Origin of the sequence: Vibrio sp. B4-6 (assembly GCF_963888245.1) — a bacterium.
Lineage (GTDB): Bacteria > Pseudomonadota > Gammaproteobacteria > Enterobacterales > Vibrionaceae > Vibrio > Vibrio anguillarum.
The window spans coordinates 230,686-288,356 of record NZ_CAWPIM010000055.1 but is presented as its reverse complement, the minus strand read 5'-3'; the positions used below and the strand labels follow the sequence as shown (position 1 = coordinate 288,356).

General features: G+C 43.8%; 49 protein-coding genes (2 of these 49 only partly in view). 30 read left to right on the top strand and 19 right to left on the bottom strand.

Annotation, left to right across the window (positions count from 1 at the left end; translation table 11 throughout):
* The 8 genes from AACV20_RS14120 to AACV20_RS14085 all read right to left on the bottom strand — a co-directional run.
* Positions 1-653: the beginning of a glycosyltransferase family 2 protein gene (locus tag AACV20_RS14120; protein ID WP_306685484.1), read on the bottom strand. It extends 1,069 nt beyond the left edge of the window; 653 of the gene's 1,722 nt are visible here — the first part of the coding sequence; the start codon lies at positions 651-653; its stop codon lies off the left edge, out of view.
* Positions 646-1,014, bottom strand: a complete 369-nt coding sequence (locus AACV20_RS14115) for an ApeI family dehydratase (protein WP_094150595.1) — start codon at positions 1,012-1,014, stop codon at positions 646-648. The genes AACV20_RS14120 and AACV20_RS14115 overlap by 8 nt, the downstream gene beginning before the upstream one ends.
* Before the next feature lie 22 nt (positions 1,015-1,036).
* Positions 1,037-2,422 (bottom strand): AMP-binding protein, encoded by a 1,386-nt coding sequence (locus tag AACV20_RS14110; protein ID WP_170907501.1) that lies wholly within the window; start codon positions 2,420-2,422, stop codon positions 1,037-1,039.
* A gap of 7 nt (positions 2,423-2,429) precedes the next feature.
* The gene (locus AACV20_RS14105) at positions 2,430-2,987 is read right to left on the bottom strand and encodes a septation protein IspZ (RefSeq protein WP_017050412.1); all 558 of its coding nucleotides are present in this window, start codon (positions 2,985-2,987) and stop codon (positions 2,430-2,432) included.
* Positions 2,987-3,244 (bottom strand): acyl carrier protein, encoded by a 258-nt coding sequence (locus AACV20_RS14100; RefSeq protein ID WP_013856486.1) that lies wholly within the window; start codon positions 3,242-3,244, stop codon positions 2,987-2,989. The genes AACV20_RS14105 and AACV20_RS14100 overlap by 1 nt, the downstream gene beginning before the upstream one ends.
* A 15-nt stretch (positions 3,245-3,259) precedes the next feature.
* Positions 3,260-3,520 (bottom strand): phosphopantetheine-binding protein, encoded by a 261-nt coding sequence (locus AACV20_RS14095; RefSeq protein ID WP_013856487.1) that lies wholly within the window; start codon positions 3,518-3,520, stop codon positions 3,260-3,262.
* 190 nt (positions 3,521-3,710) lie between these two features.
* Entirely contained in the window at positions 3,711-4,484 is a 774-nt protein-coding gene (locus tag AACV20_RS14090; protein ID WP_026028155.1) for a lysophospholipid acyltransferase family protein, read from the bottom strand.
* Positions 4,478-5,215: a beta-ketoacyl synthase chain length factor gene (locus AACV20_RS14085; protein ID WP_170907500.1), complete on the bottom strand. Its 738-nt coding sequence runs from the start codon at positions 5,213-5,215 to the stop codon at positions 4,478-4,480. Before AACV20_RS14085 ends, AACV20_RS14090 begins: the two co-directional genes overlap by 7 nt.
* 115 nt (positions 5,216-5,330) lie before the next feature.
* Here AACV20_RS14085 and AACV20_RS14080 point away from each other — a divergent pair, with 115 nt between their 5' ends.
* From AACV20_RS14080 to AACV20_RS14035, 10 genes are all read left to right on the top strand, one after another.
* The gene (locus AACV20_RS14080) at positions 5,331-6,437 is read left to right on the top strand and encodes a class I SAM-dependent methyltransferase (protein WP_017045151.1); all 1,107 of its coding nucleotides are present in this window, start codon (positions 5,331-5,333) and stop codon (positions 6,435-6,437) included.
* Positions 6,438-6,460: 23 nt separating this feature from the next.
* Positions 6,461-7,705, top strand: a complete 1,245-nt coding sequence (locus AACV20_RS14075) for an NAD(P)/FAD-dependent oxidoreductase (RefSeq protein ID WP_170907499.1) — start codon at positions 6,461-6,463, stop codon at positions 7,703-7,705.
* A gap of 179 nt (positions 7,706-7,884) precedes the next feature.
* On the top strand, positions 7,885-11,478 hold the full coding sequence (locus AACV20_RS14070) for an ATP-binding protein (protein ID WP_249929756.1): 3,594 nt from the start codon (positions 7,885-7,887) through the stop codon (positions 11,476-11,478).
* Entirely contained in the window at positions 11,475-13,253 is a 1,779-nt protein-coding gene (locus AACV20_RS14065; RefSeq protein ID WP_170907498.1) for an EAL domain-containing protein, read from the top strand. The genes AACV20_RS14070 and AACV20_RS14065 overlap by 4 nt, the downstream gene beginning before the upstream one ends.
* Positions 13,254-13,775: 522 nt before the next feature.
* On the top strand, positions 13,776-15,407 hold the full coding sequence (locus AACV20_RS14060) for an ABC transporter substrate-binding protein (RefSeq protein ID WP_170907497.1): 1,632 nt from the start codon (positions 13,776-13,778) through the stop codon (positions 15,405-15,407).
* A 118-nt stretch (positions 15,408-15,525) separates the two neighbouring features.
* Positions 15,526-16,446, top strand: coding sequence for an oligopeptide ABC transporter permease OppB (gene oppB / locus AACV20_RS14055; RefSeq protein WP_013856495.1), 921 nt, complete (start codon positions 15,526-15,528; stop codon positions 16,444-16,446).
* A gap of 15 nt (positions 16,447-16,461) precedes the next feature.
* Positions 16,462-17,364 carry an oligopeptide ABC transporter permease OppC gene (gene oppC / locus AACV20_RS14050; RefSeq protein ID WP_026028150.1) on the top strand — a complete coding sequence of 301 codons (903 nt, stop codon included), beginning with the start codon at positions 16,462-16,464 and terminating at the stop codon, positions 17,362-17,364.
* A 22-nt stretch (positions 17,365-17,386) separates the two neighbouring features.
* On the top strand, positions 17,387-18,358 hold the full coding sequence (locus AACV20_RS14045; protein ID WP_010319733.1) for an ABC transporter ATP-binding protein: 972 nt from the start codon (positions 17,387-17,389) through the stop codon (positions 18,356-18,358).
* The gene (gene oppF / locus AACV20_RS14040) at positions 18,355-19,347 is read left to right on the top strand and encodes a murein tripeptide/oligopeptide ABC transporter ATP binding protein OppF (protein WP_170907496.1); all 993 of its coding nucleotides are present in this window, start codon (positions 18,355-18,357) and stop codon (positions 19,345-19,347) included. The genes AACV20_RS14045 and oppF overlap by 4 nt, the downstream gene beginning before the upstream one ends.
* A gap of 197 nt (positions 19,348-19,544) precedes the next feature.
* Entirely contained in the window at positions 19,545-20,495 is a 951-nt protein-coding gene (locus AACV20_RS14035) for a glutathione S-transferase family protein (RefSeq protein WP_170907495.1), read from the top strand.
* A gap of 79 nt (positions 20,496-20,574) precedes the next feature.
* Here AACV20_RS14035 and pta read toward each other — a convergent pair whose 3' ends face one another.
* Complete coding sequence (gene pta, locus AACV20_RS14030; protein WP_013856498.1) at positions 20,575-22,719, bottom strand: phosphate acetyltransferase; 2,145 nt, start codon at positions 22,717-22,719, stop codon at positions 20,575-20,577.
* Positions 22,720-22,891: 172 nt separating this feature from the next.
* A complete protein-coding gene (locus tag AACV20_RS14025) occupies positions 22,892-24,088 on the bottom strand; it encodes an acetate kinase (protein ID WP_013856499.1) in 1,197 nt (398 codons plus the stop codon).
* A gap of 348 nt (positions 24,089-24,436) precedes the next feature.
* Between AACV20_RS14025 and yfbV the strand changes: the two genes are divergently transcribed.
* From yfbV to AACV20_RS14005, 4 genes are all read left to right on the top strand, one after another.
* Positions 24,437-24,889 (top strand): terminus macrodomain insulation protein YfbV, encoded by a 453-nt coding sequence (gene yfbV, locus AACV20_RS14020; protein WP_129532601.1) that lies wholly within the window; start codon positions 24,437-24,439, stop codon positions 24,887-24,889.
* Positions 24,890-25,246: 357 nt separating this feature from the next.
* Complete coding sequence (locus AACV20_RS14015) at positions 25,247-26,212, top strand: ABC transporter substrate-binding protein (protein ID WP_170907494.1); 966 nt, start codon at positions 25,247-25,249, stop codon at positions 26,210-26,212.
* A gap of 59 nt (positions 26,213-26,271) precedes the next feature.
* A complete protein-coding gene (locus AACV20_RS14010; RefSeq protein WP_013856502.1) occupies positions 26,272-27,216 on the top strand; it encodes an ABC transporter permease in 945 nt (314 codons plus the stop codon).
* Positions 27,213-28,007, top strand: coding sequence for an ABC transporter ATP-binding protein (locus tag AACV20_RS14005; RefSeq protein ID WP_170907493.1), 795 nt, complete (start codon positions 27,213-27,215; stop codon positions 28,005-28,007). The genes AACV20_RS14010 and AACV20_RS14005 overlap by 4 nt, the downstream gene beginning before the upstream one ends.
* 101 nt (positions 28,008-28,108) lie before the next feature.
* Here the strand turns inward: AACV20_RS14005 and dusC are convergent, their stop codons facing one another.
* Positions 28,109-29,065 (bottom strand): tRNA dihydrouridine(16) synthase DusC, encoded by a 957-nt coding sequence (gene dusC / locus AACV20_RS14000; protein WP_096036799.1) that lies wholly within the window; start codon positions 29,063-29,065, stop codon positions 28,109-28,111.
* Positions 29,066-29,127: 62 nt separating this feature from the next.
* Between dusC and AACV20_RS13995 the strand changes: the two genes are divergently transcribed.
* The 4 genes from AACV20_RS13995 (at position 29,128) to serS (ending at position 33,386) form a co-directional block, all read left to right on the top strand.
* Positions 29,128-29,784, top strand: coding sequence for a YecA family protein (locus tag AACV20_RS13995; RefSeq protein WP_017045159.1), 657 nt, complete (start codon positions 29,128-29,130; stop codon positions 29,782-29,784).
* Positions 29,785-29,975: 191 nt separating this feature from the next.
* Positions 29,976-30,578, top strand: a complete 603-nt coding sequence (gene lolA / locus AACV20_RS13990) for an outer membrane lipoprotein chaperone LolA (RefSeq protein ID WP_026027187.1) — start codon at positions 29,976-29,978, stop codon at positions 30,576-30,578.
* A 48-nt stretch (positions 30,579-30,626) separates the two neighbouring features.
* Positions 30,627-31,976: a replication-associated recombination protein A gene (locus AACV20_RS13985; protein WP_026028684.1), complete on the top strand. Its 1,350-nt coding sequence runs from the start codon at positions 30,627-30,629 to the stop codon at positions 31,974-31,976.
* Between the two features lie 102 nt (positions 31,977-32,078).
* Positions 32,079-33,386 (top strand): serine--tRNA ligase, encoded by a 1,308-nt coding sequence (gene serS / locus AACV20_RS13980; protein WP_013856507.1) that lies wholly within the window; start codon positions 32,079-32,081, stop codon positions 33,384-33,386.
* A 79-nt stretch (positions 33,387-33,465) separates the two neighbouring features.
* On the opposite strand, the gene bioA is transcribed toward serS, so the two are convergent.
* Positions 33,466-34,755, bottom strand: coding sequence for an adenosylmethionine--8-amino-7-oxononanoate transaminase (gene bioA, locus AACV20_RS13975; RefSeq protein ID WP_047687952.1), 1,290 nt, complete (start codon positions 34,753-34,755; stop codon positions 33,466-33,468).
* Positions 34,756-34,889: 134 nt separating this feature from the next.
* On the opposite strand from bioA, the gene bioB reads away from it, so the two are divergent.
* Genes bioB through bioD form a run of 4 tightly spaced genes read left to right on the top strand, consistent with a single transcriptional unit; the run spans position 34,890 to position 38,566 of the window.
* Positions 34,890-35,942: a biotin synthase BioB gene (gene bioB, locus AACV20_RS13970; RefSeq protein WP_017048088.1), complete on the top strand. Its 1,053-nt coding sequence runs from the start codon at positions 34,890-34,892 to the stop codon at positions 35,940-35,942.
* Positions 35,914-37,077, top strand: coding sequence for an 8-amino-7-oxononanoate synthase (bioF, locus tag AACV20_RS13965; protein ID WP_047687954.1), 1,164 nt, complete (start codon positions 35,914-35,916; stop codon positions 37,075-37,077). Before bioB ends, bioF begins: the two co-directional genes overlap by 29 nt.
* A gap of 2 nt (positions 37,078-37,079) precedes the next feature.
* Positions 37,080-37,883: a malonyl-ACP O-methyltransferase BioC gene (gene bioC, locus AACV20_RS13960; protein WP_170907492.1), complete on the top strand. Its 804-nt coding sequence runs from the start codon at positions 37,080-37,082 to the stop codon at positions 37,881-37,883.
* Positions 37,880-38,566: a dethiobiotin synthase gene (gene bioD, locus AACV20_RS13955; RefSeq protein WP_170907491.1), complete on the top strand. Its 687-nt coding sequence runs from the start codon at positions 37,880-37,882 to the stop codon at positions 38,564-38,566. The genes bioC and bioD overlap by 4 nt, the downstream gene beginning before the upstream one ends.
* Positions 38,567-38,627: 61 nt before the next feature.
* Here the strand turns inward: bioD and dsbB are convergent, their stop codons facing one another.
* A complete protein-coding gene (gene dsbB, locus AACV20_RS13950; RefSeq protein ID WP_094166150.1) occupies positions 38,628-39,167 on the bottom strand; it encodes a disulfide bond formation protein DsbB in 540 nt (179 codons plus the stop codon).
* Between the two features lie 75 nt (positions 39,168-39,242).
* The gene (nhaB, locus tag AACV20_RS13945; RefSeq protein WP_094166149.1) at positions 39,243-40,832 is read right to left on the bottom strand and encodes a Na(+)/H(+) antiporter NhaB; all 1,590 of its coding nucleotides are present in this window, start codon (positions 40,830-40,832) and stop codon (positions 39,243-39,245) included.
* Positions 40,833-41,487: 655 nt separating this feature from the next.
* Between nhaB and fadR the strand changes: the two genes are divergently transcribed.
* Positions 41,488-42,327 (top strand): fatty acid metabolism transcriptional regulator FadR, encoded by an 840-nt coding sequence (gene fadR / locus AACV20_RS13940; protein ID WP_010319711.1) that lies wholly within the window; start codon positions 41,488-41,490, stop codon positions 42,325-42,327.
* A 52-nt stretch (positions 42,328-42,379) separates the two neighbouring features.
* On the opposite strand, the gene AACV20_RS13935 is transcribed toward fadR, so the two are convergent.
* Together AACV20_RS13935 and AACV20_RS13930 are read right to left on the bottom strand one after the other, a co-directional pair.
* A complete protein-coding gene (locus AACV20_RS13935; RefSeq protein WP_170907489.1) occupies positions 42,380-43,540 on the bottom strand; it encodes a DUF1887 family protein in 1,161 nt (386 codons plus the stop codon).
* A 176-nt stretch (positions 43,541-43,716) separates the two neighbouring features.
* Positions 43,717-45,708 carry a methyl-accepting chemotaxis protein gene (locus tag AACV20_RS13930; RefSeq protein ID WP_026027184.1) on the bottom strand — a complete coding sequence of 664 codons (1,992 nt, stop codon included), beginning with the start codon at positions 45,706-45,708 and terminating at the stop codon, positions 43,717-43,719.
* Between the two features lie 384 nt (positions 45,709-46,092).
* On the opposite strand from AACV20_RS13930, the gene hinT reads away from it, so the two are divergent.
* The 7 genes from hinT to AACV20_RS13895 all read left to right on the top strand — a co-directional run bounded on the left by hinT (position 46,093) and on the right by AACV20_RS13895 (position 52,077).
* Positions 46,093-46,443: a purine nucleoside phosphoramidase gene (hinT, locus tag AACV20_RS13925; RefSeq protein WP_094166200.1), complete on the top strand. Its 351-nt coding sequence runs from the start codon at positions 46,093-46,095 to the stop codon at positions 46,441-46,443.
* A 67-nt stretch (positions 46,444-46,510) separates the two neighbouring features.
* Positions 46,511-47,902, top strand: a complete 1,392-nt coding sequence (locus tag AACV20_RS13920) for a COG3014 family protein (protein ID WP_170907488.1) — start codon at positions 46,511-46,513, stop codon at positions 47,900-47,902.
* Entirely contained in the window at positions 47,902-48,291 is a 390-nt protein-coding gene (locus AACV20_RS13915) for a YcfL family protein (RefSeq protein WP_013856520.1), read from the top strand. Before AACV20_RS13920 ends, AACV20_RS13915 begins: the two co-directional genes overlap by 1 nt.
* A gap of 22 nt (positions 48,292-48,313) precedes the next feature.
* Positions 48,314-48,904, top strand: coding sequence for a penicillin-binding protein activator LpoB (gene lpoB / locus AACV20_RS13910; protein WP_081244991.1), 591 nt, complete (start codon positions 48,314-48,316; stop codon positions 48,902-48,904).
* Positions 48,905-48,938: 34 nt separating this feature from the next.
* The gene (locus AACV20_RS13905; protein WP_038172104.1) at positions 48,939-49,790 is read left to right on the top strand and encodes a phosphotransferase; all 852 of its coding nucleotides are present in this window, start codon (positions 48,939-48,941) and stop codon (positions 49,788-49,790) included.
* A gap of 100 nt (positions 49,791-49,890) precedes the next feature.
* Positions 49,891-50,433: an alpha/beta hydrolase YcfP gene (ycfP, locus tag AACV20_RS13900; protein WP_013856523.1), complete on the top strand. Its 543-nt coding sequence runs from the start codon at positions 49,891-49,893 to the stop codon at positions 50,431-50,433.
* A gap of 354 nt (positions 50,434-50,787) precedes the next feature.
* Complete coding sequence (locus tag AACV20_RS13895) at positions 50,788-52,077, top strand: NAD(P)/FAD-dependent oxidoreductase (protein WP_026028144.1); 1,290 nt, start codon at positions 50,788-50,790, stop codon at positions 52,075-52,077.
* Between the two features lie 113 nt (positions 52,078-52,190).
* Here the strand turns inward: AACV20_RS13895 and AACV20_RS13890 are convergent, their stop codons facing one another.
* The 3 genes from AACV20_RS13890 to mfd form a co-directional block, all read right to left on the bottom strand.
* Positions 52,191-54,260, bottom strand: a complete 2,070-nt coding sequence (locus AACV20_RS13890) for a beta-prism lectin domain-containing protein (protein WP_170907487.1) — start codon at positions 54,258-54,260, stop codon at positions 52,191-52,193.
* A gap of 419 nt (positions 54,261-54,679) precedes the next feature.
* A complete protein-coding gene (locus tag AACV20_RS13885; RefSeq protein ID WP_088728963.1) occupies positions 54,680-55,450 on the bottom strand; it encodes a peptidoglycan binding protein CsiV in 771 nt (256 codons plus the stop codon).
* 28 nt (positions 55,451-55,478) lie between these two features.
* Positions 55,479-57,671, bottom strand: partial view of a transcription-repair coupling factor gene (gene mfd, locus AACV20_RS13880; protein WP_170907486.1) — the 3' portion only. It continues 1,269 nt past the right edge of the window; the window shows 2,193 of its 3,462 coding nt (coding positions 1,270-3,462); its start codon lies off the right edge, out of view; its stop codon occupies positions 55,479-55,481.

Below are 57,671 nucleotides of genomic sequence, written 5' to 3'. Positions count from 1 at the left end.
TTATCCCATAGTGCATCGAAATGAGAGACGCCTCCTTCAGGATAAATGACGCGAGTTTCCACAAAATCGATATCGACCCCGTGCCAATACATGCGAACTAAGATTTCGATGTCGAAATCCATGCGCGTGCCGATCTTATGGTTATTGAGCACCTCAACGGTGAGGTCTACAGGATACGCGCGAAAACCACACATACTGTCTTTGATCGTAAAGGATAGCGTTTCAATCCAAACCCAAATATGCGTTGCGTAACGGCCATATAAACGCGCTTTGGGTACGCTGTCATCGTAAATCGGCTGACCAGAAATTAGGTGGTTTGGATGTTGCTTTGACGCGGCCAGTAATTTAGGCAGCGCTTGTAAATCATGTTGGCCATCGGCATCAATTTGGATGACGTGGCTAAACCCCAACTGCTGTGCTTGGCGAATTCCAGCCATTACCGCGCCACCTTTTCCTTGGTTTTGTTCTAGGGTAATTAGGTGAACATGTGTTTGCTGAGCGACGTTGCTCAACGCCTGTTTTGTTTGCTGATTGCTGCCATCATCAACCAGTAAAATGGGAAGTTCAAATGCGCTGAGTGATGAGACAACTTCTGCTACTGTGCTGCCGTGGTTGTAGCACGGAATTAAAAAACAAGCTTGATAATCAGCCACAGATTTCACCCAACTTCATTTTTCCTGATGAGTGAATGATGTTTAAACCCTCACGCTGTGAACTATAACTAAACGCGAGTTTCTGTTTTTCCTCATCCCAACTTAATGCCAGTTGAACGGTCATGTCTGGCAAGATAGGTTCTTGGAATTTGATCACTTCCATACCTTGAAAGCTTGTGGGTACAGATAAGTATTCTCGTGCATAGCGCAGTGCCCAATCGATTTGGGTAACGCCTGGCAGCAATGGGAAATGCTCAAAGTGTCCTGAAAAATCAATGATGTCGGCGTCAACGCGCAGCGTCAAATTCACCGTGTGAGGCTGAGTGTCAGCACATAATAATGTGGGTGTTCTTTTGGCCATAATCTATTGGGCTTCGTTATTTTTATGGTTGGAATAGTGTTTCTAGTTCAGCAACAAGGCGCTTACCTTGGCTGTTGAGTGGGATCTCTTTTACCACTCTAAAGCGTCGAGGTACAGCAATAGGTTCTAACCATTGGCGCAGTTCAGAGCGCAGCAACAGCCAGAATTTCCCCTTTCCAAGTTGAGCTAATTTTTCAGTGCCGCAGGCTGACAGTACAATCGCTGAGATTAAGATCAAACGTTCACCGTCTTGTTGTGGTAACACGGCTGTTTCACTGATCCACGGCAGTTGTTCAATACGCTGCTCCACTTCAACCAGTGAGATCCGTTTTTCTTCGATTTTGATGATGCGATCGGTGCGACCTTTCAAGGTAAAGTGCCGTTGGTCGGAAAACTCACATTCATCGGCTGTTTGATACCAATGATTCGGATCAATGTGTGCAGAGCGCAAGGCTAAGCAGTGTTCGCTGTTAAGTCTTGCTTCAACGGAGGGGAAAAGCTGCCATTGCTGCGTTGCACTGTGCTGTTGCCGAAAAGCGATGCCGCCAGTTTCCGTACTGCCATACACTTCGATAGGTCGTTGCCCAAACAGGGTTTTTGCGTGACAAGAAGCAGAGTAGGGAAGCGGGCCACCGGAAGAAAATAGTGTGCGCAGTGGGCTTGGCTGATGCTCTTGTGATAAGCGTTTCAATAGCGCAGGGCTACTGATCAGCACAGTGTCCGGATGCGCATGTGCGGTCACTTGTTCTGGAAATTCCAAGTTATGGCGGGCAAATGCTCGCCCTGCACACAGTGGCCATAACACACGAAATAGCAGCCCATAAATATGTTGATGAGAAACTGTACTTTCCACTTTTGCACCAATGAGCTGTTCGCCCCAAAGCTGCTCTAAAATGGCGATTTCAGCTTCAAGCTGCCGCAGTGTTTTGATGATAGCCTTAGGCTGACCGCTGGAGCCTGACGTAAACAGCGTGACGGTTTGTGTCTCTAATGAAAGTGGTGCAAAACAAACGGCTTCATCGCGCATGTCGTTGGGTAGCGCTAAATGGTTAAGAGAGAGAGTTGGCGTAGAATTGGGTATTGTTATCGCCTCATCACACAGCAACAACTCAAAGTGTTGGCTCAGTTCTGCCAGTGCCGCAGGTTGATAATTACCGGGCAGAATTAATGATTTTTGCGTGCAGCAGACGGCGAAAAAACCGACTGAGAACCGATAGCTATCGCCAGCACACAGTGCAATATGATGTTCATTTCGCGATGCTAATTGCCGGCTTAGTTGGCTGACATCGGCGACAAAGTTTGCCCAGTTAATGGTGTTATTGAGGTCAAAAGCAACACAATGCGAATCGTTTCTTGGTGAGGAGAGTAACGTTGCAAGCGAGCAAAAATCGGGGTTGCCGAAAGTCATAGCGTACCTAGCCTTTGCGAATCCTTTGCCTTACTAGCCATTCCGTTACAAAGAGGCTGCCAGCAAGGAGATAACTGATCAATCCGTTATACAACGTCCAGATCTCGATAGATTGGAAGCAGGTATAAAGTGCGATGGCTCCATTCATGATGAAGTAGAGGCACCACACTTTAGTGACCGTGCGTGTGTACTCAATGCCACTTTGAGGAAGTTCAGGCTCTTGCAGCCTCGCCAGCCGTTCAATCACTGTTTGCGGTTGCGTTAGGCTCAAGGCAAAAAGAGCCAAAAGACATACATTAACCACAACAGGGTAAAACAGTAGCCAACCATGCTGCTGAAAGAGCATCCCCAAAGTCACCAAAGTGATACCAACGAACCCACTAATCCAAGCCAGTTGCTTCAGTTCTTGAAGTTTGGCTTGCCAACCAGAAAGAATTCTTAAAGCAAAAATAGCGGCTAAGAAACCCCCTATAGCTTGCAAACCAAACTGATTAATCCCGAAGTAGACCGCGAGTGGGTAGGTAAGCAGGACGATTGCAGACAAAATCGTCAGCAATCGCCGCATTAGCTTTCCTTAACAAGTTCAATAACCGATTCCACCACATCATTGACGGTGCGAACGGTTTTAAACTCTTCAGGCTTGATTTTTTTGCCAGTCACTTTTTGTAAGTGAACGACAAGATCTACAGCATCAATACTGTCGAGATCGAGATCTTGATAAAGGTGAGCGTCTGGTTGAATATCGGCTTCATCAATTTCAAATAGTTCAACGAGAGCTTCTTTAACTTGATCAAATACTTGTTGTTGGTTTACTTCTGTCATAACGCTATCTATTTATTAGTGGCTAGTTTGAGATGAAATATAATTTGCTAAGTTTGCCACTGATGCAAAGTGTTGGCGAGTATTGGAGTCATCAGCGTCAATGACGATATTATACTTCTTTTTAATGGCCAAACCGAGCTCTAAAGCATCGATAGAATCTAAACCTAACCCATCACCAAAAAGTGGTGCGTCAGTTTCGATATCGTTAACTGAGATATCTTCAAGATTTAGTGCGTCGATAATGAGCTGTTTTATTTCTGTGTGTAGTAATTCCACTTCAACCTACTTATATAATGTTCTAGCCGTTTTGAACAAAACCTTGATATACACTTCCCCACTTAAAGTTGCAGCGGTGTTGGCTACGTTCGCTCACCCCAATCATATCGTTATCTATACGGATGGGGACTTACTCACTTTCCGCTTCGCTGCAACTTGACGTTATGGGTCGATAACTTCAATAGTTTTGTCATTTCTGGTTATTGTTTTGGGGGAAAATCACCTCTGCAAGGTGGCGATTTAAACGTCGTGCTGCAGTGGTGGGGTTATCAGCACCTTCAATAAAAGGTGTGACGGCAACTTTACCCTTTATCTCCACATGGAAAAAGGGTTTGGTTTTAGGAACTTGGTACCACTTTTGCTCTTTTGTGAGAAAACTCGGAGAAACGGTAATATGTACGATGCGTAAGTCTCTTTGAGTTCGGATTGCGATTTGCGCCGCACCGCGCTGCAATTTGGGTTTAACGCCGGGTGTGGTTCGCGTGCCTTCAGGGAAAATCAATAATACGTTTCCGCGACTCATGCGTTCCTCGCACACATTTAACAAATCATCAGGTGTTTCATTTGGGATATAACCTGCGGCTTGAACAATCCGTTTCATAAAAGGATTGGCCCAGATAGCTGACTTAACCAAGCAATCGCACTGATGAAGTTGTGATGCAATGAGAACATAATCAATTAAGCTTGGATGATTGGCGATAATAAGGCAGCTTTTATCCTGTTTTAATAGTTCTGCGTTGGTTATTTTATAGTCGATGGCACCTGTTAATTTCATCAACTTACAAAATATATTGAATGAGTTTTGGATTGATTTTTGAACTTTATATTCTCGACGATCTGTTTGCGATGAAAATAATGCAATCAGTGGGATAATAATAAAACTCAGCGTTAATCCGCCTAAACCAAATATAAAAAAACAAAAACCTGTAGCAGCAATACGCCAGTAGCGGTTGAACTCTAACATTTTCGTTGCCATTTCCAAGCGCTTTGCGAGCCCTCAATGATCCATTCAGATTTTTCTGACAAATAGTGGTGAAGAAACGACAATGCTTGCGGCTGTTGTGGCTTGGTATCAGACATCTGCATAGAGAGCGTAAAATCTGAACCGTGAGACAGGGTTAACCCTAAGGCATAGCCTTGAAATTGCCACTCTTCGTATTGTTGGTAGTCGCTAGGTAGTGGCTCATCAAAATCAACCAACAGCACTTTGTGACTAGGGTGCTCATTTAGATAGAGCCAAGCTTCTAATATGGCACTTTGAAATGTGTTTTGTGCTGCTGCAATCGAGGTTAACGGGATCGGTTGTTTTGAAGCGATGGTTGCTAGGCCTGCCGCTGTATTATGAACAGATTGTGAAAACGCCATTGGTGAGGCTTCTTCGCCAGTTAATATTGACTTCACGATTTCAACGCTACGATGAAGTTCGCCATGACGACATGAAAATACCATGTAATCAATATGTTGTGATTCTATGGCAGTCAGTGCAGTCTGCACGGCTAATTTGCTCAAACGACTCATTCTGCGGCGCATCATTGGAGGAATATGGTCTGTGTTGAGCGTATTATCGTCAGGCCATATCTCTTCTCTCGCCCAATTTTGCCAATCAGAAGGGTGAGATAAGCCTGCAGAAGTTGCAACCCAAGTATCAATATTTAACGTGATTATTTGCTGTTGATTTGACATAAGATATTGCATTGTTTTTGATAGGGTTAAATACTATGGCACAAGATTATTCTTCGCAACTATAAACGTTTGTATCCTTGACTTAAATATTGATTTTTAAGAATTGAGTCGAACTTAGATTAAGTGTTTGGATATTGTTCACAAATTAAAGTTAGGTTTTAATGTGTTAAATCAAAAAATAGATCCTTATAACGCTTTAGAGGCAAAAACCGAAGCTCAAAAATTATCTTTTGCCCCCATCGTTTTTCATACGGCGCGTACATTACGTGACTTAGGCATACTGGCTGCATTAGATAATGCTGGCGAAAAAGGTTTAAACGCAGAACAAATTGCTCAAGAAACGAGCGTGTCAGAGTATGGCGTTAAAGTATTACTCGATATGGCCATCAGTGCCCACATTGTTTTATGGGATAAACCGAATTATTCATTGGCTAATCTAGGCATTTTTTTGCTGCATGATGGGATGACGCAAGCCAATATGGATTTCACGGCAGACGTTTGTTATGCCGCCATGATGCACTTAACCGAATCGATCACCGAAGGCAAGCCTGCTGGTCTGAAAGAACTCGGCGATTGGGATACCATCTACCAAGGTTTATCGCGTTTGCCCCAGCAAGCTAAAGAGAGTTGGTTCAAATTCGATCACTTCTATTCCGATCGTTCTTTTCCTATTTTGCTGAAAGAAGTGTTTCGTAAAAAACCGAAACATTTGGTCGATATTGGTGGCAATACGGGTAAATGGGCACTGCAATGTTGTCACTATGATTCAGACGTTGAAGTGACGATTGTGGATCTGCCACAACAGTTGGAAATGGCGATGGCTAACGCGCAGCAACAAGGTTTTACGCAGCGTATTCATCCTTTTCCAGCCAACATGCTCGATAAAGAACAACCGTTACCAAAAAATGCGGACGTGTGGTGGATGAGCCAGTTTTTAGACTGTTTTTCGCCAATGGAAATTTTGAGTATTTTAAAACGCGTTCGCGCCAATCTTTCTGCATATTCGACGGTTTATATTTTGGAACTGTTCTGGGATTCACAGAAGTACGATGCGGCTTCTTATAGCCTCAATGCCACCTCTTTGTATTTTACCTGCCTTGCAAATGGTAATAGTCGCTTCTATCGCAGCGAAGATTTCTTAGAAATCGTTCAAGCAGCAGGATTACAGGTGATCAAACGAACCGACAATATTGGCCTTGGCCACACCTTGTTAGAGCTAAAAGCCCAAGCTTAATTAAAATCGATGCGAGTCAATTCATGAATAAAGAGATAACTCAAGTTGTTATCATTGGTGCGGGCCCTTCGGGTTCGACTGCCGCGGCATTACTCCATGCACAAAACATACGCGTGTTGGTTATTGAAAAAGCACTTTTCCCACGCTTTTCTATTGGCGAAAGCTTATTACCTGCTTGTATGGAAGTGATAGAAGCGGCGGGAATGTTACCTGATGTTATGCGTGCGGGTTTTCAATATAAAAATGGTGCTGCCTTTCGAAAAAATGGTGTATACGCCCAGTTTGATTTTACCGACAAATATTCGAATGGACCGGGAACCACTTTTCAGGTACAGCGCAGTCAATTTGATAAAGTATTAGCGGATTCTGCTGTTAAGCAAGGGGTTGAAATTCGTTATCAACATCAACTGACGAATATCGAATTTGAAGAGAATAAATCACAATTATTGGTGACGGATCAACACGGTATAACGTATCAAATTGAAGCCGACTTCGTGCTGGATGCCAGTGGCTTTGGCCGAGTATTGCCTAAGTTACTCGATTTGGAAGAGCCATCGTGTTTACCTCCGAGAAAAGCCATCTTTACCCATATCATTGATCATATCTCCCCTGAACAACCAGACTACGACCGAAACAAGATACTGATCTCCGTCCATCCGCGTAATCCTGACGTATGGTACTGGCTCATTCCTTTTTCTAACGGCACATGTTCATTAGGTGTTGTCGGTGAACCGTCGTTTTTTGACGGCTATCCAAGTGATAAAATTGCGGCGATCCAGCAATTGGTGAATGAAATGCCTGAGCTGGCGGAACTGCTTTCGAAGTCCGAATACCCTAATCCTGCTGGTGAGCTAGGCGGCTATTCTGCAAATGTTAAGCAGTTGGCCACGGTAAATTATGCGTTATTAGGCAATGCTGGTGAATTTTTAGACCCGGTGTTTTCATCAGGTGTAACGATAGCCATGAAATCGGCTCAGTTAGCGGTGTCTTGTGTTGTACGCCAACTAAAAAACGAAAGTGTAGATTGGCAGCAAGAGTATTCTCAGCCATTAATGGTCGGAGTGGATACGTTCCGCACTTATGTGGAAGGTTGGTACAACGGTATGTTACAAGAGGTGATTTTTTACCAAACGCCCAACTCAAGAATAAAGCAGATGATTTGCTCTATTCTTGCAGGATATGCTTGGGATAGTAGTAATCCTTATGTTGCTGAGCACCAACGACGCTTATCAAGTTTAGCTGAAATTATTCGTACTTCATCTCATTAATAATATCCGCACCGAAATTATGTTTTGGTGCGGATGTGCATCTCACATTCTAATTTTATGGGTTTATTCTCTTGTAAGATTATTCCTACATCGCATTAACGTGTTGATAAATATGTATTTTAATCAATTTTGTTCTGATGCCCTGTTCTTGGCAATGACGAGCAGGATCGTTAAACTAGTTGGATATTGGAATCAATATCACGAGAATGAATTTGTTACGTATCTACTTGCTGTTAATTTTAGCAATTAACTTACTTTTTAATACTGTTTATGCCGCCGATTATTTATCAGATTCGGAACGTACCTATTTAAAAACAAAAAAAGTCATTGTAATGGGTGTATTGTCTGAACCTTGGCTACCTTATTGGGGCGGCATTGAGAATACAATCGGTATTCAACATGATTATGCGGTAGGAATAGGAAAAGAGCTTGATGTCAAAATTGAATATCGTAGCTATCAATCGATAACTGATCTTGTTGCTGCTGTGCATGGTGGTGATGTGGATTTTGCTATTGGTTTTAGCAAAACAAAAGAGAGAGAAAAAAATATTTTATTTACCTTGCCACTCTATAATAACCTACGAGTGATTTGGCTAAGGGACAAAAAATTAAATCAGCAAGATATGAGTCATTTGAAATGGGTTTGCGTACAAGGTTCATCTTATTGTGAAACATTAGAGCAGAGCCATTACCCACACATATTACTAGCACAAAGTTTCTTAGAATCAGCAGAAATGATGAAGCAAGGTTTAGCCGATGCAACGATAACCAACTATATATCACTCAATCATTATATCAGCCCTAATTCTGGATATGACGGTGAGATTATTGCAGATGGTCGATTAGGTGTCGAAATAAATAGAATTATTTTGCCGATGGGAAATAATGAATTAAAAAACATTTTTGATAAACTCATTCTTGCTGAAGCAACTGGAAATACAGCTAATAAGATAGACTCGACTAATATTTATTTTTTGAATAATAAAGACAGCCTAAAATTATTAAGTCAAGAAAATAGCAATCAAATTGTCAGATACACCATAGAAGAAGATGTATATCCACTCTCTTATTGTGATGAGGGTGATAATCAGGTGAAAGGATATGTCCATGATTTACTCAAGCTCATTGAGTCAAAAAGCTTCCTTAAATTTCAGTATGTACCGGCCAATGGCAGAGATATTAGACAGATGCTTATCGATAATGAAGTTGATTTATTGCCTTCATTAAATGTCGATGATATCGATAATCGTGATTTTATAGCGACCCCATCTTACACTAATTTGCAATTTGGTTATGTGGTCACTAAAAAGCCTTTTCAACAGAAAAAATTAGCGATATTAGATCGTACTGGTTACTTATATAGCCACTTAAAAATCTATGAAGATAATAAAAAAGTTAAAGTTTATAGAGATCTTAAAAAGGTTATTCTAGATTTAAAATCAGGTAAGATAAACCATGCCTTAATGAATCAAGATATTATAAATCAGCAAATGGCATATCTTGGTGATAAGTTCTTGATACTTCCCGCAATAGATAATGAAGGTTACTCTATTAATATCGGCATGGTCTTTCGAAAGGATGAGTCGATATTGTCTGAAATGCTCAGCCGATCTTTAACTATGGTAACTGAGTCTGAGATTAATGCACTAAAATCACTCCATAAGAAAGTGAATGTGAATTATGGTTATGATAAGCAGCAAGTTATAATCTATTCTTTGATTGCAATGTGTATTTTTTTGTTTTTATTATTATTTGGAATAATTATATTTTATAAGTTAAAAAGTTCCTTAAAATACAGTCAAATCAGTTCAAAACTTTCAGAAGTTCAAGTGCAATGGCTGACAGATTTGCTCGATAAAATACCCAGCATGATCTTCATTTCAGATGTGAATGGGAAAGTAGTGTTATCTAACCGTTCATATAAGCAATGTAGCAAGGCTTCTCTAATTAGTGATGATGTGAATTGCCTCATATGTACTGGCATCGGATCTGTCGATCTGTCGAATAAACACTATCAGATTGATGAGAAATATTATGTCATTAATCATGAATCGATTGCGCATCCCAAGAGTGGGGATACTCATTACTTGACCGTTTGCAGTGATATCACAGAACTCAAGCTCTCAGAATTGGCATTACGTGATTCTAATAATAAGGCACTAGAAGCTGTAGATGCGAGGAATCATTTTTTAGCTGTAATGAGTCATGAGCTTAGAACGCCAATTGCGGCCATGCTAGGGTTGATGGAGATTTTATCAACTCGAATTAAAAACGATGAGAGCCGTTTGTTATTGACGAATGCAATTCGTTCTGCCGAGAGAATTAAGCACCATGTCCATGAGATTTTAGATTTTTCAAAAATGGAAGCTCAGCAATTACAATTAGATATACGCCAGCATAATATTTTAGAAGAGTTATGTCCCACTATTAGAAGCTTTGAAGCGAGTGCTAAGTTGAAAGGCGTTGAGTTCGTTGTTGATTGGGTGCCGACAGCTATTATTTACGCAAAGTTTGATGCATTACGCTTAAATCAGGTTCTTACCAATGTATTAGCCAATGCTGTTAAATTCACTACGGCAGGTACGGTTTCCATCCACGTTGAATTGACGGAAGAACAGATAGTCTTTGCCGTAAAAGATACGGGGTGCGGAATGAATGAAGCGCACTTGGATTCGTTATTTAAGCCATTTATGCAAGCGGATAAAACCATTACTCGCCAATATGGCGGTACTGGGCTTGGTATGTCAATAGTATCGAATTTAGTCAATCTAATGGATGGTCATATTACAGTTTCCAGTACGCTGAATGAGGGGACTCAAGTAACAATAGTGCTTCCCATTTGTGGTGAGCCGCTATCTGAACCGTTGAGTCAACGTAACTACCGTTGCACTAACGAACGCATTATCGAGTGGTTGAAGTGTTGGCAAGTTTCGGTGAGTCAAGGTGGTGTATCCTTGGTCGATTTTGACGCGATAATGACTAAAAAACATCTCTATCCTGACCTTCTTATTGATAAGATAAAAGATAGTGAACAAGTGCTGGTTCAACCGAAAAAAATGAAACTTTGTGGGCATGTTTTGGTGGTTGATGATGACGCTATTAACCGTTTGTTATTAAAAAAACAGCTACATGAACTTGGTGTGCAAGCAACCATTGTTGGTGATGGAGAAGAGGCATGCCATCTTTTACAAAACGAAGACAGCCAGTTTGATTTACTACTAACGGACTGCCATATGCCTAAAATGGATGGTTTCGCTTTAGCAAGATTTGTTAAAAATCATATTCCGCAAGAGAGATATAAGGTGGTTATCGGTTGTACGGCAGAAGACTCACGGTTGATCGCAGAGAAGGCTCACCAGTCTGGTATGGAACACGTGTTGTATAAACCCTACTCGTTGGCGTCGCTGTATACTATGTTGAGTGGTTATCTTTCTATGTATCCTTTAGTAAATGCTGACTCAAAAAGCTGGCTTGAGAGCTTTTTACCGGGTGAAAAAAGTGAAATTGCTTCTGTTGTGGCAGAATCTTTAGCGGCCGAGGTCGATAGACTCGAAAAGCATGATTCTGATTACAAAATGATAGCCCATCGTGTTAAAGGCTCTGCCGGGGCGCTTCAACTGGATTATCTCGCGAGTCTTGCGGTTAGCTTGGAGCGCGAATTAGAACCACAAGCTGTTGTATCTGCAAAACAACGGCTGATAATGGAAATGAAAATCGTGATTATACAAGCACAAGAATGGTTAGATAAACAGCAACGAGTAGATGACGAATGAACATTTTGATTGTCGAAGATGATCGAATTCAAGCCACGAGTTTGAAACTGAAACTCAGACAACTTGGGTTGAATAACGTCGATATTGCAGCAAATGGACACCAAGCGTTGGCTTTATGCTTGCGCAAAGAGATATCGCTGGTTTTTTGTGATATTCATATGCCGGAAATGGACGGAGTTACGCTTTTGTCGATGCTTGGGGATAAACATCCTTCACTCGGAATTATTATATTGAGTGCTGTTGACGATGCTGTGTTAGACCTTACTTATAACATGTGCTGTTTAGCGAGCTTTAATTTTGTCGATGTTTTACGAAAACCCTATTCTATTGAGCAACTTGAAACCGTGATTCATGCGTTTCATGTGAAGTGTGAACAACAAGCCGCAAGCATTACGCCTATCTCATTAGGGTACAAAGAGATAGAAACAGCATTCAGTGAAGATTGGTTATTCAATTACTATCAGCCTCAGTTTGATTTTAAAACGGGTGCCATGGTTGGAGTCGAGGCACTTGTCCGACTCGATCACCCAGTTCATGGTGTATTAAGCCCTGCGCATTTTCTGCCTCTTATTGAAGAGCTGAATTTTATGGATAAGCTGTTTTTAATTGTTTTGGATAAAGCATTATCGGCTTTAGGCAGTTTGTCAGCCGATCTCCAGTTATCAATCAATATCTCCCAGAGTAATTTACAACAGCTGATCTGTGACCCTATTCTTACTCTCTGTCACAAATACGCGTTTCCCACTGATAAACTCACGCTCGAGCTGACGGAAGATCATGTCTATAACGGTACGACAGCATCACTGGCTAATCTTGCGCGTTTAAGAATGCATGGTGTTGGTTTATCCATTGATGATTTTGGCACAGGCTACGCCTCTCTAAGTCAGCTCTCGAAATTACCCTTTACAGAACTTAAAGTAGATCAAAGCTTTGTCCGTGATCTCTCCACCAATTATAAAAACCAGCAACTCACCAACATGTGCTTATTGCTAGCGCAATCCTTAGGCTTGCATTGTGTTGTCGAAGGTGTGGAGGACGAAGATACTTGGCAATATTTACGTCATTTAGGCGTGGATACTTGCCAAGGTTATTATTCGGCGATGCCGATGCCGATTGGCGATCTCGCTGAACTGTATAGCAAAAATATCAGCAAGCAGTTAAGCCATCAAAGTATTGAAGATGGTGTGTATTGCTTATTAGTTGGAGAAAATTCGACTAGCGCTAATGCCCTAAGAAAAATGTTGATGAGAGAAAAACGCGTTACGCAGGTGGTCGTTGCCAGTGATCTCGCTTGCGCTGTAAAGAGATTGCGTGATTTACCTTTTAATTTAGTGGTTGTGGATAGCTACTGTAGTAAAGACGCTAGTTTGCAGTTGCATCAGCATATTGAATCGATGAATTTTAAGGGAAGACTTATTTTTCTCAATGAATATCATGAAGCAATATCTGCAGAACTTGCACATGCGCGCCACATTGTGAAATCAGCTGCATTGACTGACACCATTCAGAGCATAATGGGGGAAGTTGGGCGAACAGTTAATTTTCAACCTAGTTTTCGACTCAATGAAAGACTATCCAGCAGAGAGTTGAGTGTGGCAAATTTGTTGATTCAAGGTTTGACCAATAAGCAGATAGCTAATCAACTGGATATTAATCAGAAGACAGTCAGTACTTACAAAGCGAGAATTCAAAGTAAATTGGGCATTCGTTCGGCCATGGAGCTGATTCGTTACATTGAGCTCGATCATCTTAGTGCCAGTTTGAGCATCGCTTAAACTGAATGTCGATTTGCGTAAGCATTAGATTACACTTTTCGGTGAAAGTGTTTATTTATTATTACCAATCAACACGTTGTTAATTTATTGTTAATCGATTTTAGTGACACTCTTCACGGATTTTATTTTCAGATGGCAGGATTATCCCTTTAAGTTAGATCTAACGTAACTAAGATGTTAAAAAAAGGCTGATTTTCCAGTGAAACGTGCTGAAAATGTACTCAACACTAGATGATTTAGCACTATGGTCTGACCAGATGGCGCTTGGTAACTTTAATTCACTGAGTTTGAGTTAATTGTTGGGCTATTTATCTATTCCATTAGGTAAACCATGGAATTATGCATTTTTTTGCTACGATTTTATGGCAAATTACTTCAATGGTTGCTAATGTGTGCCGCTATCCTTAGGAGTTTTTAGATTTTTCTGCTTAGTTTTTGCGCTAAATAAATCTAAAGTTCTAGCGATGCTAGAGAGCTCTCAAGGAAGTCATGGATGCAAAAATAAAAACTTGGAGTTTATGCATGTATAAAAATAAAATCACCCAAGCCCTTCTTCTAGGGGCGGGTATGGCAGTGGCTGCCACTTCTACTTTTTCTCTCGCGGCTGATGTTCCAGCCGGCACTAAATTGGCCAAAGTTCAGGAGCTCGTTCGTGGTAACGGTACTGAAGTCGCCACACTCGATCCTCACAAATCCCAAGGTGTTCCTGAGTCGCATGTAATTCGTGACTTATTGGAAGGGCTTGTGAACCAAGACTCGGATGGTAAAACCATTCCTGGTGTCGCAGAAAGTTGGGAAACGGCAGACAACAAAACATTCATTTTCCATTTGCGCAAAAATGCAAAATGGTCAAATGGTGATCCTGTCACGGCTGGTGATTTTGTTTTCAGCTTTCAGCGCGCCGTCGACCCTGTAACGGCTTCTCCTTACTCTTGGTATATGGAATATACCAAGATGAAAAATGCAAAAGAGATTATCGCAGGAACGAAAGACAAAAGTGAACTTGGCGTTAAAGCTAAAGATGACCATACACTCGTTGTTGAGCTTGAAGATGCTGTGCCTTATTTCGTCATGATGATGGGCCACACAACCGTGAAACCCGTTCATAAAGCAACCGTAGAAAAGTTTGGTGACCAATGGACCAAGCCTGAGCATTTTGTTGGTAACGGTGCCTACGTTGTTGATCAATGGGTTGTCAATGAGCGTTTAGTACTAAAGCGTAACGAGCAATACTGGGACAATGACAAAACAGTCATTAACAAAGTTACCTTCCTGCCTATTGAAAACCAAGTATCAGAAATGAACCGTTTCTTATCAGGTGAAATCGATATCTCTTATGAATTACCCACCGAGCACTTCAAGCGTCTGAAGAAAGAACACCCGGAATCAGTATCGATTCAGGGTAACTTGTGTACTTATTACTACCTGTTCAATACCAAAAAGGCACCATTTGACGACGTTCGTGTGCGTAAAGCGATTTCTTACGCTATCGACCGTAACATTGTGAGTGATGCGATTTTAGGTCAAGGCCAAAAACCAGCTTATTTCTTAACACCTGAAATTACGGCGGGCTTTAATCCTCAAATGCCAGCATATGGCAAGATGACGCAAAAAGAGCGCGATGCAGAAGCGGTAAAATTGTTGGCTGAAGCGGGCTTTAATAAAGACAACCCTCTGAAATTCAGCCTCCTCTACAATACATCGGAAAACCACAAGAAAATCGCTGTAGCACTGGGTTCTATGTGGAAAAAAACGCTCGGTATTAATGTCGTATTAGAGAACCAAGAGTGGAAAACCTATCTAGATTCTAAAGATCAAGGTAACTTTGAAGTGGCACGTGCTGGTTGGTGTGGTGACTATAATGAAGCGTCTTCATTCCTAACCTTAATGGTGAGCAATAACACCACGGGTGGTTTGCACTACCAAAGCGCTGAATACGATGCAATTATTGATAAAGCGTTAAAATCAACCTCTGAAGAGGAGCGCACTAAGCTATATCTGGATGCAGAAAAACTATTAACCAAAGATATGCCGATTGCCCCTATCTATCAGTATGTTAAATCTCGTTTATTATCTCCTAATGTAGGCGGCTTCCCGATGAATAACGCGGAAGAGAAGATCTACTCAAAAGATCTTTATATCACAGCAAAGTAAGTCCACTTACGCTGATAAAAATATAACGACTTAGACACTGCATGTAGCTATCTTCAGATAGTAATTTACATGCAGCGTCTTTCTAATTTTCATTGTCACAGACTGAAAGAGTGAGTTTATGCTTAAATTCATCGCAAAAAGGATATTAGAAGCGATACCAACCATGTTGGTGTTGATCACGGTATCTTTCTTTCTCATGCGTTTCGCTCCTGGTAACCCATTCTCAAGCGAACGTCCTTTACCACCGGAAGTGATGGCCAACATTGAAGCCAAATATGGCTTAGACAAACCCGTGTCTGAGCAATACTTCACCTACTTGACCAATATTTTGCAAGGTGATTTTGGCCCATCATTCAAATACCAAGATTATACGGTGAATGAATTGATCGCCGTTGCCTTGCCTGTCTCGGCAAAAGTCGGCTTTATCGCTTTTATTTTTACCGTTATCGCGGGTGTTTCCATTGGTACGATTGCCGCACTAAAACACAACACTTGGATTGACTACACCATCATGTCGACGGCAATGATTGGCGTGGTGATGCCGTCGTTTGTTCTCGCCCCAGCTTTAATTTATCTCTTCTCCTTGCATTGGAAAATATTCCCGGCTGGTGGTTGGTTAGATGGAAGTTTCCAATATTTAGTACTGCCAGTGCTGGGTATGTCGATGCTCTATATTGCCACCTTTGCCCGTATCACCCGTGGCTCAATGATAGAAACACTCAACAGTAACTTTATTCGCACGGCACGCGCGAAAGGGTTGAGTTATCCCTATATCGTTGTTAACCATGCTTTGAAGCCAGCTTTACTGCCTGTTGTGTCGTACATGGGGCCTGCGTTTGTCGGTATTATTACGGGGTCTGTGGTGATTGAAACGATTTTCGGTCTACCGGGTATCGGTAAGCTGTTTGTTAACGCTGCATTTAACCGCGATTACTCATTGGTGATGGGTGTAACCATTTTAATTGGTTTCCTATTTATTCTTTTCAACGCCATTGTTGATATTTTGCTTGCGGTCATTGACCCGAAAATTCGCTACTAACAGGGACGTATGGTTATGTTAACGAAAAGAGAAAACCTAGCCGCGGTTGAGAAGTTTTCTGAAAACTTAGAAATAGCTGGCCGCAGCTTATGGCAAGATGCGCGAATTCGCTTTATGCGTAACAGAGCGGCAATGGTCAGTTTGTGTATTTTGACGATGATGACCCTTGCGGTGATCGTACTACCGATGATGGCCCCGTATACCTATGACAATACGGACTGGTATTCAATGCACGTTGGGCCCAATGCGGATCATTGGTTCGGCACCGATAGCCTTGGGCGTGATTTGTATGTGCGTACCTTAGTGGGTGGGCGAATTTCGCTGATGGTTGGCGTAATGGGCGCGTTGGTTGCTGTTCTGATCGGCACACTTTATGGTGCGGCGTCGGGCTTCATTGGCGGTAAAGTAGACCGCATTATGATGCGTATTTTGGAGATTCTATACGCTGTTCCTTTCATGTTCCTTGTTATTGTGTTGGTCACGTTCTTTGGCCGCAATATCGTACTTATCTTCGTCGCTATCGGTGCAATTGCATGGCTTGATATGGCGCGAATTGTGCGTGGCCAAACCTTGAGCCTACGCAGCAAAGAGTTTATTGAAGCGGCACATGTGTGTGGCGTCAGCAACTGGAAAATTATTACACGTCATATTGTGCCAAACGTGTTGGGTATTGTAGCGGTCTATTCGACGCTGTTGATCCCAAGTATGATTTTGACAGAGTCATTTTTATCTTTCCTTGGTCTTGGTGTTCAAGAGCCGATGACAAGCTGGGGAGCACTTCTACAAGAAGGTTCACAAACAATGGAAGTCGCTATTTGGCAACTTGCTTTCCCAGCCGCGTTCATGGTGGTCACCCTGTTTTGCTTTAACTATGTCGGTGATGGTCTGCGCGATGCGCTTGATCCTAAAGACCGATAATTAAAAGATTAAGGAAGCAATAATGAGCTTATTAGATGTCAAAGATCTGCGGGTCGAATTTACCACTCAAGATGGTATTGTTACCGCTGTCAACGATTTAACTTTTTCACTGGAGCAAGGCGAAACCCTCGGTATCGTAGGGGAGTCTGGCTCTGGTAAATCGCAAACCGTGTTCGCTATTATGGGTCTACTTGCCAAAAATGGTATTATCACGGGTAGCGCAAAATTTGAAGGGAAAGAGATCCTCAATTTGCCAGAAAAAGCCTTGAACAAAGTGCGCGCTGAACAAATTGCGATGATCTTCCAAGATCCAATGACGTCACTGAATCCTTATATGAAGGTCAGCGAGCAGTTGATGGAAGTGCTGATGCTGCACAAAGGAATGAGCAAGTCGGCTGCGTTTGAAGAGTCGGTACGTATGCTAGAGGCGGTTAAAATCCCCGAAGCGCGTAAGCGAATTACCATGTATCCGCATGAGTTTTCTGGCGGTATGCGTCAACGCGTTATGATTGCAATGGCGTTGTTATGCCGGCCTAAGTTACTGATTGCCGATGAACCCACCACCGCATTGGACGTAACGGTGCAAGCCCAAATTATGGATTTGTTGAACGAGCTCAAAAGCGAATTCAATACCGCCATTATCATGATCACCCATGATCTGGGTGTGGTTGCGGGTTCATGTGACAAAGTATTGGTAATGTATGCTGGGCGTACGATGGAATATGGCTCTGTGGATGAAATTTTCTACAACCCGAGTCACCCTTACGCTGAAGGTTTATTAAAAGCCATTCCTCGTTTGGATACGGAAGGTGAAATATTACCAACGATTCCTGGAAACCCACCTAACTTGCTACGATTGCCACCGGGTTGCCCTTATCAAGAGCGCTGCCACCGAGTGACAGAACGCTGTAAACGTGAAGCACCTATTTTATTGCCATTTGCCGATGGTCGCCAACGTGCCTGTTTTTCTGATTGGGAGGCTTGGGTTAAATGAGCGAACAAAAACCATTATTACTGGATGTAAAGAACCTCAAAGTTCACTTCAACATTGCCTCTAAATCCGCGTGGCCGTGGTCTAAACCATCCAACATAAAAGCCGTAGATGGCGTTAATGTGCGCCTATATGAGGGTGAAACTCTCGGTGTAGTAGGCGAATCAGGTTGCGGAAAGTCTACTTTTGCGCGAGCGATCATTGGTTTAGTCGAAGCCACCGAGGGTGAAGTGGTGTGGCTAGGAAATGATTTGACGAAAATGCATGAGGTTGAGCGTCGCAAAACCCGTAAGCAAATTCAGATGATTTTCCAAGACCCACTGGCGTCATTGAACCCAAGAATGTCGGTTGGCGATATTATTGCAGAGCCACTTCAAACCTTTTATCCAGAACTTTCGAAGCAAGAAGTAAAGGATCGTGTAAAAGAGATGATGACAAAAGTCGGTTTATTGCCGAACGTCATTAACCGCTATCCCCATGAATTCTCTGGTGGTCAGTGTCAACGTATTGGTATTGCCCGTGCGCTCATTTTAAAACCGAAAATGATCATCTGTGATGAGCCAGTTTCTGCTTTGGATGTTTCAATCCAAGCGCAAGTGGTTAACCTGCTCAAAGAGCTGCAAAATGAGCTTGGTTTAAGTTTGGTTTTTATTGCCCATGATTTATCGGTAGTGAAACACATCTCTGATCGTGTACTCGTGATGTATTTAGGCAATGCGGTCGAGCTTGGCACCTCGGAGGCGTTGTTTGCGAATCCATCACACCCTTACACCAAAGCTTTGATGTCGGCTGTGCCAATTCCAAATCCAAAACTGGAGCGTGCGAAGAAAATTCAGATGCTAGAAGGGGATTTACCCTCGCCAATCAACCCGCCTTCTGGATGTGTTTTCCGTACCCGCTGTCCTCAAGCGACGGAAATTTGCGCACAGCAAAAACCGCAGATTAAAGGTAGTGATGAACATGCTGTGTCTTGTTTGCATGTCGAGCTCTAAATTTAGCCTGTGACAGGCTTAAGCGCGACGCATTTCTGGGTCGCGCTTTTTTTATCTGTGCGCTTAGGTATAGACAAATTGGGTATAGATAAATCGCACTGTTCAAAATTTCTGAATAACAAGGACAACTTCCTCCGGTTTTACCATTTTCTCTCCTACTTATAATAAAAAAGTCATCGGAATGAGGAGTGGAGATCATGGGAAAATTAGTTGAAGGCGTCTGGCACGATGTTTGGTATGGCACCAAAAGCAGCGCTGGGCGTTTTGTTCGCGAAGACGCAGGATTCAGACACTGGGTCGACAGCCAGCCAGACGCACGATTTCAACCAGAATCGGACCGTTATCATCTGTATGTCTCTTTGGCATGCCCTTGGGCTCACCGTACATTGATTTTTCGCCAGCTTAAATCACTCACCGAACACATTGATGTTACGGTCGTTTGCCCTGACATGCTAAGTGAAGGCTGGTCTTTTGGTATTCCTGAACCTCTGTTCGGCTATACCAAACTCCACCAAATCTACACCAAAGCAAAGGTAGATTATTCAGGGCGAGTAACTGTACCTGTGCTGTGGGATAAGAAGACCAATACCATTGTTAGCAATGAATCTTCTGAGATTATTCGCATGTTTAACAGTGCATTTAATGAGTTAACGGGTAACCAGCACGACTACTATCCGCAAGCACTCAGCAAAGCTATCGATGAATGGAATGCGTATATCTACCCCAATATTAATAATGGCGTCTATCGATGTGGCTTTGCGACCACGCAAGAGGCCTATGACGATGCTTATGATGCACTTTTTACTGCTTTAGATAAGGTCAACAACCATCTAGCAACGCATCGTTACTTGGTCGGTAACCAGATCACCGAGGCGGATTGGCGTTTATTCACTACACTTATCCGTTTTGATGCTGTTTACGTCGGGCATTTTAAATGCAATAAACAGCGTATCGCCGATTATGAGAACTTAAGCGGTTACTTAAAAGAGCTTTACCAAATCGATGGTATCAAACAAACGACCGATTTTTACCACATCAAACGCCACTATTATTTCAGCCATATCGGCATTAACCCAACGCAAGTGGTACCTAAAGGGCCGGATATTGATCTTGATACGCCCCATGAGCGCGGCTTTATTGGGTTATAACGAGGGTGGAAGTGTGCTATAAAAAAGGCTCTTATGTGATACATAAGAGCCTTTTAATCAGCAAGTTAAGCTAAGAATTTTATTTTGTTTCTTGGCTTGCTTGAATCGCCGTCAACGCGATTGTGTAAACAATATCGTCAACCAACGCACCGCGAGACAAATCGTTTACTGGTTTACGCATGCCTTGCAGCATTGGACCGATAGAAACAAGGTCTGCTGAGCGTTGTACCGCTTTGTAAGTCGTATTACCTGTGTTTAGGTCAGGGAAGACAAATACCGTTGCTTTACCAGCGACTGGAGAGTTTGGTGCTTTAGAAGCCGCCACGTTTTCCATGATTGCAGCATCGTATTGCAGAGGACCGTCGATAATAAGATCTGGACGTTTCTCTTGAGCAATGCGCGTCGCTTCTCGCACTTTATCTACATCAGCACCTTTACCTGATTCACCCGTCGAGTAGGAAATCATCGCCACGCGCGGGTCAATGCCGAATGCCGCCGCAGAATCTGCCGATTGAATCGCAATTTCAGCAAGCTGTTCAGCATTTGGATCTGGGTTGATGGCGCAGTCGCCGTATACCAACACTTGATCAGGCAATAGCATGAAGAAGATAGAGGATACAATCGAGGCATTTGGCGCGGTCTTAATGATTTGGAATGGAGGAACAATAGTGTTGGCTGTGGTATGAACCGCACCAGAAACCAAACCGTCAACTTCATCCGCTTCAAGCATCATTGTGCCAAGGAATACTGAATCTTGCAGTTTTTCACGAGCCACAACTTCTGTCATGCCTTTTGAACCACGCAGCTCAACCAAGCGAGCAACGTAGTTTTCGCGCACTGAGTCAGCATCGATAATTTCAACGCCAGCACCTAACTCAACACCTTGCTGCGCAGCAACGCGGCGGATTTCATCAGGGTTACCAAGTAGAACACAAGTCGCAATACCGCGCTCAGCACAAATAGAGGCCGCTTTCACTGTGCGTGGTTCATCCCCTTCAGGAAGCACAATACGTTTACCTGCACGACGAGCATACTCAGTTAACTGGTAACGGAATGCTGGAGGGCTAAGGCGACGAATACCTTGCGTGCCCTCAGTGAGCGAATTAATCCAAGGGCCATCGATGTGGCTAGCAACATGATCGCTGATGAACTCGATACGTTCTTTATCGTCAGCTGGAACTTCTAGGCTAAAGCTTTGCAGGTTGAGTGACGTTTGCCAAGTGTTACCTTGCGCTTTAAAAATAGGCAATCCGCTTTCAAAGGCTGGTTTACATAGGTTCACAATCTCTTGTGGCATATCGTAACCGCCAGTCAGCAGTACCGCACCAATTTCAACGCCATTCATTGCGGCCAGAGAGGCGGCAACAATCACGTCAGGACGATCGGCCGATGTCACTAAGAGTGACCCTGGCTTAAAGTGCTCAATCATGTGTGGCAAAGAACGCGCACAGAAAGTGATGCTCTTAATACGGCGAGACTTAATTTCACCTTCATTAATGATTTCAGCTTTCAGGTGTTTGGCCATATCAATAGCACGAGTCGCGATAAGGTCGATACTCCAAGGCACACAACCTAACACACGAATTGGGCTGGTGTTGAAGATCTGCATCACTTCTAAATTGGCTTGTTTCGCGCTATCTGCATCATCAAAAATTTCTGATAAGTCAGGGCGAGTGCGGCCTGCTTCATCAACAGGGGCATTAAGCTTGTTGATAATAACACCTGAAATGTTTTTATTTTTTGTTCCACCAAAGTTTGAGCACGCAACTTCAATACGCTCTTTCAACTGAGTTGGGTTGTCTGTTCCCGGTGTCGCGACAAACACAATTTCTGCGCCCAGTGTTTTGGCAATTTCTGCGTTCACTTGGTTCGCGAATGGGTGTTTGCGTGTTGGCACAAGGCCTTCAATCAGCGTTACTTCAGAATCTTTATTGATGTGGTTGTAACGCTCAACGACGGTTTCAAGCAACACATCCATCTTTTCGCTGCCGATCAACGTTTCTGCCGCTGACATCATCATCGGTTCTGCAATGCTGATGTCGCTGTTACGACCGATAATCGTTGAAGTGAGATCAGGTTGATCGCCACCCGAGCGAGGTTGTGCAATAGGCTTATAAAAAGAAACGCTAACACCTTTACGCTCCATGGCGCGAAGGACACCCATGCTCACGCTGGTAAGACCAACACCAGCGCTGATAGGGATAAGCATAATAGTACGGGACATGAGTAGAGTACCTCAAACTATTGAAATCAATCTAACCGAAACTAGATTGAAAAAGGAACAAAGCCCAACATGACCTTCTTCGGAAATAAGCCTGCTGACCTAAATCGCTAGAAACTAAGGGTTGAGCCCCGGTAAAAAACTGGCTAACTCAGAGAGTTAGCCAGAAAGTCAATTAAAGGCCTGCCAGACGAGCAGTATCTTCAGCAATCACTAGCTCTTCATTGGTCGAGATAACCATAGCTGGAATACGGCTGTTTGCCGTTGTGATCACACCTTCGCCGCCAAAACGTGCTTTTAGGTTTGCTGCGCTGTCGACTTCGATACCGAAGATAGCCAAACGGTTTAGTACCATTTCACGGATAGGGCCTGAGTTCTCACCGATACCACCAGTGAAGACGATAGCGTCTAGGCGACCGTCAAGGCTTGCTGTGTAGCCAGCCACGTATTTTGCTAGGCGGTGGCAGAACACGTCCATTGCACGAGTCGCTTCTTCTTTCTCACCGTAGTTATCTTCAACAAAACGGCAATCCGAAGTCACTTGAGTTAAGCCTTGTAGGCCAGACTCTTTGGTTAGCATAGTGTTGATTTGATCAACAGAGTAACCCAGTGCATCGTGCAGGTGGAAGATGATTGCAGGGTCGATGTCACCACAACGTGTGCCCATCACCAAACCTTCAAGCGGCGTTAGGCCCATTGAAGTATCAACTGATTGACCGTTTTTGATCGCACAAACAGAAGCACCATTGCCTAGGTGACAGTTGATGATGTTAACTTCTTCAACTGGCTTGTTGAGTAGGCCTGCAACTTCACGAGTGATGAATAAGTGTGAAGTACCATGCATGCCATAACGACGGATACCATGCTCTTTGTATAGATTGTACGGAAGAGCGTATAGGAAAGACTCTTCAGGCATAGTTTGATGGAACGCAGTATCAAACACAGCTACGTTTTGAAGCTCAGGGAAGTTTTTCTTAGCGGCTTCGATACCGATGATGTGTGCTGGGTTATGAAGCGGTGCAAAGGTTGCAGCGTCTTGAATACCTTTCAGTACATCATCAGAGATAAGTGCAGATTGAGTGAACTGCTCACCACCGTGTACGATACGGTGACCGATAGCGCCAAGGTTAGCTTTAAGCTCTGGCTTAGAAGCAAGAATAGTTTCAACCATAAACGCGAGTGCTTCTTCGTGCGCTGCACCTTCGCCTAGTTGCGCTTCGTGTTTACCGTCAAGTTTCCACTTGATACGTGCTTCAGGAAGGTGAAGACATTCAGCAAGACCTGATAAGTGCTCAGCACCTGTTTCTGCATCGACAACAGCAAATTTAAGAGAAGAACTACCGCAGTTTAAAACTAAAACTAGCTTAGACATGTGTGACTACCTGTAATAATCGGTTAGGATAAAAATCATTCACAAGAATAGTAGAACCGTTGTGGAGCGCTACTAATCTTGGTCAATAAAACTTGAATTTCCGTATAATGAGACGGGGCTTTTAACGTAAAGTCGTCGATGCATTCCTTGCAGATTTCATCTCGGAGTTGCCTAAATTGTAAATAACGGCAACAATGAGATTGAGGGCTCGCAAAGAATAGCGATAATGGGCCAATATAACAAAAAAAAATTGAAATAATATTAACTTCTATCAATTTTTTACTAGATTAGTTGAATCATTAAACTATTTTTTAGTTGAATGGGCAGCATCGAGAGTGAGGGCGCGCTATGAATAACAAAGTTGGAATCGTTCACAGCCTGAAAGATGGTCAGAAATACATGGATGTTTGGCCTGTGCGCAAAGAGCTAGGCCTCATTTTTCCTGAGCAACGGATCATTAAAGCCACGCGTTTTGGCGTGAAGGTTATGCCAGCTATCGCCGCAATCAGTGTACTGACACAGATGGTTTTTGAAAATACACAGGCGATGCCCCAAGCAGTGGTAGTGGCACTTTTTGCCATAAGCTTACCGCTACAAGGTATGTGGTGGCTGGGAAATCGCGCCAATACCCAACTTCCACCTTCGCTTGCTGGGTGGTACCGAGAGCTGTACCAGAAGATTGTCGATACTGGTTTTGCTTTAGAGCCAATCAAAGCGAAGCCGAGATACAAAGAGCTGGCTGCTATCCTCAACCGAGCATTCCGTCAGTTAGATGAAGCCGCGTTAGAACGCTGGTTCTAGTCACCCAGTTAGCATGTGAATAAAAGGCAAAGAGGGCTTCGGCAGTGAACTCCTCTTTGTTATTCAACTTTCGCCTTATTCTTATCTCTCTTTTTGTTACTTTACTGTTAAACCTCACTTCCCTTTAGCCTGAGTTACTGGTAATAATGTTGTCAGCGACGCTCAGTGCGCGTACATAAAAATATTAAAAACACAGCATCCAACATGTATACCCAAACAATATGAAGTTGTAAGCAATCTGCAATGGGATGAATCCTAATGTGGCACAGGTTAACTGTGTTAACGGGATGAGCGCATTTGCCAGCACTGCTACCGCTTTAAGTAGGAAGGGTATAATGCTTAAATCAAGGAGTTAAGATGAAAGCAGGCAAAGCCATTGTTACCGCCGTTTTTGCAGGAGCAGTATTACTCTCTTCCACAAGCATCATGGCCAAAACAGCGAAAGTCGCCGTATCGCAAATTGTTGAGCACCCGGCTTTAGACGCAACCAGACAAGGTTTACTTGATGGTTTAAAAGCAAAAGGTTATGAACAAGGCAAAAATCTAGATTTTGATTTTAAAACCGCGCAAGGCAACCCAGCTATTGCTGTTCAAATTGCGCGCCAATTTGTCGGGGAAAATCCTGATGTGTTAGTCGGTATCGCAACCCCCACGGCGCAAGCGCTCGTCTCTGCAACCAAAACTATTCCTGTCGTGTTCACGGCGGTGACCGATCCTATCGGTGCTAAATTGGTGAAAAAACTTGAGCAACCGGGTAAGAACGTGACCGGGCTTTCTGATCTATCGCCAGTTGAACAGCACATTGAGCTGATCAAAGAGATCATGCCAAACGTGAAATCTATCGGCGTAGTGTATAACCCTGGTGAGGCCAATGCAGTGAGCTTGATGGAACTGCTTAAATCGAGCACTCAAAAACATGGCATTAAACTTATTGAAGCGACAGCCTTAAAAAGCGCAGACGTACAAACTGCGACACAGGCGATTGCCTCAAAATCAGACATTATCTATGCCCTGATTGATAATACCGTCGCCAGTGCGATTGAAGGGATGATTGTTTCGGCAAACCAAGCTAAGACCCCAGTATTTGGCGCAGCAACCTCTTATGTTGAACGCGGAGCGATTGCTAGCCTTGGTTTTGATTATTACCAAATTGGCGTACAAACCGCGGAGTATGTTGTCGCTATCTTGGAAGGCCAAGCACCGGGTAAACTGGATGTTAAAGTGGCCAAAGGGTCTGATTTAATGATCAACAAAACCGCAGCGGAAAAACTGGGCGTAACTATTCCTCAGTCAGTACTTGATCGTGCTACGAGCGTAAAATAAAGACCATTCAGAGCTAGAGCGAAGGCTTTAGCTCTGTTTAAGCAGAGAAAGGAGTTGTTATGTCTGCTTTTGCTTTTTTTGGCGCTCTAGAGATAGGGCTGCTGTACGGATTAGTGGCATTGGGTGTTTACCTCACTTTCCGTGTCCTTGATTTCCCCGATTTAAGCGTTGACGGCAGCTTCCCGATGGGCGCTGCGGTGGCCGCAACGGCGATTGTGGCAGGTATTAACCCTTGGGTCGCTACAGGAATGGCAATACTTGCGGGTGCCTTTACCGGTTGGGTGACTGCATTTCTTGCGGTTCGCTGCGGTATTTTGCATCTATTGGCGTCGATTCTCACCATGATTGCCGCCTTCTCCATCAATATTCGTATTATGGGACGCCCCAATATTGCTCTGCTTGGGGAGGAGACCATTCTTACGCCCTTTGAAGCCATGGGTGACTCGGTTTACATTCGCCCGCTGGTCGTGGGTGTATTGGTCTTGATTTCGGCCTGGTTTGTGGTGCGATTATTAAACAGTGACTTTGGACTTGGACTGCGTGCTACGGGCGTTAATGCCCGCATGGTGAGAGCACAAGGCGGAAGCACCTCGTTTTATACCTATTTTGCTCTTGCGTTATCGAATGGTTTTGTCGGTTTTGCTGGGGCACTGTTTGCGCAAACCAACAGTTTTGCTGATGTAACTTCGGGCGTAGGGACGATTGTCGTTGGCCTTGCTGCTGTGATCTTGGGGCAGACGTTGATCCCTGGTCGCCGGATCTGGGTTGCAGTGCTGGCGGTCATCGTCGGTTCAGTGCTGTACCGTTTAGCGGTCGCCTTTGCTTTGAGCTCGGGTATGTTCGGTTTGCAGGCGTCTGATCTCAACTTAGTTACTGCTGTGCTGGTGGCCATTGCACTGATTGCGCCAAAAATGAAAAGGAACTTCAAAGCAAAAAAGGGTAATTCTCCTGCTCAGAAGTCGGTTGTTGCTAAGCAGGATAAAGCGTCAGGAGAAACATTATGATTCGTTTAGAAGATATTCAAGTCACGTTTAACCCTGGCACAATTTTAGAAAATAGAGCGCTAAGAGGTGTTCGCCTCGAAGTACCTGAACATCAATTTTTAACTGTGATTGGCTCAAATGGTGCAGGGAAATCGACCTTATTAGGCGCTGTAACGGGCGAAACGCCCATGATGGCAGGCAAAGTACTCATCGATGAAGTCGATGTCACGCGCCAGAGCGTGGATCAGCGTGCACGTTTATGCGCTCGCGTGTTTCAAGACCCACTTGCCGGTACATGTGGTGATTTAACCATTGAAGAGAATATGGCTTTAGCCTACATGCGCGGCAAGCGCCGAGGGTGGGGGTTGTCACTTTCTTCATCACGTCGCAAGTTGTTTCAAGAGCGAATCGCTATCCTTGGTTTGGGATTAGAAGATCGTTTAGGCGATAACATCGGCCTACTGTCTGGTGGGCAGCGTCAAGCGGTTAGCTTAGTGATGGCAACTTTATCTGACAGTAAATTGTTACTGCTTGATGAGCACACTGCGGCTCTGGACCCTAGAATGGCGGCCTTTATCATTGATTTGACCAAAACAATCGTCAAAGAATTTAACTTGACGGTGATGATGGTAACGCACTCGATGAAAGATGCCTTAGCGTGTGGTGATCGCACAGTGATGCTTCACCAAGGTGAAATTGTTCTTGATGTGTCTGGTGAGCAGCGTGCCAATATGAAAGTGCCTGATCTACTGGAAATGTTTTCGAAAGTTCGAGGCGAAGAGCTGGCAGATGATAGCCTTCTACTCAGTTAATGGTTTTATTTCGTTATCACAGAGGGTTAGTTAACACAGTGGTTGACTAAGCAGCAACAGGCTTTCTCGGCGTGAGGTTGAGAAAGCCTGAAGAAAACGCATTACAAGGTGTTTTGTAACCGATCACGGTAACGCTGAATGTGCTCCACGATGGGTTCCGATTTGGTGAAGGTCCTGATTTCGCGAAATAGCTCGTTAGCTTGAGGATATTCTTGACGCAAGTAGGTAAACCATTGCTTGACTCGGTTGGGATAGTAAAAGCCTTTATCGCCTCTAATTTCAAATTGCGAATAGCGCAGGAGCAGATCAACCACTTCATGCCAAGGCATCACTTTATGGTTATGTTTGACCACATTGCCTAAATTGGGAACGTTGAATGCGCCTCGACAAACCATCAATGACTCTACGCCCGTCGCTTTAATACAGGCTTGACCATCGTCATAGTTCCAAATTTCGCCATTAGCGATCAGAGACAGAGACGTCTTCTGGCGTATCTGATTAATGTAATCCCACTTAATTTCACTGGCGCGATAACCGCCGGCTTTTGTTCGGGCATGAACTGTGAGCTCGTTTGCTCCAGCTTGTTCAATCGCATCGACAATTTCAAAGCAGTCGTTAGGGTCTTCCCAACCTAAGCGGATTTTAGCCGAAACAGGGATCGCTTTCGGTACCGCATCTCGGCATGATTTTACCACTTGATAAATCAATTCCGGATGTTGTAACAGCGCCGCACCGCCTTTGTGTTTGTTGACCGTTTTCGCTGGGCAACCAAAGTTCAAGTCAATGCCGTGCGCGCCTAATTCAGCAACTCGTGCGGCATTTTCTGCCATCCAATGTGGCTCTTGGCCGAGCAGTTGAACGTGCACGGGAACACCTGCTTGTGTTTTTGAGCCTGTTTTCAGTTCAGGACAAAGGCGATAAAAAACGTGGTCAGGCAATAATTGGTCAACGACACGCACAAATTCAGTCACGCACAGATCGTAATCATTCATCTGGGTGAGCAGTTCACGCATCAAGTGGTCTAGTACACCCTCCATTGGGCCCAAAATTACACGCATCATCATTTCGCCTTAAAAATTCGAGGCGAGATTGTAGTGGTTACCGAATCAAAAGTCACTAAATGCAAGAGTTGGTATATAATCCTTGGTCAACCATTTTAACTGTACAGATTTTCATGACCTACTCATTGCTCTCTCTACCTCAATCAGCTCCTCAATCCGCTCATTTTTTTGAAGGGGCTATTTTGGCATCCAATTTCGCCACTAAGCCGTTAGAACCCACAACTTGGTTAGAACCTTTAGTGGGGGAGCAAGTCAAAGCACTTGAACCAGCGGTGATGGCGCAAATTAATCTGCAATATAACTTGCTCAAACGTAGCGAATATTCGGCGTTAGCCTTGCTAGATAATGCGACTCAGTGGGCTGATTTTGCTGAAGGGTTTATGAGCGTCTGGCCAGTCGTTGAACCGCAATGGTTAGAGACTCAAATTGGTGATGGCAGCCTGCGCATGCTGCAAGCTTTGTTGACCACCTTCATGTTAGCCATCGATGAAACACAAACACAGCAGCAGATGAGCGAAGCGGGTTTTGCAACACCACCCAGTTTGAGTGATTTTGCTGAGCAGTTGGATGTCATGATCACTGAAGTGGCGTTAATGGCTGATGAATTAATGCTCGGCATGAAAACGCAGCGGGTTAACCCATTTAAAGAGATTGGACGCAATGATCCTTGTCCGTGCGCTAGTGGCAAAAAATTCAAACAGTGCTGTGGCCAGTAAAGTACGCCGCCTGAGGTTTAATCTCAACAAAACGCTGACAAACCCAAGCAAATAAGCCCTTATAAACGAGTTATTCTGATAAATAAGTTGTTCTGATAAGCGAATGCTTCTTAAGAGAAGAGGGCCTTATCAATAAACGTTATAGAAAACGTTATAGACAAAAAAATTGTTATCCATGGAGTGTGGTAATCATGAAAAGAGTGTTAGCCCTGTTGCTGTGTAGTTTTTCTGTCGCTGTTTTGGCTGCGCCAAAAGAGGAGTTGAGCCAACGCCTCGCGCTGAACGCTGGTTTTAGCGCTACCTTTGCCCAGCAAGTGATCAGCCCTGAAGGTGATATTGTGATGGAAGGTCAGGGGAAAGTTGATATTGTTCGGCCAAGCCTTTTCCGTTGGCAAACGACCGCTCCTGATGAAAACTTACTGGTGTCTGATGGTAAAACCTTGTGGTATTACAGTCCATTTATCGAACAAGTGAGTATTTATAATCAAGAACAAGCGACGGAACAAACTCCTTTTGTATTGCTGACTCGTAATCGCGCCAGTGATTGGGATCACTACAAGGTTGCACAAAACGGTGATGATTTCACCCTAACGCCAACCGCGGTAGATTCAAACCAAGGGCAGTTTCAGATAGCGATTGATGAGAAAGGGATCGTGAAAGGTTTTAACGTGATTGAACAAGATGGACAGAAGAGTCTGTTTACGTTTAGCGATGTACAACTAACACCGGCCGCTAAAGCGCGTTTCACGTTCCAGATCCCGCAAGGTGTCGAGGTTGATGATCAACGTAATTGAAATAGGGACTAAGGCGTGAGTAATTATAGTGTGGGTAACTACAGCAGTGTGGGTAACTACAGCTTAGATTTTTCGGGTGATGAAGATTTCCGTCCGTTGGCCGCGAGAATGCGCCCGCAGACGGTTGAGCAGTATATTGGCCAGCAGCACATTTTAGGTGTGGGTAAACCCTTGCGGCGTGCATTAGAGGCTGGTCATATTCATTCGATGATCTTGTGGGGGCCGCCCGGTACGGGTAAAACGACCTTGGCTGAAGTGGCGGCGAATTACGCCAATGCAGAGGTTGAACGTGTTTCTGCGGTGACTTCTGGCGTTAAAGAGATCCGTGCTGCCATTGAAAAAGCGCGCGAAAATAAAATGGCGGGTCGACGTACTATTTTGTTTGTAGACGAAGTGCATCGTTTTAATAAATCTCAACAAGATGCCTTTTTGCCACACATTGAAGATGGCACTGTGACTTTCATTGGTGCCACGACAGAGAATCCCTCTTTTGAACTCAACAACGCTTTGCTATCTCGTGCTCGGGTGTACAAATTAACCTCGCTGGCTAGCGATGAAATTTTGCTGGCGCTCAATCAAGCAATCAACGATGCCGATCGCGGTTTAGGTAAAGTTGCAGCGCAGTTTATGGATAACGTGCTCGAACGTTTGGCTGAATTGGTCAATGGTGATGCGCGCATGTCACTCAATTATCTTGAGCTGCTGTACGACATGGCCGAAGAGAATGCGCAAGGTGAAAAGCTCATTACGCTCAAACTGTTGGCCGAAGTGGCAGGCGAAAAAGTGTCGCGCTTTGATAATAAAGGCGATATTTGGTACGACCTTATCTCTGCGGTGCATAAATCGATTCGAGGTTCCAACCCCGATGCGGCGCTGTATTGGTCGGCCAGAATGATCGCAGCAGGCTGCGATCCACTTTATATCGCTCGTCGTTTATTGGCGATAGCTTCGGAAGATGTTGGCAACGCCGACCCAAGAGGCATGCAGGTGGCGCTCGCTGCTTGGGACTGTTTTACCCGCGTTGGTCCTGCGGAAGGTGAACGTGCGATTGCACAAGCGATTGTCTATTTAGCGTGCGCGCCCAAAAGTAATGCTGTGTATAGCGCGTGGAAGCAAGCCTTAGCTGATGCGCATAATTTGCCAGAGTATGAGGTGCCGCCTCATTTGCGTAATGCACCAACCAGTTTGATGAAAGATCTTGGTTATGGAGCACAATATCGCTATGCCCACGATGAACCGGGAGCTTACGCGGCTGGCGAAAGTTATTTGCCGCCTGAAATGAGCGATACACGCTACTACCAGCCAACAAATCGAGGTTTAGAAACCAAAATTGGTGAAAAGTTAGATTACTTGGCTAGTTTAGATGCAAAAAGCCCACAAAAGCGCTATGAAAAATAGTCTCTTTTCGTTATCTTTGTCGGGTTCAATTTTCTCTACGCGTCGCTCTTATTAGAAAGGGATGCAGGCGCGTTTTTCATAACTAAAAGCATAGGATTAGCAATGCTGGATTCTAAATTACTTCGCACTGAGCTGGATGAAACAGCTGCAAAATTAGCGCGTCGCGGTTTCAAACTCGACGTTGAGACAATTCGTCAACTTGAAGAACAACGTAAGTCCATTCAAGTAGAAGTTGAAAATTTACAATCCTCGCGCAACTCCATCTCCAAAGAAATTGGCCAAAAAATGGCCGCCGGCGACAAAGCGGGCGCAGAAGCAGTCAAGCTACAAATCGGCTCTCTAGGCAGTGACTTAGACGCGAAAAAAGCGCAGTTGAATGACATCCAAGCACAATTGGATGCGATTACTATGTCTGTACCCAACGTACCAGATGAATCGGTTCCTGACGGTAAAGATGAAAATGACAACGTAGAAGTTTCTCGTTGGGGCGAACCTAAAACTTACGATTTTGAGCTCAGAGATCACGTTGATCTTGGCGAAATGGCCGGTGGTTTAGATTTTGCTAGTGCGACTAAAATTACTGGCGCTCGCTTTATCGTGATGAAAGGCCAATTTGCTCGTCTGCACCGTGCGATTGCTCAGTTCATGCTGGACTTGCACACACAAGAACATGGTTATACAGAAATGTATGTCCCTTATCTTGTCAACGCTGACAGCCTGTTTGGTACTGGTCAGCTACCTAAATTTGGTCAAGACCTATTCCATACTGAGCCACTAACTGAAAAAGTGAATGATGAAGAGCCACGTAAACTGTCTCTTATCCCAACGGCTGAAGTACCGGTAACGAACTTGGTGCGTGACACCATTTCTGACGAAGCCGATCTGCCACTTAAAATGACGGCTCATACACCTTGTTTCCGTTCTGAGGCGGGATCGTATGGTCGCGATACACGTGGTCTTATCCGTATGCACCAATTTGATAAAGTCGAATTGGTTCAGATCACGCGCCCAGAAGATTCAATGGCGGCGCTGGAAGAGTTAACCGGTCATGCGGAAAAAGTGCTGAAATTGCTTGAACTGCCGTACCGTAAAGTGGTGTTGTGTGCAGGTGACATGGGCTTTGGCTCTCGCAAAACTTACGATCTAGAAGTGTGGGTTCCTGCGCAAGGTACATACCGTGAGATCTCCTCTTGCTCAAACATGTGGGATTTCCAAGCGCGTCGTATGCAAGCCCGTTTCCGTCGCAAAGGCGGTAATAAACCTGAGCTTGTGCATACGCTGAACGGTTCAGGCCTTGCTGTGGGCCGTACTATGGTAGCCATTTTGGAAAACAACCAACAAGCCGATGGCCGTATTGCCGTTCCTAGCGTACTGCAACCATACATGGGTGGCGCAACGCACATCGGTTAATCATGATGCGTTAAACACAGTAAAAAAACCGACTTGCGAGTCGGTTTTTTTATGCATCAATAGTATGTGTCGGTTCTATTTAAGCCCCATCGATTTGAAAGCATTGCGAATTTTGCAATGCCACCACTACAGCGTTGATCAGTTTTTCAATGTCATCTACTTGGCTAATAAACGGTGGCATCACATAGATTAAACAGCCAAAAGGACGGATCCAGACCCCTTGTTCAACAAATAGCGCTTGAATGATTTCCATATTGACAGGGCGATGCGTTTCAATCACGCCGATAGCGCCCAGCCAGCGCGTCTCTTTTACCATCTCAAAACGGTTAAGCATGGGCAGTAAATGAGCAAATTGCGCTTCAATACGCTGGGTTTGCTGTTGCCAATCGCCCTGTTCGATGAGCTCTAAGCTAGCGCAGGCGACAGCGCACGCCAATGGGTTAGCCATAAAGGTTGGCCCATGCATAAAGCAGCCCGCTTCGCCAGCACAAACCGTATCGGCGACTTGCTTGGTCGCCAGTGTGGCCGAAAGCGTCATATAGCCACCCGTTAAGGCCTTGCCGACACATAAAATATCAGGCGCGATATTAGCGTGCTCACAGGCGAAGAGCTTTCCAGTACGGCCAAATCCAGTTGCAATCTCATCGGCAATCAGTAGCAAACCATATTGATCGCAAAGTGCACGCACGCCTTTTAAAAACTGAGGATGATAGATACGCATACCGCCAGCACCTTGCACAATTGGTTCTAAAATCACCGCCGCAAGCTCTTGATGAGCGTACATTATTTTATCTCGAAAATCATCGAGATCGCGTTCATCCCACTCATCCCAAAAACCGCAAGTTGGCGAATCGGCAAAAATATGCTGCGGCAAAAAACCTTTGTAGAGCGAATGCATCGAGTTATCTGGGTCAGTGACTGACATCGCGGCAAACGTATCGCCGTGATAGCCATGGCGTAAGGTGAGAAATTTCGCTCGCGGTTGACCTTTTGCATGCCAGTATTGCAGCGCCATTTTTAAGCCGACCTCCACGGCGACAGAGCCAGAATCGGCTAAAAATACGTGCTCAAGATTGCTTGGCGCTAATGCCAGTAATTTTTTACAAAGCGTAATGGCGGGTTGATGTGTGATACCGCCAAACATCACGTGTGACATTTTATCAATTTGCTGATGCGCAGCGTAATTAAGGTGTGGATGGTTATAACCATGAATAGTTGCCCACCAAGAGGACATTCCATCAATCAAGCGTCGCCCATCTTCCAAATAAAGATGGACACCTTGAGCGTGAGTGACGGGATAACAAGTCAATGGCGTCAGCGTTGAAGTGTAGGGATGCCAGATATGTTGGCGGTCGAAGAGTAAATCCATGATCAGTCCATATTGCTGGTTTTGTTTAAGAATTAATCAAACGTAAACTTATGCTTTCTTTGTTTGTTGACAGTTTATCGCTTGTCAGTAGACTAGCCAAGCAACAAAATAATAAAACTGAATAAGGAAGAGATGTGGAAGTTCGTCATAACTGGACCGTTGCTGAGGTGAACGCACTGGTCGAAAAGCCGTTTATGGATCTACTGTTTGAAGCGCAGCAAGTACATCGTCAATACCATCCCAAAAATTATGTTCAGGTCAGCACGTTACTTTCTATTAAGACGGGGGCGTGTCCTGAAGATTGTAAATATTGCCCGCAGAGTGCGCATTACCGGACTGATGTTGATAAAGAACGGTTGATGGAAGTCGAGCGGGTGTTAGACGCGGCGCAAAAAGCGAAGCGCTCTGGCTCGACCCGCTTTTGCATGGGAGCGGCGTGGAAAAACCCGAAAGCGCGTGATATGCCTCTCTTGAAAGAGATGATTAGTGGCGTGAAAGAGATGGGCTTGGAAACGTGTATGACGTTGGGCATGCTAACGCCTGATCAAGCAAGCGAGTTGGCCAGTGCAGGGCTTGATTATTACAACCACAACCTAGATACCTCACCTGAATACTATGGCAACATTATCACCACCCGAACCTATCAAGATCGCCTTGATACCTTATCGCACGTGCGCGATGCAGGAATGAAGATCTGCTCTGGGGGAATTATCGGTATGGGAGAGAGCGCTAATGACCGCGCTGGCCTGTTGGTGGAATTAGCGAACTTACCAACCCATCCTGAAAGTGTACCGATTAATATGCTGGTCAAAGTGAAAGGCACACCGTTAGAGCAAGCCGAAGATGTCGAAGCGTTTGATTTTATTCGTCTGATTGCCGTTGCTCGGATCATGATGCCACAATCGGCGGTGCGTTTATCGGCTGGACGTGAAAATATGAATGAGCAGATGCAAGCGCTGTGCTTTATGGCAGGTGCAAACTCCATTTTCTACGGTTGCAAGTTGCTAACGACTCCTAATCCTGATGAAGATAGCGATATGCAGTTGTTTAAAAAACTGGGTATCAATAGCCAACAAGTGAGCCAAAAACCGGATGAAATTGCAGAAAGTGAGCTGCTTGAGCGTGTCGTAAAACGGGTGGCAGCTCGTCCTACTAAAGATGATCTTTTCTACGATGCCAGCGTTTAATTCACGTATTTCAGCGGCGCTCAGTGCTCGTCGCGAGCTTGGGCTTTCTCGCTCTCTTATCGAGCTTGAGGGAGGCAACCAGGTTCGATTGTGCAAAGATGGCCGCCAGTATCTTAACTTTTCCAGTAACGATTACCTTGGCCTTGCACACGACTCAGAATTGATTGCCGCTTGGCAGCAAGGGCTGAGTATGTATGGTTGCGGTAGTGGCGCATCTCCTTTGGTCACAGGCTTTAGCTCAGCCCATCGCAACCTTGAAGCTAACTTGTGTGAGTGGCTAGGTTATGAGCGAGCCATTTTGTTTGGATCGGGGTTTAGTGCCAATCAGGCACTGCTGTTTAGCCTGCTCAATAAAGACGATTTGCTACTGCAAGATAAACTTAACCACGCCTCTTTGATCGAAGCAGGAATGCTTTGCGCAGCCAGTATGAAGCGTTTTCGGCACAACGATGTCACTCATCTTAAGCAACAGTTTAACCGCGATAGTCATACGTTAGTGGTGACTGAAGGGGTCTTTAGCATGGATGGTGATTGTGCACCGCTGTGCGAAATCACGGATGCACTGCAAGGTGAAGCGTGGTTGGCAGTCGATGATGCACACGGCATCGGTGTGTTGGGCGAGGGTGGGGCCGGCAGTTGCAGTGCGGCAGGAATAAAACCACAGCTCTTAGTGGTGACCTTTGGCAAAGCCTTAGGGTTATCGGGTGCAGCTATCTTATGCAATCAAGAGGTGGGTGACTTTCTTACGCAGTTTGCTCGTCACCACGTCTATTCTACAGCCATGCCGCCAGCGCAAGCTTATGCAGTAACTCATGCTATTTCAATGGTCACTCAGCAGTCTTGGCGCAGAGAAAAACTGACTGAGCTGCAAGCTTATTACGCTGAATCTATGCAAGGTTTCGATGGCTATGTTGAAACGCTAACGCCAATCAAACCTTACCTTGTTGGTGAGGCGCAAACAGCATTGAATATCGCCGATCAATTGCGACATCACGGGTGTTGGTTGACCGCGATTCGCCCACCAACGGTGGCTCAAGGCCGTGCCCGATTGCGTATCACTCTAACCGCCAACCACACTATTGCTGACATAGATCAACTAACCACACAACTGCAACGTGCGCTAGAGGAGAGCTGAATATGTCACAAACTCATGCGATAGAGATAAATGCGCTGCATGACAAAGCCGCCATTGCCCATTCTTTTAGCCGCGCGGCAAAGCATTATGATGTACATGCCGCTTTTCAACGTGACGTAGGACACCGTTTATTGGACAAAATGCCGCACAGTCTAGTAGGGAAAAGAGTGCTCGATCTTGGTTGTGGTACGGGCTATTTTTCAGAGCAACTGCGGCGTAGAGGGGCGTATGTGGTATGTGTTGACCTCTCCAGTGAGATGCTAGTACAAGCTAAAAGACGTTGTGGTGATGTTGGCGTCACCTACTATCAAGCAGATGCTGAGGCGCTTCCTTTCGCCAACGCCTCTTTTGATTACGTTTTTTCTAGTTTAGCGCTGCAGTGGTGTGATGACCTTGTTCTACCACTGCGACAAATTCACCGCGTATTGAAACCACAAGGGATGGCTTATTTTTCGACATTATTGGACGGTTCGCTGTTTGAACTGAAACAAGCGTGGACAAAAATTGATACACATCAACACGTCAATGATTTCATCACACTCAATCAGGTAAAAATTGCGTTAGCGCAATCTCACTGTTACCACCATCAACTAGACTTGGCTTCGATCACAGTTTGGTATGACAAAGCCTTTTCCTTGATGAGAGATCTTAAAGGAATTGGTGCAAATCACGTAAGTGGACGCTCACAAGGGTTAACAAGCCGCAAGGCTCTACTGCAAGTTGAGCAGGCATACCAAACATTTCAAAACCATCAAGGTCTTCTACCTGCAACTTATCAGGTTTGTTTAGGGGTTATACATCGATGATTGATGCATTTTTTATTGCGGGTACGGACACCGACGTTGGAAAAACGGTCGCTTCAAAAGCGATTCTACAAGCATTAGCCGCCAAGGATTTGGTGACTATTGGCTACAAACCCGTTGCCGCTGGTAGCGAAAAAACGGAATTTGGCTTACGCAACTCAGATGCATTACATCTGATGAAAGCGGCAACCAAAGAGATGCCCTATGGTGATGTGAATCCATATTCTTTAGCGCTCCCTACATCACCACATATCGCAGCAAAACATGAACACGTCGAGATTGATTATGGCGTACTCAGTAGCAAATTAGCTAAGCATAAAGCGAATGCTGACATTGTGTTGATCGAAGGTGCTGGTGGTTGGCGCGTTCCGATCTCTGATACTGACAGCTTGTCTACTTGGGTTAAACAAGAACAGCTACCAGTGGTATTAGTGGTAGGGATTAAACTAGGTTGCTTAAGCCATGCAATTTTAACAGCGGAAAGTATTATTGCCGACGGGTTGAAGATTGTTGGCTGGGTAGCCAACCGAGTGAACCCAGGAACTGAGCATTACGCTGAAATTATTGCAATGTTGGAATCGCGCATTCCAGCGCCTAAGCTTGGTGAAATACCCTATGTGCCAACGGTAAAACGGCAACAAATTGGTAAGTATATTAATGTTGATCCGCTGCTTGCGTCAGAGTAAGCGATGTGAATCAGCCCAAAGGCATCTCTTAGCGAGATGCCTTTTTTGATCAAGCAGGTTATTACCGCAGCTTATTGACGTGGGTTTTCGCGAACTGAGCTAAAACAACAAAAGCGAGCACCAGCAAGTTAGCAGCATAGATGACCACTAGCCACTGTGGCATAGAAAGCGTTAAAAATTGCCATACCACTTTCGAACAGTCACCGTAAGCTTCGAACATCCAAGGTGCCCATTGATTGAGTGGTGCCCAGCTTGGGAAAGTGACAAATAAATCACAAGTGGCAAAAGGAGAAGGGTTGAATTGGTAATCCACATGTTGCAGAGCTAAGGTCAAACCTTTATAAGCACTGGATCCCCAAGCAACGAGTCCAATCCAACGAACAATCGGATTATTGGGTGCGATTAAGCCAAGCAGAGCTGCTCCGCCAATTCCTAGCATCGCCACACGTTCATAAATGCACATCACACACGGTGCGAGCATCATGATGTGCTGAAAAAAAAGCGCACAAGCCTCAAAAAAAACCACAAAAAGAAGTAATAAAAACCAAGATTTTCTCGATTGAGAGAACAGTTTCAGAGTAGAAAAAAAAGTCACATTCAATACCTGTAAAGAATAAAAAGCCCTGATAGTTCAGAGCTTTTTAACTTAGATAAGTTTCATTATCAACCGAATATTTTAATGCCCGGCAGAGATGACTTGAACTGCTTTGGCTGAATGGTGCGTAATCCACCCTAAGTCATAAAAATGCGCAGTCATGGGCTCAACTAAGAAGACAATGCCAAACAGGCCAACTAATGCCAATACAATCGTGTAGGGCAGAGCCATGATGACCATTTTGCCATAAGAAAGGCGGATCAATGGTGCAAGTGCTGATGTTAATAAGAATAAGAAAGCGGCTTGACCGTTTGGTGTTGCTACTGACGGTAAGTTCGTACCTGTGTTAATCGCGACAGCCAATAAATCGAATTGGTCACGCGTGATAACACCTTCTAGTAGCGCTGTTTTGACTTCATTAATATAGACAGTGCCAACGAAAACGTTATCCGAAACCATCGACAAAAGCCCGTTAGCCACATAGAAGAGAGCAAGCTGAGCCCCTTTATCTTCAACATTCAACACAGCATCGATAACTGGCTTAAAGAGTTGTTGATCGATAATTACGGCTACGATGGAGAAGAATACCGCCAGCAGCGCCGTAAAGGGTAGGGCTTCTTCAAATGCTTTGCCTAGCGAATGTTCTTCTATCACACCAGTAAATGCTGTCGCCAAAATAATAACTGAAAGACCAATCAATCCAACTGCCGCTAAGTGCAATGCCAATCCAACAATCAGCCAGACAGCAATAGCGCCTTGGATCCAAAGTTTTGCGACGTCTTGATTGGTTCGATTTTTGCGCTCAGCCGTGTCAAAATCGACCAGAATTTGACGAACGTTAGCGGGTAATTCTGCGCCGTAACCAAATAGCTTCAGCTTTTCAACCAATACACAGGTCAAAATACCACAGAGAAAAACAGGTACGGTTACCGGAGACATACGGATGATAAACTCGCCAAAAAACCAACCTGCTTGATCGGCGATGATCAAGTTTTGTGGTTCACCAACCATGGTCATCACCCCGCCTAAAGCGGTACCTACGCCAGCATGCATCAGTAGTGAGCGCAAAAACGCACGATAGTTTTCTAGGTCATCACGTGTTAGTTCTGAGATATGCTCATCTTGAGTATGGTCATGAGCGGAGCTTGTCCCTTGTCCCGATGCCACTTTGTGATAAATCGAGTAAAACCCGACGGCGACACTGATGACCACAGCAATAACTGTTAAAGCATCCAAAAATGCAGACAGGAAAGCAGCTGTAATGCAAAAGGCGACCGAAAGCATCGCTTTTGAACGAATACCAAGTAGTATTTTGGTGAAGATGAACAGCAATAGCTGTTTCATGAAATAGATACCAGCCACCATAAACACCAGTAGCAGCAGAACTTCGATGTTATTCACAAGCTCATGTTTTACTTGCTCTGCACTGGTCATCCCAATGGCGATAGCTTCGATAGCCAGTAAGCCACCAGGTTGCAGGGGATAGCATTTAAGCGCCATCGCTAGGGTGAAAATGAATTCAACCACAAGTAGCCAACCAGCAATAAATGGGTCGACCAAAAAGAAAACAATCGGGTTGATAATGAGAAAAGCAATAATGGCAACTTTGTACCAGTCAGGGGCTTTACCAAGAAAGTTCTTGAGAAAAGCGCTTCCGAGGGACATCGGCATGGGTAGTTCTCTTACTGTTGAGATGATAGACGCTGTCAGCTTATCTTTAATTCATTATGTGAAGTGGCCAAATAGAACGTGTTAAACACGAAAACAGTATCTATCGGCAATGTTCTAGCGAAACAACAAACCGTTTAGGGATTATGGTTTTACCAAGACACTCCTTGAGTGAGACAAGCAATCCTTACTTCGACCGTCACTCTACTCCGCAAGCTTTTTTAGTCAATAATAATCAGGTTATTGATAAAACACTTACCGATATTTTGGTCAAAAACGCGATCAAAGTTGGGTAAGCATAGCATAAGAGTTGTGAAAAATTCACGCCGAGCCGTATTTTGAAGTGGAGTTAAGGTAATAGGCATCTAAATGACTAAAAAGAGCGAATTTTGCAAGCTTAAATTGATTATTTTAAGTTTATTAATGTGAGTTATATCTCTTTATTTTTTCTACTCTTATGAGTTCTTCCTTTTGAAGAACTGCTAAAAATTACCATTTCATTGACTCGGTATTGTTCATAAACAAGATGATTAAATTAGAGTTTAAGCTCTATTTTGTTTGTGATAACTTCGCGGATGGTTTGTTTCCGATAACGTTCAACTAGTGGTATGATGAGTCCCATTCGACCCAAATAAATAGAAAACTGGATAAGTACTTAATGGTCATTAAGGCAAAAAGCCCAGCAGGTTTTGCTGAAAAATACATAATTGAGAGCATTTGGAATGGTCGCTTTGCACCGGGTTCTATCTTACCTGCAGAGCGCGAACTTTCAGAATTAATTGGTGTAACACGTACAACGCTTCGAGAAGTATTACAACGCTTAGCCCGTGATGGTTGGTTGACTATACAGCATGGTAAGCCAACAAAAGTAAACCAATTTATGGAAACTTCCGGTTTACACATATTAGATACATTAATGACGCTCGATGCTGAAAATGCCACCAGTATTGTGGAAGACTTACTTGCGGCTCGGACAAATATTAGCCCCATATTTATGCGTTATGCATTTAAAGTGAACAAAGAGCCTGCCGAGCGCACTATTACTAATGTTATCGAAAGCTGTGAAGCACTATTAAGTGCCAAATCTTGGGATTCTTTTATGGAGTTATCTCCTTATGCACAGAAAATCCAGCAGCATATTAAAGATGATGGTGAAAAAGACGAATATAAGCGTCAGCAAATATTGATTGCGAAAACCTTTAACTTTTACGATTACATGTTATTTCAGCGTTTAGCGTTTCACTCAGGAAACCAAATTTATGGTTTGATTTTTAATGGGCTAAAGAAATTATATGACCGAGTTGGCAGCTATTATTTCTCTAATCCAGAAGCACGCGAGTTAGCCTTGCAGTTTTACCGTGAATTATTAGCAGTATGTGAAAGTGGCAATCGTGAGCAGTTGCCGATTGTGATCCGTCATTACGGTATTGACAGCGCTCACATATGGAATCAAATGAAAACAACGTTACCGACAAATTTTACAGAAGATGATCATTAGAAAATTCGTTTTACTGTAAAAAAAGCCCGTATGAAACGGGCTTTTTTGTAGGTTAGATATCTTCGTTACCACCCGCTTCTTTAAACCAAGCGGCTAAATGTAATTTTAAATCTTTCAGTTCATCTGGGCCGATTAAGGCCAACCCTAAATCTTCTGCACGAGTAATGTCATTATGGCGGAGTGGGCGAAAGCTCACGAGCATAGCGCGAGCTTGTAGGCCACCAAGCAAATCACGTAATGATTCTAGCTTATAAAGCGTATCATCGCCGTCATCACGCATACCTTTCGTTTTACATTCAATAATATGCAGTTTGTTATTCACCACTGTAGCGACATCGAGTTCATTTCTGACTTCTCGCTCACCTAATTGACGGTAGACTTGAACATTCAAAGAGCGATCTTGAATGGTTGGCATATCATCTTGGATCTGCCTTATTGTACTGTGCACTAATGTTTCTAACCATTCTCCATTGGAAAATCGGCGCGCATCTTCGTTGGCGAAGGTTAAAATGCCATTTTGATAGGTGGCGATTTGTGCTTCGACCAGATCGGTCAACAGAATATGAAGTTCACGATAGCCTTGTTGTTTTTCTGAAAGTGCAACACCTAGCCGCTGCTCTTTGCGGCACGTCGTCGCTAAATAGTTTAATGTGGCTAAACCAGGACCAAGTTCTAATGCATTACTTGCCCAGCGCTCGCCGAGTTCGTAAAGTTTTTGGTCAAGTTGTGGCGGAATATGATGCTCACTAAATTCACCCCGTGCGCCAAAAATGGTTAAGTAGTCTGAAATGGTAATGTGGTCTTGCACTTGGGTATTATTTTGACCATCGGGATAAAGCCAACACAGCTGATCACTGTTCGGTTCGACGACAAAAATAGGCCATTGATAGCTACGGAACACCTCATAAACGGATAATAAACGATGTCTCAAACCGCAACTTGCGTTCAGCTTGACTTCGTCGTATCTGGCTTTCAAATCTTCCGCTAAAAACTGGATAGCTTGTTTGATTGCTGAGGTATTGGAACCTGATGGGATTTCAAAAAACTCAGAAGTGATGTCGCGCTGACTCAATACCGAGTGTAAACGTAAATACATTGATTTTTGGTCTTGATCACCGATGAAGACAATGTGCGAACTTACCGTTCGATTATCAAGCAGGGGAGTAACCAAGCGAATAGGGTCTTGGTCGATAATGCCAACATGAACAGCCATAGATCATCCTCATGTTTGGCTTGCAAAGAGTAGGAGGTAGATAATAATGCGCAAGCCGATAGTTATCATATAACGATGTGGCATCAAAAAAACAAGGGCGACTTTAGATTAAAAGCCGCCCTTGAGACATAATTTACATGTAACTTACAAATGGGGTTGAGTTTGTTAACGGTCACTCATAATGTAAAACGATGGACTAATTCATTCTGCTGATTAGCAAGCTGAGTTAGGTTGGCGCTTGCCTGTGCAATTTGAGACATGGCTTGATAGCTACCATCAGCGATTAAATTAATATCCTCGATACTGCGTGCAATGTCACCGGTTGTTTCACTTTGCTCGGCGGCCGCTTGTGTAATATGAGTACTCATCTGACTGATTTCTAGAATTAACGCTTGGATCTCTTCCATTGCGCTATTCGCCGTTGATGCTTGTTCGACAGAAAGTTCCATATCAGTCATGCAGCTTTCAATAACAGTACTGGCAGAAGATGAGCTGGATTGCAAGTTGCTGATCATACTTTCAATTTCAGACGTCGAATCTGTTGTGCGTTTTGCCAAAACACGAACTTCGTCAGCTACGACTGCAAACCCGCGCCCTTGCTCTCCAGCACGAGCAGCTTCGATCGCGGCATTGAGCGCCAATAAGTTAGTTTGTTCTGCAATATTACGAATCACATCCAAGATAGAACCAATTTGGCTGCTCATCTTTTGTAGTTCACCGACAGCATCAACCGATTGATTTAAGCGAGTCTCCAATTGATTAATAGTAGTGATATTGTCACTCATAATTTTACGGCCCGATTCAGAAGCCGATTCAACTTTCTGCACCATCTCTAGCGAACTTTGAGCACTTTGCGCTACTTCTTGCACTGAATGAGCCATTTCTGTCATTGCGGTTGCCACGCTCGCGGTTTGCTCACGTTGGGTGCTGAGTTGTGACTGTGCTTTTGAAGAGGTGGTTTGGTTATGGTTAGCTGTGTTGGTTAAATTTTCAGAAGCATCATTCAACTGCACCAAAATATGGTGCAAATTATCTGCTAGCGAATTGATGTGGCCACTTAAGCGACTAAACTCGTTGTTGTAACGAATTTCAATGCGTTGTGTCATATCCCCTTTTGTCAGCCCTTCTAGCGTTTTGAGTATACGATTTAACGGCTCACGAACACTTTGCGCAATGTGGTAACCAATTCCTGTAGCCACTAGCACAACCGCAATACCAATCACGATCGCTTTAATAACTCCTTGCTTATAGACTTCCCCGGCTTCTCGCAGAGAGGCATTTAAACCATCGGTCGCAGTATCGTTAAAAGAGTCTAAAATCGTCATTGCTTTATCGACCTCGATAGCCAAATTCGCAATGTTTTCATAAAGGGCTGTTTTCGCTAGTAAGTAACTATTGTGTTGATCAAGCACACCACCCTTTTGCCCAATATCTTGAGAGAACTTTTGGACGAGATCGTCAAAGGTTTTTTTCAGCTCAGGTAGCTGGGTCGATAAGCCTCGGTAAGCGTAGTTGAGGTGCGTGACTGCTTTTTTATTCATGGTGACGGCCTTGTCAACAAAGGCGACATCCGAACTGGCCAAAGCGTCTGAAGTGATTAATTCCGCATCTTTCAATTTAATGAAATAACTTTTCGCCATGACTTTAACTGAAATGCTATTTTGCCCATCGACAAAATCTTTCATTCCTGTGCTTAAATCGGCATGAAGTCTTTGAAATTCACGAGTTGATTTTTGCACTTGAGCTTGCGCCTCAAACATCGCCTGATAATTATTCATGGCTTGTTCTGCTTCTGAAAAGTAGCGGAGTTCCATCTGTTTAAGTTGGCTTATCCGCTCTTCAAGAGAGGGGTTCATTGCACTTGCTTGTTGGAGCTGGTTTAGCACGTCAGCAAAATCTTGTTTTGCTTTAGCAAATTCTGAACGCATCACATTCATGCGATCTTGGTTTTGTGTCGTCAAAAAGTCCTTAAAAGATTTATCGGCAGAAAGCAGTTGAACACTTGTTTTGTTTGACAAAGAAACGAGCGGTAAGGCGGTGGTTGATACACTTTCGAAATTAGAATGAATTTGATTCATTCCTCCCATCATAATGGCGGTCGTTACTGCAAACATGATGATGATCAGTGTGAAACCAGCGTACATTCGCCTAATCACTGAACCCTTCATAATCCTCTCCCTAGAAAAATAGTGTTTTGTTTTAAAAAATAACAAAATAATGAGTATTGTATTGAATGTGAGACGTACATTTTATGACGGGCCTGGCAAAACGCATTTTTTATATTAGTGTTCTGTCATTTATGCTACGCGTACGGTGTTTTTTATTGAGCTTTTGACAGGGTTCACGCATACTCAAATCCAACTACACACCTATTATATTCAGTAGCATTAAGGTCAAATTAGTGTCGGTTCTATCGGTTCTATCGGTTCTATCGGTTCTAGCGGTTGTCGATATGTTGTCGTGGCCCACTTAGGTATTAGCCTTGAACCACTTATCTCGATCTAATGTACTTTGATGTGACTGCGTAGGCCTATTTACTAGTGGAGTATTTCATGGCTGAAGAAACCATTTTTAGCAAAATTATCCGTAAAGAAATTCCTGCAGATATCCTCTATCAAGATGATTTAGTTACCGCCTTTCGGGACATTAACCCTAGAGCGCCTAGCCATATTCTTATCATTCCCAATGCGTTTATTCCGACGACCAACGATGTTGAACCTGAGCATGAAGCGGCTATGGGACGTATGTTTACAGTGGCAAAAAAAATCGCTCAACAAGAAGGTCTTGCACAAGATGGCTATCGCTTGATAGTGAATTGTAACGCTCATGGTGGCCAAGAGGTTTACCACATTCATATGCACTTGGTTGGCGGTCGCCCGTTGGGTCCGCTTTTGATGAGCTAATGCATGGGTCGCCCAGCCACTATTGGGCGCTCGATTGATACGATTAGAGTTAAATATGGAGTATTGAGTGAAGCGTTACGTGCGACATATTACGGTTTTTTTATCGCCTTTTTTTCTCAATGCCTGTGCTAATTTTTCTGCGGGGAACTTGTTTAGTCATTACAGTGCTCAAAATGGCGCTGTCTATCAGTCCGTTAAATCTGGGCAGTATCAAGATGCGGAGAATGAACTTGCGGAATTTGTCGCGGGTGACATTCTGGACAATCTGGAAAAAGGGCGAGTCCATTTTCTTAACCAGAATTATGTAGACAGTAAGCGTAGTTTCGAATTGAGTGATTCTGCGGTTAAAATTCAACAAGATAAGGCATTGATTTCACTAAGTGATACGGCGACAAGTGTCGGTGCGTTGGCTGTGAATGATAACTTGATGGAATACGTTCCTGCGGATTATGAACTCGGTTTTTTACATCTTTATCTCGGTTTGAATTATTTACAGCAGAATGATTTGGATGGAGCTCTGGTTGAGGTTCGGCGAGCGAATCAGGTACAAGAGCAAGCAAGGCTGGCTAGAGAAGCGGAACTTGAAAAGGCGCAAAAAGAGCTAAAATCACAAGGTGTGACACCAAACTTAGGCAGCGTACTAGCAAACTACCCTGATGCAGGAAAAGCTTTGCAGGCGGTGCAGAATGGTTACCTTTTTTACCTTTCTGCTTTGCTTTATGAAGCCTCTGGTGATGTTAACAGTGCCTATGTCGACTATCGACGCGCTTTGGCAGTCACTCCCGATAATATTGAGGTTATAGAGGGGACATTACGCGTTGCGAAACGATTAGGGATGAGAGAAGACCTAATCCAATTAGAGAAACTCTACGGGAAATCTCATTCACTGACTGCTTCTCAAGGTCGTGTGCTTATAATAGAAGAGCAGAGTGTGGTGAAAGCCTTAGATAGCTGGCGTCAATCTTTACCTTTGTATGACAGCAGAGGAAATGGCGCATTGTATTCTCTCGCCTTACCTTATTATCCGAATACACCCGTTGAATCATTTTCATCACTGACGATGAATGACAAAGTACTGACTTCTCATTTTCTGACGGATGTGAATTTAATGGCAAGTCGAAACTTGTCTGAGAAAATGCCCTCTATAGTAATAAGGCAAGTGTTGAGAGTGCTGGCGAAAGATCAATTGCGCAAAGAAGCGGCCAAAGATGACAATGTTGGTAATTTAGTCTTCAACGTTTGGAATCTGCTGACAGAGCAGCCCGATACGCGCAGTTGGCTAACGCTGCCAGGGCTGGTGCAAACGGCTAGTCTGCAAGTCAATGCAGGCGAGCAACGAATAAAGGTGGGAGAGCAAGAATATCAGTTTTCTGTACCGGAAAAAGGCACCACTTTGGTGTGGGTTTCTCGTCAGGGACGTCATTCAACCATCTGGCATAAACAACTAGGAAGATTGTAATGAAAAAGTGGATATTGGGGCTGTTAGTCACATTCTCATTGATTGGATGTGCTGAAAATACCGCAGGATTAAGAGTTGATGGCGCTTCGCAAAAAGTGCTATTTGGCGACAATGTATTAGGTAATCGCTTGGTTGTTGAAGACATTGCAACTAACCAAGTGGATGGTCATACGAGGGGACTTGTGCGTTTAGTGAGTCATTACCAAGGTGACCAAATTATCGAGTACCGTTTTTCTTGGTATGACGATGATGGGCTTGAAGTCAATAACAGACAAAGTCCTTGGAAACAAAAGATCATCAGTGGGATGGAGACGGTGTCGTTGTCGGAGATTTCTGTCAATCCAAATGGAAAACAGTTTCGCGTACAGATCCGTGGGTCAAATAATTAAATTGGGAAAGTAAGGAACCAATATGAACAAAAGTATTATCGCATTGCTAGGACTCGCTGTCATTTTGGGCGGCTGTTCAAATAAAGTCAGCTACGGAGATGCACAATCCGTTGAAACGACGACAGTTGATTTTGGTTCAACAGATTTACAAAAAATCGCGGGGGAAATGGTTGATAGCATGATGATGTCAGGTTCGGTAGCAGCGATTACCCGTGATTCTCGTCCTATCGTGTTTGTTGAGCGAATCAAAAATAAAACCAGTGAGCACATTGATACTGAATCTATCACTGATACCATCAGTACTAAGATGTTGAATTCAGGTAAGTTCCGCTTCGTCGACATGGGTCGTGTTGAAGCCGTGCGCGAACAGCTCAATTTCCAAAATAATGATGAGTTGGTCAACCAAAGTACCGCCATTCAGTTTGGCAAAATGGTTGGCGCACAATATATGCTGTATGGCAACTTGTCGAGTATTGTGAAAAACGCAAGCAGTGATAAAGATGTATATTACAAAATGACGATGCGTTTAATGGATCTTCAAAGCGGCCTTATTGAATGGGCAGATGAAACCGAAATTCGTAAACAGCAGTCAAAAAGTTTACTCGGTTTTTAATCACAAAATCGAGTAATTGAGAGAAGAGGTCCTTATGGCGAGAATGTCTTGGCGTGAAGCTTGTCAGCTTGATCGTACCTTAACGTCGCTAGAAGGATTCTTCTCTGCTCCCCCTGACTACGCACAAACACTGACAGGGGGGTTAACAAACCGATGTTGGAAAATTGTCACGGAGGAACGTAGCTTTGTTTGGCGGCCTAATACGCCGATCACTCAAGCCTTTTCCATTTCGCGTTTTCAAGAATATCAAATTCTCTCTGCTATCGAATCTTCTCACTTAGGCCCTAAGCCACTTTCCATTAATGATCAAGGATTATTGGTTGAATGGATTGATGGCCAATCCCTTACTGGTGGTTTACCTTTCGATTCTCTATTAAAAACACAGATAAAGATCCATAATCTCAGTACAGCACGCATCCCAGTTGCCCCTTTCAGTTTTATCGCTCGGGTTGATCATTATTGGCTACAGCTCAAAGCTGAGTATAAAAGTGAGGACTTGTCGGCTTTATATCAACGTTGGCGCACCGCACCTAACCTTGCTGATGTTGGTCAGACTTTGTGTCACTTTGATTTAGCTGGCTACAATATGGTTAAAACCGATGAAGGTAACCGCGTGATTGATTGGGAATACGCCTCAATTGCCGACCCCCGACTCGACCTGGCTTTAAGCATTGATGTTGCAGAAGAAAAACCATTAGAGGCGGTCTACCGTTATTGTCAATTGCGTGAGATTGTGGGGGTCGATGATTGGGTCGAAGGAGTGGTGGCTTGGCATCCAAGAGCAACAATGATGGCCATGTTATGGTATTTGTTAGCACATCAATTATGGGGTGATGACTATTATCGTCAACAAGCCGAACATCTAAAACGCACATTATGTAGCTAGGATCACTGTTTCGTCGTTTTGTTGCAGTAAATTAAGGTTAAAGTCTTTGAAACCACAATCTTCGTGGTAGATTAAAAACCTCAAGGAGTGGGGAGTTATTATGATTATTTATCTGCACGGTTTTGATTCAACAAGCCCAGGAAACCATGAAAAAGTACTGCAATTGCAATTTATTGACAGCGATGTCCGTTTTATTAACTACAGTACACAGCACCCAAAACACGATATGCAGCATCTTCTAAAAGAAGTGCATAAAGTGATTGAGTTGTCTGATGACCCACATCCGATTATTTGTGGCGTAGGCCTCGGCGGCTTCTGGTCTGAGCGGATTGGATTCTTATGCGGAATTAAGCAAGTGGTGTTTAATCCTAACTTGCATCCGGAAACAAACATGACTGGACGCATCGATCGCCCTGAAGAGTATGAAGATATTGCGACTAAGTGTGTTGAGCAATACAGGGTAAAAAATAAAGGACGCTGTTTAGTAATTTTATCTAAAGAAGATGAAATTCATGACAACAGCAAAACAGCTGCAGAGCTCGAAAACTACTACGATATCATTTGGGATGAAACCCAGAACCATAAGTTCAAGAAAATCTCACAGCATTTGCAAGCGATGAAGGCATTTAAAGAATCAAATTAAGCATCCGTGCATCATAGTTTCGACTGAACGACTCACAATTGTGAGTCGTTTTTTTATGGCCCAATCCCCCTATATCTCGTAGTGAAATAGAGGAATTCTTTGGTTGCACCATGAGTTTTGCTCTATATAATGATTAAATTATAAATATTTTGATAAATATCAAAAAAAATTGAGAGCAAGTCTTAAATTTGCCTAATTTGTGTGTAGTTACATGCATTTATCCTAATGAAACGTGCTGCGAAGATAGCTTCATTTGCTGAACAAGATTTATCTGAAGCAAGCGCATTACTGAGAATTCCTTCAGTGTGAGATTTCACGCTGAATCATGTTTATTTCTTTTTGAGGATTATTGTTGTGACACGAATTATCGTAGTCGGTGGTGGCGCGGGTGGTTTAGAGCTCGCGACTAAACTTGGTCGCACTCTTGGCCGTAAAAATCGCGCAGAAATCACATTAGTGGATCGTAAAGCAAGCCACTTATGGAAACCGTTATTGCATGAAGTGGCAACGGGTTCATTAGATGAAGGAGTGGATGCGCTAAGCTATCGCGCTCACGCAAAAAATCATCGTTTTGATTTCCAAATGGGTAGTCTTGCTGATATCGATCGTGAACGCAAAGTGATTGTTCTTAGTGAATTGCAAGATGAGCATGGTGAATTGTTAATGCCAAGTCGTGAGCTTGAATATGACATTTTGGTGCTGGCAATCGGTTCAACGTCTAACGACTTCAATACTCCAGGAGTTCGTGAGCATTGTATCTTCCTTGATAGCCCTGAACAGGCAAATCGTTTTCGTACTGAAATGAATAATGAGTTTCTAAAACTTCATGCGAAAAATGGTAACGGTACAGTTGATATTGCGATTGTTGGCGCAGGTGCAACGGGTGTTGAATTATCTGCAGAGCTACATAATGCAGTAAAAGAGCTGCGGACTTATGGTTTTGGCGATCTTGATTCAAGCAAACTGAATGTCAACCTTGTGGAAGCGGGTGAGCGTATTCTACCCGCTCTTCCACCTCGCATTTCTAGTGCTGCGCATAGCGAATTAACGAAATTAGGTGTCAACGTTCGTACTGCGACTATGGTCACGCGAGCGGATAAGGATGGCCTAACAACTAAAGATGGCGAAAAGATTCCCGCTCAGATCATGGTGTGGGCTGCTGGCATCAAAGCACCGGATTTTATGAAAGAGATTGCTGGTTTGGAAACAAACCGCATTAATCAGTTAGTGGTAAAAAACACCTTACAAACCACAAGAGATGACGATATTTTTGTGATCGGTGATTTAGCACAATGTACACAAGCCGATGGTTCATTTGTGCCACCTCGTGCACAAGCAGCGCACCAAATGGCAAGCCAAGCGTTCAAGAATATTGTTGCTAAGCTTAACGGGCGTGAGCTCAAACCGTATGTTTATAAAGATCACGGTTCGTTGGTTTCATTAAGTCGTTTTTCTACCGTTGGTAGCTTAATGGGTAATTTAACCAAAGGCTCGATGATGGTTGAAGGTCGTATTGCGCGAGTAGTGTACATTTCTTTGTATCGCATGCACCAAATGGCGCTGCACGGTATGTTCAAAACAGGGTTGATGATGTTAGTTGGCCGTATTAATCGTGTGTTGCGTCCAAACTTAAAGCTTCACTAATATTCCCAGCGTACTGGCCATAAAAAAGCCTCGCCTTTGTTAAAAGGCGAGGCTTTTTTTGTCATCCCACCACCACCGCCTTGGGCGATAGTGGTGGTTATATCAAATTCAAGTTATTTAATGGTACTTGAGCGATAAGTGTTATGTGTTAGCCAACTAGGCTGAGCATTGGTTGGTACTGAGCCATCTTGGTTAATGTTTGAGAAATGGAACGAATGTTGGTTCCAAATTCTCGTTGCATTTTTCCATGGTTTATCAGCATCGGCTGATTCATAAACGTAGACGCCGTGGTTGATTGCGCTTTCTTTTGCATAATCATTTGCGACCACAATAAGCGATGCATTGTTGTTGCCTTCGAGATCCGCCACAACAGGATATTCCCACAAGGTGTTCGACGAGTTAGCAATCGTTGCTAATACTGCTCCCGTGCGCCCATCAAGAATACGGACTCTCAGAAGATCTTGTACGATAACTTCATCAATGCCATCACCAGTGAAATCGTAAGCCGAGACACCAATTTTACCGCTGTTATAGTCATCATTTGCTACAGACCAAACTTTGCTACCTTGTGCATTATACATATCAACAGCATGATAACCTGCATAGACAATACCAATGTTCAGGTAACTATCATTAATGCTTTCCCCAACAACAAACTGAACTGCATTAACGTGTTTTTTGAAGGTAAAGATAGGTTTTGGTTTGCTCCAAACATTTAAGCCTACCAATTGGGTATTGCTTGGGACTGTGTATCGTTCAGTGGTTGCTTTGCTCTTCATGACGGGAACAGCATAAGGAATCGTTTTAGTTTTCCAAACAGGAGCTAGGTAAGAAACTGTTTTGGTATGCCAGCCAAAGAACCAGTAAGAAACTTGTTTTGTTCTCCACTCCAATCCAAGATATGGAACTTCTTTGGTTCGCCACTCTAATGCTGGGTATTTAAAGGCTGAGTCTTTTGAACCTAACGTTATTTTCGAACCATCATTGAGAGTGAATTCCATCTCGAGTACGCCATATGTCCACCACGTTTTATATTTGCCGTAGGTTACATCGACAGAGCGGACTTTGCTTGCATCAATAGTATGCAGTGAACCGCCTTGACCACCCACCATATTACTTGCTGTTGATCCAATAGCGTCAATCAGATCTCCTGAGCGGATTTTAAGTTGGTTGTCATCTGCTATTTTAACTGGATGGCTGTGATGTAAATGGGTATATCCATAAACAGGGGACTTAGCTATTTCATTGGTAGAGTTAGTTGCTGCATTACCAAGGAAATTAGAGATAGCTTGTACACCACCGCCTGGGTTTTCAAGGTTATTAACCTCCCATTTTACTGAGCCGTCATGCTCTAATACGGCAAAGCTACTATTTTGTGCAGAGCCTTTCGAGGCCGGAACTGATACCACAATTTCTGGTTTATTGTCGCTATCTAAGTTGGCAACGGAAGAAAACCAAACCGTATCATTCGCTTGATATTGCCAAGTAAATGAGCCATCGCTTTTATAAAGAGCGCCGTTTGAAAATACTTCTTGGATACCATCGCCATCCGCATCAAAACTGATCGGTGATGGAGCCCACTCTAAACTAAATAGCAAACCAGTATCGTAATTATAAACACCATCGGCAGAGAGAATATCAATTGAACCATCATTGTTTAAATCAGATAGTGAAATTGCGCCAACCGAGCGCCATCCAGAAGCACTCTTCAGGATTTGTTTTTTTATCTGACCTTCATTATCTAATATATTGATGTAAGGGCTGATTGTGCTCGTTGTCACAATTTCAACTACACCATTACCATCAAGATCTGCAACAGCAGGAGAGTAGCGAGCATCGGCTATAATGCCACCATTATCGTACGACCAAAGCTCAGAACCATCGATACCACTTAGTGCCCTAACTAATCCACCTTGCGTATATTTATTACCTTCAAAAGTAATAACGATAATATCAGCGATATCATTCTCGTCGATTTTTCCATCACCATTATCATCATTTAACTGAGCAACGATAGGTGCCGCCATAACTTGGTTAGACTCAGGTTTAAATGAACTGCCTTGCCAAGACCATTTTAATTGGGTGTTTATCTCACTAGGGCTTGATGCGATTGCAATGTTACTTGCTGTGATACTGCCTATTGACAGTAGCCCGACCGCACATAACGAAAATTTAGAAGTCATTAGGTAACATCTCTCTCAGTATGTTTGTGTAAATTCCGATTTAAATTGATGTTGTTAACCTGTGCTCTACTTCAACGATAGGTATTACGGTAAATGAGTCGAACATGGCACAACACGAGATGGGGAGATTATCAAGACTTAATAAGAGGGATTCAATCTTACATGGCTCTCATAAATGAGAGGTCTTAAAAATGAAACACTCACTAATGAAATACATTGTCAGTTTAACTTTTAGAAGATCACGTACCCAAACCATTGGAACGGTCTGTAGGAGGGTTGTGTTATTGGTTTTAATAAGAATAGTTAACAACAGTTAACAACAGAATAGCTCTAACCGGTAAGGATATTAAATCAGTGAGCTAAACTGTATGAGAGATGAATAAAAGAAAAAACGCCCAGGCAGGGCGCTTTGTTAGGCTTTATTCTGCAACGCGGCGAACTTGAATGATCATTCCCATTAATGGATGGTCTAGATAGTGGGTTTCGTTGCTGCGCATACGGCGTTTTTGGTCCATCCGATAGCTCTTTAAAAACTCTTCCTTTTCCACTGTTGGGGAGATGGCTTCTAGGTTTCCAAGTTGAACCTCGGCATTTTGCTCTTCAGGTGTAATGTCTAACTCCAATGGTTTACTTTGGAGCACGATTTCTCGCACACTCGGGGCTTTAAGGTCGAGCGTGGTTTCAGCATAAAGATAGTGCTGTACATAGATTTGTAATTTACCGTCGAGTTCGTAAAGGGGACTCGCGATGTTTTGTTCTAGCACACCGTTTACTGGCGATTCTTCTAGTACTGCCACTTTTTCACTGCCGTCAGTATTGAATTTAGCGGAGTAATCTTTACCCGCCTGAATATGGAAAATCGGTGCGGAAGCTCTGCCTTGATCGCCTTGACGCCAAGCTGTATGCAGTAGCACTTCAAAGCCAGCGTGGTTTTTCAGTTTTTGTGCTTGATCGTTAAGTTGGTAGTCGGAAAAAGGCAGCATTTTCACGCCTTTTTCTTGGCGATAGTTTAAGTCACTAAAACTACCCGCGCGTTGAATATTGATTTCAGGCAATGAGTTAGGCCACGACTCACTGACCTTCTCTGCATCAATTGCACGTTTAAAAATGATCACTTCTATGTCAAATTGCCGTTGTGCCAGACTTGGCATCGAAATAAGCAAAAGTAGGAGTGGGATCAGTTTTTTCATTATGGCTCCATCATTTTTTGTGCGTAATTTATGCTCTAGGCATCAGGTTTTGTTGGAATTCGCTGAGCATACTCGACACAAATTGAATTCGTTCACGTCTATCAGCTAATGGTACAGCAAACTTAAACTTAGTTGGCCCTTCCATTGCAAATTTTTTCGGTTGTGATTGCAGAAGTCTAACCAAAAAGACGGGATTAATGTCAGCATCTGGATAGAACTCAATGTAGCCGCCTTTTTCATGCGCTTCGATTTTCTTCACTTTTATACGTGCAGCATCAATTTTGACTTCAGCAACGCCGAGTAAGTTATTTGCAGCATCAGGTAATTTACCAAAGCGATCAATCAACTCGACTTTGAGCTCGGCGAGCTCATCTCGGCTAGCGACACTCGCTATCTGTTTATACATGGAGAGGCGAGTATTTACATCAGGAATGTAATCATCGGGTAATAGCGCTGGCAAACGCATTTCCACTTCGGTTTGTTCACGAAGCAAATCGTCAAGAGAAGGTTCTCTGCCATTTTTTAATGCTTCAACCGCTTGCTCTAGCATCTCCATATAGAGAGTAAAACCAATTGATTGGATCTGACCGCTCTGTTCATCGCCCAATAATTCACCCGCTCCACGGATTTCTAAATCGTGCGTTGCTAGAGTAAAACCAGCCCCAAGATCTTCAAGAGATGCAATCGCTTCTAAACGTTTCACGGCATCTTTAGTGATGGCTTTAGGATGTGGAGTGAGTAAGTAAGCATAAGCTTGATGGTGAGAACGTCCTACTCGGCCACGAAGTTGGTGTAGTTGCGCTAAGCCAAGGTTATCTGCTCGGTCCATAATGATGGTGTTCGCGGTTGGGACATCAATCCCGGTTTCAATGATGGTTGTGCAAACCAATACATTGAATCGTTGGTGATAAAAGTCGTTCATCACTTTTTCCAGCTCACGTTCACGCATTTGTCCATGGGCGACGGTAATTCGAGCTTCAGGGACCAGCTTTTCTAAATCGGCGGCCACTTTGTCGATAGTTTCTACTTGGTTATGTAGAAAATAAACCTGTCCACCGCGCATGATTTCACGTAATACGGCCTCTCGAATCGTATTGTCATCATGCTGGCGTACAAAGGTTTTGATGGCTAATCGTCGTGCGGGTGGTGTGGCGATAATCGATAGATCGCGCATTCCGCTCATCGCCATGTTTAACGTGCGCGGAATCGGCGTTGCCGTTAGCGTGAGAATATCCACATCAGCACGCATCGCTTTTACTTTTTCTTTTTGGCGTACGCCAAAACGGTGTTCTTCATCAACGATCAAAAGACCAAGATCGCTAAATTTTAGCTCGCTGGAAAGCAGTTTATGCGTGCCAACCAAAATGTCGACTTTGCCGTCGGCGACATCTTGTAGTATCTGCTTTTGCTCTTTCGCTGATTTGAAGCGTGATAAAACTTCGACACGGATCGGCAGGTTAGCAAATCGGTCTCGAAAGTTTTCAAAATGCTGCTGCGCGAGTAAGGTTGTCGGCACTAATACGGCCACTTGTTTATTGTTGTCGGTGCAAACAAAGGCGGCGCGCATGGCGACTTCTGTTTTGCCAAATCCAACGTCACCACACACTAATCGGTCCATCGCTTTTTTCTGACACATGTCCGATAGCACGGCGTTGATAGCTGTATTTTGATCATCGGTTTCTTCAAATGGAAAACCTGCTTTAAAGGTCGCGTATTGACCACGATCCAGAGCGAACTTATAGCCTGGTTTGAGCTCTCGCTTGGCGTAAACATCCAGCAGCTCTGCAGCGACATCGCGAACTTTTTCGGCCGCTTTTCGTCGTGCCTTGGTCCATGCTTCACCCCCGAGTTTATGCAATGGTGCGCTTTCTTCCGCGCCGCCAGAGTAACGACTAATGAGATTCAATGAAGCGACAGGGACATAAAGTTTGGCTTCGTTTTGATACTCAAGGGTGACGTATTCGGTCATCATGCCACCCGCTTCAAGCGTCTGTAACCCGAGATAACGGCCGATACCATGATCAATATGAACAACGGGTTGCCTTGGTTTGAGTTCAGCTAAGTTACGAATGACAGCGTCACTATTGGTGACTTTACGGTCTTTCTTACGGCGAAGAATGACACGGTCACCGAGTAAATCACTTTCGCAGATGAACGCTAAGTTAGCATTGTTATCGATAAAGCCGTGCTCAGATGCCCCTAATACGAGACATTGTTTTTC

Coding starts and splice junctions, on each gene's coding strand:
- AACV20_RS13915 (WP_013856520.1), top strand. CDS start 47,902: ATGAAAAAGTGGATATTGGGGCTGTTAGTCACATTCTCATTGATTGGA.
- AACV20_RS14035 (WP_170907495.1), top strand. CDS start 19,545: ATGGGAAAATTAGTTGAAGGCGTCTGGCACGATGTTTGGTATGGCACC.
- dusC (WP_096036799.1), bottom strand. CDS start 29,065: ATGCGTGTAATTTTGGGCCCAATGGAGGGTGTACTAGACCACTTGATG.
- bioA (WP_047687952.1), bottom strand. CDS start 34,755: ATGGATTTACTCTTCGACCGCCAACATATCTGGCATCCCTACACTTCA.
- lpoB (WP_081244991.1), top strand. CDS start 48,314: ATGAACAAAAGTATTATCGCATTGCTAGGACTCGCTGTCATTTTGGGC.
- nhaB (WP_094166149.1), bottom strand. CDS start 40,832: ATGCCGATGTCCCTCGGAAGCGCTTTTCTCAAGAACTTTCTTGGTAAA.
- yfbV (WP_129532601.1), top strand. CDS start 24,437: ATGAATAACAAAGTTGGAATCGTTCACAGCCTGAAAGATGGTCAGAAA.
- bioF (WP_047687954.1), top strand. CDS start 35,914: ATGATCTTTTCTACGATGCCAGCGTTTAATTCACGTATTTCAGCGGCG.
- AACV20_RS14085 (WP_170907500.1), bottom strand. CDS start 5,215: ATGCAATATCTTATGTCAAATCAACAGCAAATAATCACGTTAAATATT.
- AACV20_RS14110 (WP_170907501.1), bottom strand. CDS start 2,422: ATGACTTTCGGCAACCCCGATTTTTGCTCGCTTGCAACGTTACTCTCC.
- AACV20_RS13890 (WP_170907487.1), bottom strand. CDS start 54,260: ATGACTTCTAAATTTTCGTTATGTGCGGTCGGGCTACTGTCAATAGGC.
- AACV20_RS14005 (WP_170907493.1), top strand. CDS start 27,213: ATGATTCGTTTAGAAGATATTCAAGTCACGTTTAACCCTGGCACAATT.
- ycfP (WP_013856523.1), top strand. CDS start 49,891: ATGATTATTTATCTGCACGGTTTTGATTCAACAAGCCCAGGAAACCAT.
- pta (WP_013856498.1), bottom strand. CDS start 22,719: ATGTCCCGTACTATTATGCTTATCCCTATCAGCGCTGGTGTTGGTCTT.
- AACV20_RS14045 (WP_010319733.1), top strand. CDS start 17,387: ATGAGCTTATTAGATGTCAAAGATCTGCGGGTCGAATTTACCACTCAA.
- AACV20_RS14060 (WP_170907497.1), top strand. CDS start 13,776: ATGTATAAAAATAAAATCACCCAAGCCCTTCTTCTAGGGGCGGGTATG.
- AACV20_RS14075 (WP_170907499.1), top strand. CDS start 6,461: ATGAATAAAGAGATAACTCAAGTTGTTATCATTGGTGCGGGCCCTTCG.
- bioD (WP_170907491.1), top strand. CDS start 37,880: ATGATTGATGCATTTTTTATTGCGGGTACGGACACCGACGTTGGAAAA.
- oppB (WP_013856495.1), top strand. CDS start 15,526: ATGCTTAAATTCATCGCAAAAAGGATATTAGAAGCGATACCAACCATG.
- AACV20_RS14010 (WP_013856502.1), top strand. CDS start 26,272: ATGTCTGCTTTTGCTTTTTTTGGCGCTCTAGAGATAGGGCTGCTGTAC.
- AACV20_RS13930 (WP_026027184.1), bottom strand. CDS start 45,708: ATGAAGGGTTCAGTGATTAGGCGAATGTACGCTGGTTTCACACTGATC.
- hinT (WP_094166200.1), top strand. CDS start 46,093: ATGGCTGAAGAAACCATTTTTAGCAAAATTATCCGTAAAGAAATTCCT.
- AACV20_RS14065 (WP_170907498.1), top strand. CDS start 11,475: ATGAACATTTTGATTGTCGAAGATGATCGAATTCAAGCCACGAGTTTG.
- oppC (WP_026028150.1), top strand. CDS start 16,462: ATGTTAACGAAAAGAGAAAACCTAGCCGCGGTTGAGAAGTTTTCTGAA.
- AACV20_RS13885 (WP_088728963.1), bottom strand. CDS start 55,450: ATGAAAAAACTGATCCCACTCCTACTTTTGCTTATTTCGATGCCAAGT.
- AACV20_RS14115 (WP_094150595.1), bottom strand. CDS start 1,014: ATGGCCAAAAGAACACCCACATTATTATGTGCTGACACTCAGCCTCAC.
- AACV20_RS13935 (WP_170907489.1), bottom strand. CDS start 43,540: ATGGCTGTTCATGTTGGCATTATCGACCAAGACCCTATTCGCTTGGTT.
- oppF (WP_170907496.1), top strand. CDS start 18,355: ATGAGCGAACAAAAACCATTATTACTGGATGTAAAGAACCTCAAAGTT.
- AACV20_RS14100 (WP_013856486.1), bottom strand. CDS start 3,244: ATGACAGAAGTAAACCAACAACAAGTATTTGATCAAGTTAAAGAAGCT.
- AACV20_RS14025 (WP_013856499.1), bottom strand. CDS start 24,088: ATGTCTAAGCTAGTTTTAGTTTTAAACTGCGGTAGTTCTTCTCTTAAA.
- AACV20_RS13905 (WP_038172104.1), top strand. CDS start 48,939: ATGGCGAGAATGTCTTGGCGTGAAGCTTGTCAGCTTGATCGTACCTTA.
- serS (WP_013856507.1), top strand. CDS start 32,079: ATGCTGGATTCTAAATTACTTCGCACTGAGCTGGATGAAACAGCTGCA.
- AACV20_RS14015 (WP_170907494.1), top strand. CDS start 25,247: ATGAAAGCAGGCAAAGCCATTGTTACCGCCGTTTTTGCAGGAGCAGTA.
- AACV20_RS14105 (WP_017050412.1), bottom strand. CDS start 2,987: ATGCGGCGATTGCTGACGATTTTGTCTGCAATCGTCCTGCTTACCTAC.
- fadR (WP_010319711.1), top strand. CDS start 41,488: ATGGTCATTAAGGCAAAAAGCCCAGCAGGTTTTGCTGAAAAATACATA.
- AACV20_RS13995 (WP_017045159.1), top strand. CDS start 29,128: ATGCAAGAGTTGGTATATAATCCTTGGTCAACCATTTTAACTGTACAG.
- AACV20_RS14090 (WP_026028155.1), bottom strand. CDS start 4,484: ATGTTAGAGTTCAACCGCTACTGGCGTATTGCTGCTACAGGTTTTTGT.
- bioC (WP_170907492.1), top strand. CDS start 37,080: ATGTCACAAACTCATGCGATAGAGATAAATGCGCTGCATGACAAAGCC.
- lolA (WP_026027187.1), top strand. CDS start 29,976: ATGAAAAGAGTGTTAGCCCTGTTGCTGTGTAGTTTTTCTGTCGCTGTT.